Annotated in this window: 51 protein-coding genes (1 of these 51 cut by a window edge); 25 read left to right on the top strand and 26 right to left on the bottom strand. The window is 66.4% G+C overall.

Going from position 1 to position 55,879, the window contains the following annotated elements; all coding sequences use genetic code 11:
- Together TVB01_RS10730 and TVB01_RS10725 are read left to right on the top strand one after the other, a co-directional pair.
- A protein-coding gene (locus TVB01_RS10730) for a helix-turn-helix domain-containing protein (protein WP_422455889.1) crosses the window boundary here: on the top strand, positions 1–157 show its 3' end. 422 nt of this gene lie to the left of the window's left edge; 157 of the gene's 579 nt are visible here — the last part of the coding sequence; its start codon lies beyond the left edge, outside the window; its stop codon occupies positions 155–157.
- A gap of 40 nt (positions 158–197) precedes the next feature.
- Positions 198–3,194 carry an alpha-mannosidase gene (locus TVB01_RS10725; RefSeq protein WP_422455888.1) on the top strand — a complete coding sequence of 999 codons (2,997 nt, stop codon included), beginning with the start codon at positions 198–200 and terminating at the stop codon, positions 3,192–3,194.
- Here TVB01_RS10725 and TVB01_RS10720 read toward each other — a convergent pair.
- Positions 3,154–4,854 carry an FAD-dependent monooxygenase gene (locus tag TVB01_RS10720; RefSeq protein ID WP_422455887.1) on the bottom strand — a complete coding sequence of 567 codons (1,701 nt, stop codon included), beginning with the start codon at positions 4,852–4,854 and terminating at the stop codon, positions 3,154–3,156. The genes TVB01_RS10725 and TVB01_RS10720 overlap by 41 nt on opposite strands.
- Positions 4,855–5,006: 152 nt before the next feature.
- Between TVB01_RS10720 and speB the strand changes: the two genes are divergently transcribed.
- The 3 genes from speB to TVB01_RS10705 all read left to right on the top strand — a co-directional run bounded on the left by speB (position 5,007) and on the right by TVB01_RS10705 (position 9,326).
- A complete protein-coding gene (gene speB / locus TVB01_RS10715; protein WP_422455886.1) occupies positions 5,007–5,984 on the top strand; it encodes an agmatinase in 978 nt (325 codons plus the stop codon).
- Positions 5,981–7,633, top strand: a complete 1,653-nt coding sequence (locus TVB01_RS10710; RefSeq protein ID WP_422455885.1) for a thiamine pyrophosphate-binding protein — start codon at positions 5,981–5,983, stop codon at positions 7,631–7,633. The genes speB and TVB01_RS10710 overlap by 4 nt, the downstream gene beginning before the upstream one ends.
- Positions 7,634–7,745: 112 nt before the next feature.
- Entirely contained in the window at positions 7,746–9,326 is a 1,581-nt protein-coding gene (locus tag TVB01_RS10705) for a Na+/H+ antiporter (protein WP_422455884.1), read from the top strand.
- Between the two features lie 21 nt (positions 9,327–9,347).
- Here TVB01_RS10705 and TVB01_RS10700 read toward each other — a convergent pair whose 3' ends face one another.
- Genes TVB01_RS10700 through TVB01_RS10690 form a run of 3 tightly spaced genes read right to left on the bottom strand, consistent with a single transcriptional unit; the run spans position 9,348 to position 12,429 of the window.
- Entirely contained in the window at positions 9,348–10,505 is a 1,158-nt protein-coding gene (locus TVB01_RS10700; RefSeq protein ID WP_422455883.1) for an FAD-dependent oxidoreductase, read from the bottom strand.
- Entirely contained in the window at positions 10,502–11,233 is a 732-nt protein-coding gene (locus TVB01_RS10695) for a class I SAM-dependent methyltransferase (protein WP_422455882.1), read from the bottom strand. Before TVB01_RS10695 ends, TVB01_RS10700 begins: the two co-directional genes overlap by 4 nt.
- Positions 11,234–11,238: 5 nt before the next feature.
- Positions 11,239–12,429 carry a type III polyketide synthase gene (locus TVB01_RS10690; RefSeq protein ID WP_422455881.1) on the bottom strand — a complete coding sequence of 397 codons (1,191 nt, stop codon included), beginning with the start codon at positions 12,427–12,429 and terminating at the stop codon, positions 11,239–11,241.
- A 269-nt stretch (positions 12,430–12,698) separates the two neighbouring features.
- Here TVB01_RS10690 and TVB01_RS10685 point away from each other — a divergent pair, with 269 nt between their 5' ends.
- A complete protein-coding gene (locus TVB01_RS10685; RefSeq protein ID WP_422455880.1) occupies positions 12,699–14,108 on the top strand; it encodes an MFS transporter in 1,410 nt (469 codons plus the stop codon).
- A 29-nt stretch (positions 14,109–14,137) separates the two neighbouring features.
- Here the strand turns inward: TVB01_RS10685 and TVB01_RS10680 are convergent, their stop codons facing one another.
- Positions 14,138–15,046, bottom strand: coding sequence for a LysR family transcriptional regulator (locus TVB01_RS10680; protein ID WP_422455879.1), 909 nt, complete (start codon positions 15,044–15,046; stop codon positions 14,138–14,140).
- A gap of 141 nt (positions 15,047–15,187) precedes the next feature.
- Here TVB01_RS10680 and mmsB point away from each other — a divergent pair, with 141 nt between their 5' ends.
- Together mmsB and TVB01_RS10670 are read left to right on the top strand one after the other, a co-directional pair.
- On the top strand, positions 15,188–16,180 hold the full coding sequence (mmsB, locus tag TVB01_RS10675) for a 3-hydroxyisobutyrate dehydrogenase (protein ID WP_422455895.1): 993 nt from the start codon (positions 15,188–15,190) through the stop codon (positions 16,178–16,180).
- 24 nt (positions 16,181–16,204) lie between these two features.
- A complete protein-coding gene (locus tag TVB01_RS10670) occupies positions 16,205–17,689 on the top strand; it encodes a CoA-acylating methylmalonate-semialdehyde dehydrogenase (protein WP_422455878.1) in 1,485 nt (494 codons plus the stop codon).
- 4 nt (positions 17,690–17,693) lie between these two features.
- On the opposite strand, the gene TVB01_RS10665 is transcribed toward TVB01_RS10670, so the two are convergent.
- Complete coding sequence (locus TVB01_RS10665) at positions 17,694–18,446, bottom strand: cytochrome c oxidase assembly protein (protein ID WP_422455877.1); 753 nt, start codon at positions 18,444–18,446, stop codon at positions 17,694–17,696.
- A 166-nt stretch (positions 18,447–18,612) separates the two neighbouring features.
- On the opposite strand from TVB01_RS10665, the gene TVB01_RS10660 reads away from it, so the two are divergent.
- Positions 18,613–18,909, top strand: coding sequence for a DUF503 domain-containing protein (locus tag TVB01_RS10660; protein WP_422455876.1), 297 nt, complete (start codon positions 18,613–18,615; stop codon positions 18,907–18,909).
- A gap of 3 nt (positions 18,910–18,912) precedes the next feature.
- Here the strand turns inward: TVB01_RS10660 and TVB01_RS10655 are convergent, their stop codons facing one another.
- A complete protein-coding gene (locus TVB01_RS10655) occupies positions 18,913–20,589 on the bottom strand; it encodes a thiamine pyrophosphate-dependent enzyme (protein WP_422455875.1) in 1,677 nt (558 codons plus the stop codon).
- 182 nt (positions 20,590–20,771) lie between these two features.
- Here TVB01_RS10655 and TVB01_RS10650 point away from each other — a divergent pair, with 182 nt between their 5' ends.
- Positions 20,772–23,180, top strand: coding sequence for a Tex-like N-terminal domain-containing protein (locus TVB01_RS10650; protein ID WP_422455874.1), 2,409 nt, complete (start codon positions 20,772–20,774; stop codon positions 23,178–23,180).
- 50 nt (positions 23,181–23,230) lie between these two features.
- Here TVB01_RS10650 and TVB01_RS10645 read toward each other — a convergent pair whose 3' ends face one another.
- Genes TVB01_RS10645 through TVB01_RS10635 form a run of 3 tightly spaced genes read right to left on the bottom strand, consistent with a single transcriptional unit; the run spans position 23,231 to position 24,681 of the window.
- On the bottom strand, positions 23,231–23,485 hold the full coding sequence (locus TVB01_RS10645) for a hypothetical protein (RefSeq protein ID WP_422455873.1): 255 nt from the start codon (positions 23,483–23,485) through the stop codon (positions 23,231–23,233).
- 20 nt (positions 23,486–23,505) lie between these two features.
- Positions 23,506–24,195 (bottom strand): HAD family hydrolase, encoded by a 690-nt coding sequence (locus tag TVB01_RS10640; protein ID WP_422455872.1) that lies wholly within the window; start codon positions 24,193–24,195, stop codon positions 23,506–23,508.
- Positions 24,196–24,681, bottom strand: coding sequence for a very short patch repair endonuclease (locus tag TVB01_RS10635; RefSeq protein WP_422455870.1), 486 nt, complete (start codon positions 24,679–24,681; stop codon positions 24,196–24,198). It lies immediately after the preceding gene.
- A gap of 129 nt (positions 24,682–24,810) precedes the next feature.
- Between TVB01_RS10635 and TVB01_RS10630 the strand changes: the two genes are divergently transcribed.
- Positions 24,811–25,800 carry an asparaginase gene (locus TVB01_RS10630; RefSeq protein WP_422455869.1) on the top strand — a complete coding sequence of 330 codons (990 nt, stop codon included), beginning with the start codon at positions 24,811–24,813 and terminating at the stop codon, positions 25,798–25,800.
- 111 nt (positions 25,801–25,911) lie between these two features.
- Entirely contained in the window at positions 25,912–26,148 is a 237-nt protein-coding gene (locus tag TVB01_RS10625; RefSeq protein WP_227897607.1) for a YegP family protein, read from the top strand.
- Positions 26,149–26,237: 89 nt separating this feature from the next.
- Here the strand turns inward: TVB01_RS10625 and TVB01_RS10620 are convergent, their stop codons facing one another.
- The gene (locus TVB01_RS10620) at positions 26,238–26,378 is read right to left on the bottom strand and encodes a hypothetical protein (protein WP_422455868.1); all 141 of its coding nucleotides are present in this window, start codon (positions 26,376–26,378) and stop codon (positions 26,238–26,240) included.
- A 209-nt stretch (positions 26,379–26,587) separates the two neighbouring features.
- On the opposite strand from TVB01_RS10620, the gene TVB01_RS10615 reads away from it, so the two are divergent.
- Positions 26,588–28,255: an FAD-binding dehydrogenase gene (locus tag TVB01_RS10615; RefSeq protein WP_422455867.1), complete on the top strand. Its 1,668-nt coding sequence runs from the start codon at positions 26,588–26,590 to the stop codon at positions 28,253–28,255.
- Between the two features lie 88 nt (positions 28,256–28,343).
- Here the strand turns inward: TVB01_RS10615 and TVB01_RS10610 are convergent, their stop codons facing one another.
- The 6 genes from TVB01_RS10610 to TVB01_RS10585 all read right to left on the bottom strand — a co-directional run bounded on the left by TVB01_RS10610 (position 28,344) and on the right by TVB01_RS10585 (position 33,043).
- Positions 28,344–28,877 (bottom strand): hypothetical protein, encoded by a 534-nt coding sequence (locus TVB01_RS10610; protein ID WP_422455866.1) that lies wholly within the window; start codon positions 28,875–28,877, stop codon positions 28,344–28,346.
- A gap of 184 nt (positions 28,878–29,061) precedes the next feature.
- On the bottom strand, positions 29,062–29,967 hold the full coding sequence (locus tag TVB01_RS10605; RefSeq protein WP_422455865.1) for a ribokinase: 906 nt from the start codon (positions 29,965–29,967) through the stop codon (positions 29,062–29,064).
- On the bottom strand, positions 29,964–30,911 hold the full coding sequence (locus TVB01_RS10600; RefSeq protein ID WP_422455864.1) for a nucleoside hydrolase: 948 nt from the start codon (positions 30,909–30,911) through the stop codon (positions 29,964–29,966). Before TVB01_RS10600 ends, TVB01_RS10605 begins: the two co-directional genes overlap by 4 nt.
- 83 nt (positions 30,912–30,994) lie before the next feature.
- A complete protein-coding gene (locus TVB01_RS10595) occupies positions 30,995–31,585 on the bottom strand; it encodes a GNAT family N-acetyltransferase (RefSeq protein ID WP_422455863.1) in 591 nt (196 codons plus the stop codon).
- A gap of 31 nt (positions 31,586–31,616) precedes the next feature.
- Positions 31,617–32,453 (bottom strand): anti-sigma factor domain-containing protein, encoded by an 837-nt coding sequence (locus tag TVB01_RS10590; protein WP_422455862.1) that lies wholly within the window; start codon positions 32,451–32,453, stop codon positions 31,617–31,619.
- Positions 32,450–33,043, bottom strand: a complete 594-nt coding sequence (locus tag TVB01_RS10585; RefSeq protein ID WP_422455861.1) for a sigma-70 family RNA polymerase sigma factor — start codon at positions 33,041–33,043, stop codon at positions 32,450–32,452. The genes TVB01_RS10590 and TVB01_RS10585 overlap by 4 nt, the downstream gene beginning before the upstream one ends.
- 229 nt (positions 33,044–33,272) lie before the next feature.
- Here TVB01_RS10585 and TVB01_RS10580 point away from each other — a divergent pair, with 229 nt between their 5' ends.
- The 3 genes from TVB01_RS10580 to TVB01_RS10570 all read left to right on the top strand — a co-directional run bounded on the left by TVB01_RS10580 (position 33,273) and on the right by TVB01_RS10570 (position 35,463).
- Entirely contained in the window at positions 33,273–34,052 is a 780-nt protein-coding gene (locus TVB01_RS10580; RefSeq protein ID WP_422455859.1) for a hypothetical protein, read from the top strand.
- A 186-nt stretch (positions 34,053–34,238) separates the two neighbouring features.
- Positions 34,239–34,718: a class F sortase gene (locus TVB01_RS10575; protein WP_422455858.1), complete on the top strand. Its 480-nt coding sequence runs from the start codon at positions 34,239–34,241 to the stop codon at positions 34,716–34,718.
- Positions 34,719–34,803: 85 nt separating this feature from the next.
- Positions 34,804–35,463, top strand: coding sequence for an FMN reductase (locus TVB01_RS10570; RefSeq protein ID WP_422455857.1), 660 nt, complete (start codon positions 34,804–34,806; stop codon positions 35,461–35,463).
- A gap of 5 nt (positions 35,464–35,468) precedes the next feature.
- Here TVB01_RS10570 and TVB01_RS10565 read toward each other — a convergent pair whose 3' ends face one another.
- Complete coding sequence (locus TVB01_RS10565; protein WP_422455856.1) at positions 35,469–36,266, bottom strand: cyclase family protein; 798 nt, start codon at positions 36,264–36,266, stop codon at positions 35,469–35,471.
- Positions 36,267–36,454: 188 nt separating this feature from the next.
- Between TVB01_RS10565 and TVB01_RS10560 the strand changes: the two genes are divergently transcribed.
- On the top strand, positions 36,455–38,113 hold the full coding sequence (locus TVB01_RS10560) for a thiamine pyrophosphate-binding protein (RefSeq protein WP_422455894.1): 1,659 nt from the start codon (positions 36,455–36,457) through the stop codon (positions 38,111–38,113).
- A gap of 32 nt (positions 38,114–38,145) precedes the next feature.
- Here the strand turns inward: TVB01_RS10560 and TVB01_RS10555 are convergent, their stop codons facing one another.
- The 4 genes from TVB01_RS10555 to TVB01_RS10540 all read right to left on the bottom strand — a co-directional run bounded on the left by TVB01_RS10555 (position 38,146) and on the right by TVB01_RS10540 (position 43,356).
- Positions 38,146–38,598, bottom strand: a complete 453-nt coding sequence (locus TVB01_RS10555) for a MarR family winged helix-turn-helix transcriptional regulator (RefSeq protein WP_422455855.1) — start codon at positions 38,596–38,598, stop codon at positions 38,146–38,148.
- Between the two features lie 43 nt (positions 38,599–38,641).
- On the bottom strand, positions 38,642–38,917 hold the full coding sequence (locus TVB01_RS10550) for a hypothetical protein (protein WP_422455854.1): 276 nt from the start codon (positions 38,915–38,917) through the stop codon (positions 38,642–38,644).
- A gap of 179 nt (positions 38,918–39,096) precedes the next feature.
- Positions 39,097–42,411, bottom strand: coding sequence for an SNF2-related protein (locus tag TVB01_RS10545; protein WP_422455853.1), 3,315 nt, complete (start codon positions 42,409–42,411; stop codon positions 39,097–39,099).
- A gap of 168 nt (positions 42,412–42,579) precedes the next feature.
- A complete protein-coding gene (locus tag TVB01_RS10540; RefSeq protein ID WP_422455852.1) occupies positions 42,580–43,356 on the bottom strand; it encodes a sulfite exporter TauE/SafE family protein in 777 nt (258 codons plus the stop codon).
- 128 nt (positions 43,357–43,484) lie between these two features.
- Between TVB01_RS10540 and TVB01_RS10535 the strand changes: the two genes are divergently transcribed.
- Together TVB01_RS10535 and TVB01_RS10530 are read left to right on the top strand one after the other, a co-directional pair.
- Positions 43,485–44,087 (top strand): rhodanese-like domain-containing protein, encoded by a 603-nt coding sequence (locus TVB01_RS10535; protein ID WP_422455851.1) that lies wholly within the window; start codon positions 43,485–43,487, stop codon positions 44,085–44,087.
- Entirely contained in the window at positions 44,084–44,845 is a 762-nt protein-coding gene (locus tag TVB01_RS10530; RefSeq protein ID WP_422455850.1) for a sulfite exporter TauE/SafE family protein, read from the top strand. Before TVB01_RS10535 ends, TVB01_RS10530 begins: the two co-directional genes overlap by 4 nt.
- Before the next feature lie 123 nt (positions 44,846–44,968).
- On the opposite strand, the gene TVB01_RS10525 is transcribed toward TVB01_RS10530, so the two are convergent.
- On the bottom strand, positions 44,969–46,360 hold the full coding sequence (locus TVB01_RS10525; RefSeq protein WP_422455849.1) for an MBL fold metallo-hydrolase: 1,392 nt from the start codon (positions 46,358–46,360) through the stop codon (positions 44,969–44,971).
- A 245-nt stretch (positions 46,361–46,605) separates the two neighbouring features.
- Between TVB01_RS10525 and TVB01_RS10520 the strand changes: the two genes are divergently transcribed.
- The 4 genes from TVB01_RS10520 (at position 46,606) to TVB01_RS10505 (ending at position 50,451) form a co-directional block, all read left to right on the top strand.
- Positions 46,606–47,133 carry a gluconokinase gene (locus TVB01_RS10520; protein ID WP_422455848.1) on the top strand — a complete coding sequence of 176 codons (528 nt, stop codon included), beginning with the start codon at positions 46,606–46,608 and terminating at the stop codon, positions 47,131–47,133.
- 34 nt (positions 47,134–47,167) lie between these two features.
- Positions 47,168–48,571 (top strand): GntP family permease, encoded by a 1,404-nt coding sequence (locus tag TVB01_RS10515; RefSeq protein ID WP_422455847.1) that lies wholly within the window; start codon positions 47,168–47,170, stop codon positions 48,569–48,571.
- A 72-nt stretch (positions 48,572–48,643) separates the two neighbouring features.
- Positions 48,644–49,405: an SDR family oxidoreductase gene (locus TVB01_RS10510; protein ID WP_422455846.1), complete on the top strand. Its 762-nt coding sequence runs from the start codon at positions 48,644–48,646 to the stop codon at positions 49,403–49,405.
- 8 nt (positions 49,406–49,413) lie between these two features.
- A complete protein-coding gene (locus TVB01_RS10505) occupies positions 49,414–50,451 on the top strand; it encodes an L-idonate 5-dehydrogenase (protein WP_422455845.1) in 1,038 nt (345 codons plus the stop codon).
- Here TVB01_RS10505 and TVB01_RS10500 read toward each other — a convergent pair.
- The 3 genes from TVB01_RS10500 to ppk2 form a co-directional block, all read right to left on the bottom strand.
- Positions 50,417–52,279 carry an HNH endonuclease gene (locus tag TVB01_RS10500; RefSeq protein ID WP_422455844.1) on the bottom strand — a complete coding sequence of 621 codons (1,863 nt, stop codon included), beginning with the start codon at positions 52,277–52,279 and terminating at the stop codon, positions 50,417–50,419. The genes TVB01_RS10505 and TVB01_RS10500 overlap by 35 nt on opposite strands.
- Positions 52,280–52,530: 251 nt before the next feature.
- Positions 52,531–53,277, bottom strand: a complete 747-nt coding sequence (locus TVB01_RS10495; protein ID WP_422455843.1) for a FadR/GntR family transcriptional regulator — start codon at positions 53,275–53,277, stop codon at positions 52,531–52,533.
- 53 nt (positions 53,278–53,330) lie between these two features.
- Positions 53,331–54,350, bottom strand: coding sequence for a polyphosphate kinase 2 (ppk2, locus tag TVB01_RS10490; protein ID WP_422455842.1), 1,020 nt, complete (start codon positions 54,348–54,350; stop codon positions 53,331–53,333).
- Between the two features lie 114 nt (positions 54,351–54,464).
- On the opposite strand from ppk2, the gene TVB01_RS10485 reads away from it, so the two are divergent.
- Positions 54,465–55,397, top strand: coding sequence for a GmrSD restriction endonuclease domain-containing protein (locus TVB01_RS10485; protein ID WP_422455893.1), 933 nt, complete (start codon positions 54,465–54,467; stop codon positions 55,395–55,397).
- Between the two features lie 182 nt (positions 55,398–55,579).
- Positions 55,580–55,783: a hypothetical protein gene (locus tag TVB01_RS10480; RefSeq protein WP_422455841.1), complete on the top strand. Its 204-nt coding sequence runs from the start codon at positions 55,580–55,582 to the stop codon at positions 55,781–55,783.
- The last annotated feature ends 96 nt before the right edge of the window (positions 55,784–55,879 follow it).

Below are 55,879 nucleotides of genomic sequence, written 5' to 3'. Positions count from 1 at the left end.
AGGACGGCTGGACCTGGTCTTCACGACCGAAACCATGTCCCTGTCGGCCGGGGATACGGTGACCTTCCCGGGCAAGGAGCCGCACTCCTGGCGCAATCCCGATGACGCGGCTCCCGCCGTCGTGATCTGGACCCTGGTCAGTCCCGGCACGGCCTAACCCCCTACCAATCCCTGGGGCGGACGCGCACAGTGGGCGCATGCACCAGGACCGCGAACTCACCGAACGCCGCATCGCCCGTTTCCTGGCCCAGCGCCTGACCTCCTCGATCTGGACCGCGCCCGTTCCGCTCCGTGCCGAGGCCTGGGACTGTCCCGGCGAGCCGGTCAGCTTCGCGGAAGCGGCCGCGCAGGATTACCGGCCCTTTGCACCCGGCAGCCCGTGGGGAAAGCCCTGGCAGACGACGTGGCTCAGGCTGACCGGTTCCATCCCGGCAGCTCCGGACGGATTTACTGCCGAAGCCGTGATCGACCTGGGATTCAGCACGGACATGCCAGGCTTCCAGGCAGAGGGGCTCGTTTACTCGGTGGACGGAACCGTCCTGAAAGCCCTGGAGTCCACCAACATGGCAGTGCCCTTGACCGGCCCGGCCGGGTCCGAGGTGACGCTCTATGTCGAAGCTGCCGCCACGCCCAATGTGATCGGCAGCTTCAGTTTCCTGCCGACTCCGCTGGGAGACAGGGAAACCGCCGGAACCGACCCGCTCTATCTCTTCCGCCGGGCCGACGCAGCACTGCTGGACCGGCAGGTCTGGAACCTCGCGCAGGACGTCGCCGTGCTCTGGGGGCTGATGCACGAGCTTCCCATGGAATCACCGCGCCGGCACAACCTGCTGCGCGCGCTGGAGCAAGCAGCCAACGCCGTCGTACCTGGCGATGTGCACAACAGCGCTGAGGCCGCCCGGCGCATCTTGGAACCGGCATTGTCGGCGCCGGCGGCGGCCAGCGCCCACCTCCTGCACGCCGTCGGGCACGCCCACATCGACAGCGCCTGGCTGTGGCCCGTGCGTGAAACCCGGCGCAAGGTCGCGAGGACCTTCGCCAATGTCCTCGCGCTGATGGAGACGGACCCGGACTTCGTGTTCACGGCCTCCTCGGCGCAGCAGTACGCCTGGCTCAAGGAGGACCATCCGCAGCTCTTTGCGCGGGTGGCGGAGCGCGTCGCAGAGGGGCGGTTCGTGCCCGCCGGCGGTATGTGGGTGGAGGCGGATACCAACCTGCCCTCAGGGGAGTCACTGGTGCGGCAGTTCACCTTCGGGAAGCGATTCTTCATGGAGAATTTCGGGGTTGAGCCCCTGGACGCCTGGCTGCCCGACTCGTTCGGGTATTCGGGGGCCCTGCCGCAGATCGTCCGGTCGGCCGGTTCCCGCTGGTTCCTTACCCAGAAACTGAGCTGGAACGAATCCGACGTGATGCCGCACCATACGTTCCTGTGGGAAGGCATCGACGGAACACGGGTTTTCACGCATTTCCCGCCGGTGGACACCTACAACTCGGCCCTGACCGGCCAGGAACTGGCCCGGGCCGAACGGCAGTTTCGGGACAAGGGTGCCACGAACCTTTCCCTGGTGCCCTACGGCTGGGGCGACGGCGGCGGAGGCCCAACGCGCGAAATGCTGGCTGCAGCGCACCGCACGGCCTCGCTGGAAGGATCACCCCGGGTTCAGCTGTCCAGTCCGCGCACCTTCTTTGAAGAAGCCGAGGCCGACTACGCCGAACCGCCGGTCTGGTCCGGTGAGATGTACCTGCAGTTCCACCGTGGAACCTACACATCGCAGGCCCGGACCAAGCGCGGAAACCGGCGCAGCGAGTCGCTGCTGCGCGAAGCCGAACTCTGGGCAGCGACCTCAGCCGTCCGCACCGCGGCACCTTACCCCTACGAGGAACTGGAGGAGGCGTGGAAGACGGTGCTCCTGGGACAGTTCCACGACATCCTGCCGGGGTCCTCGATTGCCTGGGTGTACCAGGACGCTGAGCAGGCCTATGAACGCACCGAGGCCAGCCTGGAAACCATCATCGACCGCGCCCAGCGGGCACTGGCCGGTGACGGCAACGGCACTCTGGTCTTCAATGCTGCCCCAATACCGCTCCAGGGTGTCGATCCTCTTGGGGCATCTGCTGCCTTGCCTGCCGCGCCGGGCCGGTTGGCGGAGCTCGACGGCGGCGGCTGGGAACTCTCCTCCGAGTATCTGAGCCTGCGCATCGACCCCTCAGGCGTAATGACGTCCCTTCGGACTGCCCAGGGACGCGAACTGGTGCTGCCGGGCCACCCGGCGAACGTGTTCCAGCTCTTCCGGGACACTCCCAACCAGTGGGACGCCTGGGACATCGACGCGGCAGACCGGAGGAGCGCCGCGGCCCTCCTGGTGCCGGACTCCATGGACAGCGGGGACGGGAGCCTCACGGCCACGTACTCTTTCGGAGCATCACGGCTGCAGGAGCGGATCAGCCTGAGTCCGGACGGACGGTCGGTTGACCTGGCGGTTACCGTCGACTGGCACGAGAAGCAGAAACTTCTCAAGCTGGCGTTTCCGGTGGGGGTGCTGGCAGACCGGGCTGCCTCGGAGATCCAGTTCGGCCACATCCAGCGGCCGACCCACGCCAACACTTCCTGGGACCACGCACGCTTCGAGACACCGGCGCACCGCTGGGTGCACGTGGGGGAGGACGGAGTCGGAATCTCCCTGGCGAACGATTCAACCTACGGCTATGACATCACCCGCATCGGGAACCGGGACGCCGGCACCGGAACGCTGGTCCGGGCTTCGCTCCTGCGTGCCCCGCTCTTCCCCGACCCCGGCGCAGACCAGGGCGAACACATGTTCCGTTTCTCGCTGCGCCCGGATGCTGCCGTGTCCGATGCCGTGGCCGACGGGTACCGGCTGAACCTTCCGCCCAGGAAGGTCTCCGGGGCCGCCTTCACACAGATGCCGCCGGTTGCGTCACTGAGTCCCGCCGGCGTCCTGATAGAGGCCGTGAAACTGGCCGATGACCGCAGCGGCGATGTGGTGCTGCGGCTCTACGAGTCCTTGGGCAGGCACACCGCTGCGTTCCTGGCACCGGGATTTGAGGTCCGGGGCGCTGCCCTCACCGATTTGCTGGAACGTCCGGCAGGCGAGGACCCGGTCCGTGACGGGCGCGGATACGTCCTGGACTTCAGGCCGTTCGAAGTGAAGACTCTTCGCTTGTCCCGGTGAGCCGCCCCAGATAGCCCAGTGCGCCGTTGATGTTGGTTCCGGAGGAGCGGAATCCGATGTAGCCGTCGGGGCGCACCACGATGATCTCGGGGCGGCGCGCGGAGAGCCCAAGCCGTTCAAAGGCCAGCCCGCTGGTGTCCTGGATGATGCCCGGGCCACCGGGAGTCAGGCGGCTGCCAACTACCAGCCGCTGCACGCTGAGCAGGCCGTCAACGGCCGGAAGCGCGGCATGGAACTGCTGCGGGGTGTCTTCAGGCCATCCGGGGCCGGTGAGCAGGACGTGGAAACCGGGGGAGGACACCAGATCCTGCAGCCTGCGCTCGCGCTCCTGGTAGGTCACGACGGCGTCCGGCAGCCGGTCCCCGGGGCGCGGACCGGACGCCAGGGCGGCGGGCAGGCGGTTCCCGCCGGTCTCGGAGAGATCGCTGCCCCGGTAGTGAATGCCCAGCTGGGACATGGTGCGGAAGGCCCGGCTGCGCAGGCGCTCGCTTGCGGCGGCCAGGGGAGCCAGTGCGGGAAGCAGTTTGGTGCGCGGGAGTTTCTTCACACTGTTGCGGGTAGTAGCGAGTTTGAAGAGACGGTCGGTGAAGCCGACAATCTCCCGCGCTACCGGACGACGCTCGGCGTCATAGCTGTCAATCAGCTCGTCGCTGGCCAGGCCGCGTGCACCCAGGGCGAGCTTCCAGCCGAGGTTCAGCGCGTCCTGGATCCCGGTGTTCATGCCCTGGCCGCCGATGGGGGAGTGCACGTGGGCTGCGTCTCCGGCCAGGAAGACCGATCCCCACTGGAAGTACTCGGCCATCTGGTGGGAAAGCCTGAAGGTGCTCATCCACTGCGGATCCCTGAGCTTCAGGGTGCCGCCGGAGAACTTGTCGGCGGTTTCCTGCAGGCTTGAGAGCGTGGTTTCGCTTGTGTCGCCCTTGTCCTTCAAGCTGATCATCCGCCATGATGCAGGCGAACCGAGCGGGAAAAGCACCATGAAACCGTCGTCGGTGGGGTAGGCGTGGACGGCGGAGGGTTCCGCGCCGTCGATCTCCAGGTCGGCCAGGACAAAGGAATCTTCGTAGCCGGAACCGCGGAAATCCATCCCGGCACGGCGGCGGACGGCGCTTCCCACGCCGTCGGCCCCAACAACGTAGCGGGCACGGATGCGGTCGATCCCGCGGTCCTGGCGCTGGATGCGTGCTTCCATGCCGGCAAAGGGATCTTGGGGGTCCAGGCGGTCGAGCTCCAGCAGTTCGGCGCCGCGTTCCACGCGCACGCCGCGGCTGGCCAGGTAGGAGGTGAGGATGCTTTCCGTGTCCGACTGGGGCAGGAACAGCAGCTGCTGGTAGGCGGAGTCTTCGATGCCGACGTCGAAGAGGTCGATGGATACGGTGTCTTCAGGAAGGTGCAGGTGGAGCTGCGTGGCCGCGTTGCCGCGGCGGACCATGGCATCGCTGACGCCGAAGGGCCGCAGCGCCTCTAGCGTGCGCGGCTGCACGGCGAGCGCCCTGGATTGGGTGGACGGGGCCTGCCGGCGGTCGATGATCCGGAAGCTCGTGCCGTAGCTGGCCAGCTGGGCCGCCAGCGCGAGTCCGGTTGGTCCGGCACCCACGATCAGGACATCGACGTCGTAGTTCATTCCATCATTCTTCGCACTGGGTTCCGTGTCCGCCATAGTCACAGCCTAGTCTTGACGCCGAGAGCCGTTCCACTTTAGCGTAGCGATAAACATTTGATGCATATTGGATAACTTTTTCCCTTGCGGCCGATAGCATCAAGGTAAGCGCCGTTCCGGCACCGAAGCAGATGAACCGGGAGATATACCTAGTGGACAAGCCCAACACCCAGCCCCGCGTCAGCGCCAACGGCAAGGTTGGACCGATTGACGCCGCGCAGGTGCCGCGTTATGCCGGTGCCGCAACGTACGCGCGCCTGCCCCGGCTGGACCAGGTGAACCACGCCGACGTGGCCGTCGTGGGCGTTCCGTTCGACACCGGTGTCTCCTACCGGCCCGGTGCCCGCTTCGGCGGAAACCACATTCGTGAAGCCTCCCGCCTGCTGCGGCCCTACAACCCGGCCCAGGACACCTCGCCGTTCGAAAACCTCCAGGTCGCAGACGCCGGCGACCTGGCCGTGAACCCGTTCAACATCAACGAGGCGATCGAGACCATCCAAGCCGGTGCCCTGGACCTGACCGAGGGCGGCACCAAACTGCTGACCCTGGGCGGGGACCACACCATCGCCCTGCCGCTGCTGCGCGCCGCTGCCGAGCGGGCAGGGGAGCCGGTGGCCATGCTGCACTTCGATGCACACCTGGACACCTGGGACACCTACTTTGGAGCCGAATACACCCACGGCACCCCGTTCCGCCGGGCGGTGGAGGAAGGGATCCTGGATACCGAGGCGATCTCCCACGTCGGTACGCGCGGCCCGCTGTACGGCAAGAAGGACCTGGAGGATGACAAGCGCTTCGGCTTTGGCATCGTCACCAGCTCCGATGTCTTCCGACAGGGCGTCGATGAAGTTGTCGCCAAGCTGCGGGACCGGATCGGCAACCGCCCGTTGTACATCTCGGTGGACATCGACGTGCTTGACCCAGCCCACGCTCCGGGCACCGGAACGCCCGAAGCCGGCGGCATGACCAGCCGCGAACTGCTGGAAATCCTGCGCGGTATGCGCGGGATGAACCTCATCGGAGCCGACGTCGTGGAAGTGGCACCGGCTTACGACCATGCGGACATCACCGCCGTCGCGGCCTCACACGTGGCCTATGACCTGATCACCCTGATGGGCCTCTCCTCATGACCGGGGCAGCGGACGGGGCAGTGCGCAACGGCGGGGACCTCGTCGTCGAGACCCTGGAAGCCCTGGGCGCCACCACGGTGTTCGGGATCCCCGGCCAGCACGCGCTGGGCCTGTTCGATGCCCTCTCCCGTTCCACGCTGGAGTTTGTCTCCTCCAGGGTGGAAAACAACGCAGCCTTCGCCGCCGACGGATTTTCCCGCGCCACGGGCAAGGTGGGCGTCCTGTTCCTGTCCACCGGCCCCGGGGCGCTGACCTCGCTGGCGGGCCTGCAGGAGGCATATGCGACCGGCGTTCCCATGGTCGTCGTCGCCAGCCAGATCCCCATTGAAGGCCTGGGAGCGCGGCGGCGGGGCATGCTGCACCAGCTCGATGACCAGAAGGCATCGGCGGCGAACGTCACCAAGAGCCAGCGCCTGATCCAGCACGCCTCGGGCATTCCGTCGGCTATCCAGGATGCCTGGACCGAAGCGATTTCCGCACCCATGGGGCCGGTCTGGATCGAGGTTCCGCAGAACGTCCTGCTCGGTCCGGTCATGGTGCCGGCTGTTGAAGATGCACTCGCGGAGCCGTTCGACAACCCGCCGCGCAGCGAGCTGGTCACCGAGGCGGTGAAGTGGCTGAGTACGGCCCGGCGTCCGGCCATCATCGCGGGCGGCGGCACACGCCGCGGCCACGGTGAAGAGCACCTGCTCTCGATCGCGGAGAAGCTGCGCGCTGCGGTCATTTGCACGCCCGGCGGCAAGGGTGCCTTCCCCTGGGGGCATCCGCTGTCCCTGCAGTCCTGGATCGAAGACCGCTGGGCCACGGACCTCCTCGAAGAGGCAGACGTCCTGGTGGTGATCGGGTCCTCCCTGGGGGAAATCACCTCCAACTACTTCACGTTCGCGCCGCGCGGCCGGATCATCCAGATCGACGCCGAACCCCGGGTCCTGGAATCCAACGGTCCGGCGCTGGGCATTCGGGCGGATGCCGGACAGGCGCTGGCAGCGCTCGACGCCGCGCTTCCGATTCCGGAGCTGGCGCCGGACTGGGCCGGCCAGACGCCCGAAGAGCTGGTCCAGGACACCCTCGGCCGGATTACCGCCCGGCTGGAGGCCCAAGACCTGGCTCCGGAACGCACGTTCATGGCAGATATCCGCGCTGCCGTTCCGGACGGGATGCAGACGTTCTGGGATATGACCATTGCGGCGTACTGGGCCTGGAGCTGCTGGGATGCCAAATCCGGCCAGTTCCACTCGGCCCAGGGCGCCGGCGGCCTGGGCTTCGGTTACCCGGGTGCGCTCGGTGCGGCCGTGGGAACCCGGGACAGGGTGCTTGCCGTTTCCGGTGACGGATCGGCCATGTACTCCATTGCTGAACTGGCTACTGCCCGGCAGCATGACCTGCCGGTCACGTGGCTGATCGTGGACGACGGCGGCTATGGAGTGCTGCGCGAATACATGGTCGACGCGTTCGGCAAGGCCACGGCCACCGAGCTGGCCGGTCCGGACTTCGTCCGCCTGGCAGAGTCCTTTGGAATCCCGGCGCGGCGCGTCGCTCCGGGGAACGTAAGGCCGGCCCTCGAAGAATCCTTTGCTGAAGAAGGGCCCAACGTGGTGGTGGTGGAAACCGTCCTGCGGCTGTTCGCGCCCACGCACCTGGTGCCCTAGCGTCCAGCAGCCCTTAGTTGCCTGCGATAAAGTTATCTCAGGCAACTAAGTGGAGGTTTCCGGTGAACATTGTTCCCATGCGGCAGAACGCTGCCCCAGGAGGGCCAGGCGCATGGAATTCCTGATCCTGCTGATTGGACTGCTGTTCGGCACGGTGCTGGTGGTAGGGATCGGAGAACGCATCCGGCTGCCGTACCCGGTGCTCATGCTGATCTTCTCCGCACTCTTCGCTTTCCTGCCGATGATTCCGGAAATTCACATCGACCCGGAACTGATCCTTCCGCTGTTCCTGCCGCCACTGCTCTACGCCGCTGCCCAGCGGAGCTCCTGGTCGGTGTTCCGGCTGCGCTGGCGCTCGCTCATCCTTCTGGCCGTGGCCCTGGTTGCCGTGACAGTGGCCGTGGTGGCCGGGGTTTCCTGGGCGCTGGTTCCCGCCCTGGGCCTGCCGGCTGCCATTGCCCTGGGGGCGATTGCCGCCCCGCCGGATCCGGTGGCGGTGGAAGCCGTGGCGGGCAAGGTGAACATGCCGCGGCGGCTGATCACCGTGCTGCAGACAGAGGGACTGTTCAACGACGCCATGGCGATCGTCATTTTCCAGGCTGCCGTCGCCGCGGCAGTCAGCGGCGGGGACGTTGGCTGGTCGATCATTCCCAGTTTCCTCATTGGTGCGGCCGGAGCCGTGGTGCTGGGCCTGGCCATGGGATGGCTCGTGGGCGCGCTCAACCGGTTTGTGCCGAACCTCGTGGCACGGTCCGCTGTGACGCTGGTGGCGCCCTACGCGGTCTACATCCTCGCTGAGGAACTGCACTTCTCCGGTGTGGTTGCCGTGGTGGTGACCGCCTTGGAGCTTGGCCGCCGTGCCCGCCCGCAGGACTCGGAGGAACGGCTCACGCGCACCGCCTTCTGGGACGTCGTCGAGCTGCTCACCACCGGTGTGGCCTTTGGGCTGGTGGGCATCGAGATGCGGTACGTCATCGAGGACGAAGGCCGTGAAATCTTCAGCTTCATCCCGGGCATCGCTGCTGTCTGTGCCGCGGTGATCCTGGTCCGCTTCCTCTGGATGTACGGGCTCTACCGTTTCGGCGGCACCGAACGGCTCAGCCACGTGCCCGGGTCCATGAAAGAAGTCCTTGTGCTCTCCTGGTGCGGCATGCGCGGTCTGGCCACGCTGGCCCTCGCCTTGGCAATGCCTACGACCACCCTGGCCGGAGAAGACCTGCCGGGACGGAACTTCATGATCGTCACAGCCGGGGCAGTCCTGCTGGTCACCCTGGTACTGCCCGGACTGACCCTGCCGTGGTTGATGCGCCGCCTGGCGCTGCCCAGCGACCACGGCGCGGTTGCCAAGCAGGAACGGGAGCTGGCGCGGCGGGCCGAACGGGTAGCCCTGGAAACCATGAAGCGCTCGACCGCGGCGGACAAGCTGCCGCCGGAGCGCCGGGCGGCACTGGCCCGCCGGATGTCCTCCCTGCACTCCATTCTTGAGCGCGACTGGGAAGCGGATCCGCAGAAGATGCTGCAGCTCAAGGCCACGCTGGAGATCATGGACCAGGTTCAGTACGAGGCCCTGGCCGAAGCCCGCAAGGAAGTACTGGCTGCCCGTCGGCAGTCAGGCATGGACCCCGAGGCCGTGGACAGGGTGCTGCGGCGCCTGGATCTGCGGACCGTGACCCTGGACCGGGGAAGCCACTAGGTGTCCCGATAAGACCGGGGCCTACTGCATGGTGAACCTTCGGGCCACAGCATCGCCCAATCGCAGGGACCGGAAGAACGAAGCCAGGACCAGGTTGCGGGCCTGCATCACCACTGCCGGCAGCGGGCGGCCAAGAGCCATGTTCAGCTGAGCCTGCGCGGAGGCGATCTGCGCTGCCCGGCGCCGGCGGCGGGTGAACTGCCCGAGTTCACTGCTGATGTCCTCTCCGCGCAGTCCGGCGGACAGCAGCGGTGCCAGCTCCGCGGCGTCGAGCCAGCCCAAGGTCATGCCCTGCCCGCCGATTGGACTGATTTCATGCGCTGCGTCACCGATCAGCACTGTGCGGCCGTGCACCAGGTCCCGCACCAGGGTGGTGTTGACGGAGAACGCGCTGAGCATCGAATGTCCCGCGGCATCGATGTCCCGCCCGGTGCGCTCCCGGACCAGGCGTGCCAGGTCCTTGGCATCGGCATCCGCCTGGAGCGTGCGCGTATGCACAACCCAGCGCCGTTTGCCGCCCGGCAGCGGAAACGACTCCACGATGCCCTGTGGCTCCAGGTACAGCACACCGACGGGACCGTCACCGGTCGTGTCCGGGAAATCGCCCATCAGGTAGGAATCCTTCAGCCGCCGGGCCCGGGCAGTGGCACCCAGCATGGTCCGCACCGCCGACCGGGCGCCGTCCGCAGCGACTACCCAGGAGGCTCGGAGCCGTACCGGTGCGCCGCCGGTTCTCCCCTCCAGGGTGACGCCGGCGCCGTCGTCCTGCAGAGAGGTGACGGTCCAGCCGCGCCGCAGCGCCTCCGGGTCCAGGGCGCGGAGCCTGTTCTCCAGGGCATGTTCCGTACGTTCCTGCGGCAGCGCCAGGACGTAGGGGTACCGGGTGGAGGTCTTGCTGAAACGCAGGGAGACGAGGTCCCGCTCCCGGGACCGCGCCGCGCCGTGCCGGATCTGGACGCCCTCCCGGGTCAGCTGCTCCGTAACGCCGGTGCCTTCGAGCGCCGCCAGACCGGGAGGATGGATGCCGATGGCCCGGGAATGGCTGCTCCGCGCGATCCGGCGTTCCAGGACCTGGACGCTGGCACCTGATTGCAGCAGCAGGATGGCCAGCGCCAGGCCCACGGGACCGCCGCCGACAATGGCGACGTCCACGTCGGCTACAGGAGGAATCGCGTTCACCGGTGGGCCCGGTAGAGGAGCAGGTTTTGCCAGGGATGCTGCCGGCGGGTTTCCCACCCGGCGGGAGCTGCGGCAGCCAGCTCCGCCGCGGTGTAGCTGCGGCGGATGGAGGTCAGGCCGTCGGCACGGATGAAGGAACCGTGGAAAAACGGCAGTGTGCCGGCGGAAAACAGCCCGTAGGCCCAGGGACTGCGCTCAATATCGCTGTGCAGGACAAGGGTGCGGGCCAGCTTCTCGGAATCCGCCAGCAGCCCCTGGAACGCATCCGGGTCCAGGTGATGCAGCACGTGGTTGGAGATCACCACATCGAAGACTCTCCCCTCAGCTACCAGGTCGGAGCTGAACACCGGACGGAACACCAGGCCCGGAAGCGGCCTCCGGGAAGCCGCGTACTTGTGCGCCCGCGGATCCGGGTCGATGCCGGTGACCTGCACGTCAAGCCCGTCACGCCGGGCCCACCGGGCCAGTGACCGCGCCAGGTCCCCGCCCCCTGATCCGACGTCCAGGATGGTTCCCCCTCCTTGCGGCGCCAGCGCCGGGCGCACGTAGCGGCGGTAGTTCCGGCGCCATCCGGAGACGACGGCGTTGATCAGCGGGAACTGTGCATAGGTGCGTTCCAGCCGCACCGGGTCACAGTTCGGGCTGTCCATCTGCTCGGCCACATCCAATGCGCGGGTACTCAGGTCCGGCGGAAGGAACGGAGGAGCGTCAGGGCTCACCACGCTCACCGGCGCTACCCGACGGCGGCCGGGACGGGTTCTGCCGATGCTGCCTGCGCCGAGGCTGCCTGGGCCGTACCGGCAACGCGGGTGAACAGTCCGGTTTCGACGGTCAGCCCGGGGCCGAAGGCCATGGAGCAGATCCGCTCGTTGCCTCCGTTGAAGGGTTGATCCAGGATGTGCTTGAGCACGAACATCACGGTGGCCGAGCTCATGTTGCCGAAGGTCCGCAGTGTCTCGCGGGCGGGAACCAGTTGTTCCTCGGTGAGTTCCAGCTTGGCTTCCACCTTGTCCAGGATGCTGCGGCCGCCGGGATGGATGGCCCAGTGTTCAATCTCGTTGTAGGCCCGCCCCGCCAGTGACGGATCATGGCCCAGCAGTGGTTCCAGGGCACCGACGATGTGGTCGTCAATGATGTGCGGAACATAGGTGCCCAGGACCATCTCAAAGCCGTGGTCACCGATGTTCCACGCCATGGACTCCTCGCCCACGGGGGTCAGGGTGGTCTCGAAGTGGTCCAGCACGATCGCCGGGTTTTCACCCGGGAGCTCCCGTGCGGTGACAACTGCGGCCGCGGCACCGTCGGCGAACAGCGAGGAGCCCATGATGATGTCCGGGTCGTTGGAGGAGCGCACGTGCAGCGAACAGAGCTCGGTGCTGACAACCAGTACGACGGCGTCGGGATCCGCTTCGCAGAAGGACTTGGCTGCGCGCAGGGCGGGGAATGCGGCATAACATCCCATGAACCCCAGATGGTAGCGCTGCACCGAAGGATTCAGGCCCAGGGCGCGGACCAGTTTGTAGTCCGGACCCGGGTTGAAGAACCCGGTGCAGGAGACGGTGACTACGTGGGTGACGTCTTCGGGGGAGATGCCGGGGCAGTTCTCCACAGCCTTGCTGCCTGCCTCGATGAACAGCTTGGTGGCTTCCGTGGCGAAGATGTCGTTGCGGGTCTTGGTGCTGGGCATCAGCAGGAGACCGGTTTTCGGATCAAAGAATTGTGGATTTTCCGCCGTGGAAGCAAGCGTCAGCTCCTCCAAAGCGGTCCGGCGGGTCTCAATCGCGGCCGAGTTGAAGCAGGTGTTGACTAACCGTGTGCCGAGCCTTGTCAGCCCTGGCTGGGCGGCGAAGACATCGCGGACCTGATCCTGGACCAGGACCGTTGGCGGGACAGCAGTTTCTAGGGATCTGAGCGTAACTGGCATCCTCCATTGTTAGGGGAACTACCTTCAGGACACAATGGTCCGGCGTGGCCGGACCATTGTCGGCGCCCTGTTCCCGGCCCGGAAGGTTTCCGTCCTGGAAGCCACCCACCTGAGGGCACTGTGCATTTGTGCAGATACGCCATGCGGTATTGGCGATTGAGTGGTCCAGTGGAAGGCACCATACTCATCCTTACTCCGCCGGGACGGACCCGGGCCCGGCGGCGGCCTGCTGGCCGAGTGTCAACGAGGACACCAAAGGAGACGACTGGATGAGCACTGATAATCGACCAAGGGGTGGCCGTACCAAGGCACCCGTCCCCGAAGGGCTGCGTAAGGTCGTAGTCGCTTCCATGGCCGGCACGGTGGTGGAGTGGTACGAATTCTTCCTGTACGCGGCGGCGTCGACCCTGGTCTTCGCCCGGCTGTTCTTTCCGAATGCCGAGACGGAACTGGACGGCATCATTGCGGCCTTCGTGACCTACGCCGTCGGCTTCGTTGCCCGTCCGGTCGGCGGAATCGTGTTCGGCCACTTCGGCGACAAGTTCGGCCGCAAGAAGCTGCTGCAGCTCAGCATCATCCTGGTGGGCGTCTCCACTTTCCTGATGGGATGCCTGCCCGGCTTCGACTCCATCGGCTACTGGGCTCCGGCCATGCTGGTGGCCCTGCGGTTCATCCAGGGCTTCGCAGTCGGCGGCGAGTGGGGCGGAGCAGTGCTCCTGGTCGCGGAGCACAGCCCGAACAAGTCCAGGGGTTTCTGGTCCAGCTGGCCGCAGTCCGCGGTTCCGATGGGCAACCTCCTGGCGACCGGTGTCCTGTTCCTGCTCTCGGCCACCCTGTCGGATGACGCCTTCCTCAGCTGGGGCTGGCGGGTGGCTTTCTGGCTGTCGGCAGTGATCGTGCTGGTTGGCTACTACATCCGGACCAAGGTCTCTGATGCGCCGATCTTCCTCGAAGCGCAGAAAGAGGTGGAGCAGGAAGCCAAGGGCTACGGCGTCCTGGAGGTCTTCAAGCGCTACCCGCGCGGCGTCTTCACCGCCATGGGCCTGCGCTTTGCCGAGAACATTCTTTACTACCTGGTGGTCACCTTCTCCATCACCTACCTTCGGACCGTGGTGGAAACGGACACGTCCCGGATCCTGTTGCTGCTGCTGATCGCGCACTTCATCCACTTCTGTGCCGTGCCGGTGGCCGGCCGGATGTCAGATGCCCTGGGTCGGCGTCCGGTGTATCTGGCCGGAGCGGTCCTTGGTGCAACCTGGGGCTTCTTCGCCTTCCCGATGATGGATACTGCGAACGATTTCATGATCCTCGCCGCGGTGACGATCGGCCTGCTTTTCCACGCCTTGATGTACGCCGGACAGCCCTCGATCATGGCGGAAATGTTCCCGACCCGGATGCGGTACTCCGGTGTCTCGCTGGGCTACCAGGTCACCTCCATTGTGGCCGGTTCCCTGGCACCGATCATCGCGACGTCGCTGCTGGCGAGCTATGGCTCGTCCACTCCCGTGGCGCTGTACCTGCTGGGTGCGTGCATCGTTACGGCAATCTCCGTGCTGCTGCTGCGGGAGACCAACGGCATTTCCCTGCACGACGTCGATGCAGCGGATGCGCAGGGCACTGCCGACCTGCTCGCGGCGTCGAAGGCACAAGAGGAGCGGGGCACACGCCAGGACAGCTAGTCCCGCAGCCGGCCGGAAGCCGCTGTCCGTCAGGAAGCCAACAGGTCCTGGCGGGCAGCGGCTTCTGCCTGGATGGCTGCAACCACGGCCTGGACACGGGGTGAGCGCAGGGCCTCCGGGCGGGCAACAGCCCAGATGGGCAGCCGGCGTTCGAATTCCGTGGCCAGCACGGGTTCGAATCCCTCCCGTCCGGCCACCATGAAGTTCGGCAGCAGGCCAATCCCGGCTTCACGGCGCACTGCTTCCACCTGCGCGAAGATACTCGTGGCCTGGAATGTCGAGCGGGGGTCGGGGAGCCCGGTGGACCGGTGGCCCAGCTCTTCCACCAGGAGCGCTGATTCAACGTAGGAGACAAAGCCGTGCCCGGACAGCTCCTCGGCCGTCTGCGGTATCCCGTGGCGCTGGAGATAGCCCGGGGCGGCGTAGAGCCGCAGCACGTAGTGGCCCAGCGGGATCGACTGCGCCGTGCTGACGTCGGTATGCCCCACGACCACCTCAAGGTCCACCCCGGAGCGGTTCTGGCTCACCTTGCGGGTAGCGGAGAACATCTCGACGCTGATGCGCGGATGCTCAGCCTGCAGGCGGACCAGGGCGGGGGTGACGAACTCCGCTCCAAACCCGTCAACGGTGCTGATCCGCACCAGGCCTGCCAGGGGATCGGCATCCCGTGCGAGCGTGCAGCGCAGGTTGCCGAGGCTCTCTTCAATCGCTTCGGCAGCCCGGACGGCCTCGGCCCCCAGCGCCGTCAGCTCCCAGCCGCGCGGGGTACGCGAGAGGGTGCGGCCGCCAAGCTGCTTCTCCAACGCGACAATCCGGCGCGAAATGGTGGTGTGGGTGGTGCCCAGGGTCTCGGCGACCGCGTTGAAGCGTCCCAGCCTGGCGACAGTGAGAAGGATGAGCAGGTCATCGGGACTGGGCAGGCGGCGATCAGTTTCCACGACCGTGTTCCTTTTCCTTGTGGCTGAGCCGGACGCCGCTGCCATCCGGTTCACTTCCCGGGAGGAAACTGCACCGGTGTGCACGGCTGCACATGCGGTCTGTGCATTCTGGCCTTGAACGCACCCTAGCAGGGTGCGAGTCTGGTTCCGCGGCGGACGCGCAGCCCCCTCTCAGCAACAGCAGGACCTAAGCAAAGGAGCTTAACCATGGCAGAAGTGGGATGGATCGGACTGGGAAACATGGGCGGGCCGATGGCCGCGAACCTGGTCAAGGCCGGTCATAACGTACGCGGTTTCGATCTTAGTCCGCGGGCTGTCGCGGCAGCCGAAGCAGCCGGAGTGCAGGCCGTGGCCAGCATCGCCGAAGCGGTGGCCGGCGCCGACGTCGTTTTCACCATGCTCCCCAAGGGTGAGCACTCCCGTGCCGTGTACCTGGAACCGGACGGGATCCTGGCCCACGCCTCAATGGACACGCTGCTCATCGATTCCTCGACGATTGACATTGAATCCGCGCAGGCGCTGCATGATGCAGCGGCGGCGGAGCGGTTCCGGTTCGTGGATGCCCCGGTCTCCGGCGGCATGAGCGGAGCGCAGGCCGGCACCCTGACGTTCATGGTGGGCGGCGCCGAAGATGCCGTTGCCGATGCCACGGCGTACATCGAGCCGATGGCCGGCAACGTGATCCCTACCGGCGGTCCCACCACGGGACAGGCCGCGAAGATCTGCAACAACCTCATGCTGTTCATCAACCTGGCGGCCACCGCGGAAGGAGCGGTACTGGCCGACCGGCTGGGACTGGATAAGCAGGTGTTCTGGGACATCGCCTCGGTCTCTTCCGGAGACAGCTGGGCGCTCCGCACCTGGTACCCGGTTCCGGGTGTCGTCGAAACGGCGGCGTCGAACAATGATTTCGAACCGACCTTCACCACGGAACTGGCGAACAAGGACATCAACCTCGCCATCGCCGCGGCCCGGGACACCGGGACTCCGCTGGAAATCGGTGAGCATGTCCAGCAGCTGTTTGCCCGCCTGATCGACGCCGGGCAAGCCGGCAAGGACTGCTCCATGATCGTGAAACTCGTGGACGGCTCCCTGCAGGGTGCTGCGACACCTGCCCAGGTCCCCGCGCCGTAGCGGCGCCCAACGAATCGAGAACCCATGCAGCGCATACCGCACATCATCAACGGCAAACAGGTCCCGGAAGCCGAGCGCTACGGGCCGGTCTTCAACCCGGCGACCGGAGTCCAGGAAAAAGAGGTGGCCTTGGCCTCTGTCTCCCGGGTGGAGGAGGCCATCCAGGCGGCACGCGAGGCCCTGCCGGCCTGGCGTGCCACGTCCCTGGCCCGGCGCACCAACATCTTCTTCAAGGTCCGCGAACTGCTCACCGAACGCAAGGGCGAACTCGCGGCCATCCTGACCAGCGAGCACGGGAAGGTCCTCTCCGACGCCGAGGGCGAGATCACCCGAGGGCTGGAGAACATCGAGTTCGCGACAGCCCTGTCCCAGACGCTGAAGGGGGAGCGTTCGGAGCAGGTGGCCTCCGGCGTCGACGTCCATTCCATCCGCCAGCCGGTTGGCGTAGTTGCCTGCATTACCCCGTTCAACTTCCCGGCCATGGTGCCGCTGTGGATGATTGGCAGCGCCCTGGCCTGCGGCAACACCGTCCTGCTGAAGCCCAGCGAAAAGGACCCCTCGGCCTCGGTGTTCATCGCGGGGCTCTTCGCCGAGGCGGGGCTGCCGGACGGCGTGCTGAACGTCGTGCATGGAGACAAGGAAGCCGTGGACGTTCTCCTGGAGCACCCGGAGGTGAAGGCCGTCAGCTTTGTCGGGTCGACGCCGATTGCCCGCACGATTTACCGGCGCGCGGCTGAACACGGCAAACGCGTCCAGGCCCTGGGCGGCGCGAAGAACCATATGGTGGTCCTGCCCGACGCCGACCTGGACATGGCTGCCGACGCTGCCGTCTCCGCAGCCTACGGATCGGCTGGGGAGCGGTGCATGGCTGTCAGTGTCCTGGTGGCCGTGGGCAGCATCGCCGATGATCTGGTCGAAGCCGTGCGCTCGCGGATGGTGGGCCTGGTGATTGGCCCCGGCACGGATCCCTCCTCCCAGATGGGTCCGCTGATCACCGCCGAGCACCGGGACAAGGTGGCGTCCTACGTTGCCGGTGCCGCCGAGGAAGGCGCCACCGTGGTGGTGGATGGCCGGGAAACCCAGTTCGACGGCGACGGGTTCTTCCTGGGCGTCAGCCTGCTGGACCATGTAAAGCCGGGCATGAAGGCCTACGACGACGAGATTTTCGGGCCCGTGCTCTCCGTTGTCCGCGTTCCGACCTACAACGACGCCGTGCAGTTGGTGAACGAGAACCAGTACGGCAACGGGACGGCGATCTTCACCCGCGACGGCGGGGCGGCCCGGGCCTTCGAGTTCGATGTGGAAGCCGGCATGGTGGGCGTCAACGTTCCGATTCCCGTGCCGGTGGGGTCCTTCTCCTTCGGCGGCTGGAAGGACTCGCTGTTCGGCGACACCCACATGTACGGACCGGATTCGATCCGCTTCTACACCCGCGGCAAGGTGGTCACCACACGCTGGCCGGACCCGGCGACGTCGGAAATCGACCTGGGTTTCCCGCAGGTGCTGTAGCGGCCTAGGCCCGCCGGATTTGGGGCAGCAGCCGGGCTTGGCCCAGCTGCTGCCCCAGCAGGATCCAGCCCAGGATGCCCTGGACAGCAATGCCCGCGAGGAGAAGCACCAACGCTCCGGCAGCTGCATTTCCGGCGCCGTCGGGAGGGGCCAGCCACAGCCAGCCTGCCAGTCCGGCATGGAGGCCGGCGGCGGCCAGCAGCGCGCCGGCCCGAAGCGGAAAGCCGTGCCGCACCGGTCCGGTTCCCAGCACCGCAGCGGTGAACAGGCAGCCTGTCGCCGCCAGATAGGCGGTGACCAGCCAATGGACGGGCATCGACTGCTGCATCGCCGTGAACAGACCGGTATGGAACATCGCCCACATGCCGCCGGCAACCAGCACGGTGGCGGTCACCGGATGTGTCAGGAACCGGGCTGCCGGCCCAGTGGCCAGGCGGCGGAGCCGGGCCGCCGGAACCTCGTCGAGCGTTTTCAGGGCAAGTCCCACCGGACGTGAAAGCACCAGCAGCAACGGTCCGGCCATGCCGGCCAGGACGTGGGACAGGCTCAGGGCCGTGAGGTCCTCGTGGGCCCATCCCGCGAGCGGTTCCAGCACCGTGAGCAGTACTGTCAGCACCCCGGCGAGGAAACTCACCAGCCGCCAGGCCGGCCAGTGCCCGGACCTCTGCGAGCCGGCACCCGCCCAATACGCGGCGACAGCGGCCACGGCGGGTATCAGGAAAAGGGACTCTGCCGGGAAGTCACCGTGGTTATGCATGCGCTGCTGCCCGGCGGTTCGGTGGACAGGGGGAACGCACTGCCTGGGAACGCACGGTCTGGGACGGCGTCATGCTTTCGAACGTAACACCGCGCCCGTCCCCGATGAACCCTCCGAGCCTAACCCGCACGTTGACAGATCCCGATCCCCGGCGAGGATAGAAGGCATGTGGACGGGCACGCTGGAATTCGACCTGCTGCTTGACGATGTGCATTCACTGAAGCAGAAGCGGTCGCTGGTGCGCCCGCTCATTGCTGAACTGCAGCGCAAATTTGCCGTTTCCGCTGCGGAGACCGGCCAGCTGGACCTTCACCGGCGCGCAGAAGTAGGGATCGGCATCGTCGCTGCGGACCGCGCACATGTTGTCGAAGTCCTGGACAGCGCAGAACGGTTGGTGGCCTACCGCCCGGAACTGCAGCTGCTCAGCACCCGGCGACGGGTGCTGAGCAGCGAGGATGAGTAGGGCCTAGTAGGCCTTGACCCGCTGCTCCACGATCAGGTGGATCAGTGCGAACTTCTTCTCTTCATCAATGGCCTTCAGTGCTGCCTCGACCGCCGCGGGCACGTCGGCGTCGTTCTCCACACGGACGCCGAACCCGCCGAAAGCCTGCGCCATCAGCGCGAAGTCCGGGTTCTTCAGCTGCGTGCCGGAGATCCGGTTGGGGTAGTGGCGTTCCTGGTGGGTACGAATGGTGCCGTATTCCTGGTTGTCCATCACGACCACCAGGGGAGTGGCACCGTACTGCGCGGCTGTGGCCAGTTCCTGCCCGTTCATCATGAACTCACCGTCGCCGGCGATGGTGACCACGCGGCGGCCCGGGTGCGCCAGGGAGGCGGCGATGGCTGAAGGCACCGAGTAGCCCATGGACCCGTTGCGGGCACTGAGCATCGAAGCGTAACGGCGGGTGGGGAAGTACCGGTGCGCCCAGTTGGTGTGCTCGCCGGCGCCCAGGGTGATCATGGCGTCCTCAGGAAGGGTCGGCACCAGGTTGGCCATCAGGGTGTCCATCCGGGCCTGGCCGGCGGACGGCTCGGCCGGGGGAAGGGCCGCGAACTTCTCCTGTTCCCCGCGCATGCGGGAGGTCCAGGCCTTCCATTCGTCCTTCACAGGAAGGTCCATCATCACCAGGTCCCGCACGAAGACGTCCGGCTTGGCAACAATCTGGTAGGAAACCGGGCCGGAGCGGCCGCGCAGGGAGGGATCAATGGTGACCAGGAAGTTCTTCTTCTCCCAGTCCTGGCGAACCACAAAACCGTCAGTGATCACATCGCCGGGCACGGTGCCCACAAAGACCAGCAGATCGGTCTCTTCCAGCAGGTCGTAGGTCGGCTTGGGCCGGCCATAGCCGATCGGACCAACGTAGGACGGCGAGTCGAAGGAGATGGTTCCTTCGCAGCGCCATTCGGCGGCGGCAGGAAGGTGATGCTCTTCAAGCCAGCGGGTGAGGGTGTCGGCTCCCTCCTGGGTCCAGTCGTTGCCGCCGGTCACGAACAGCGGCTTGTCCGCGTCCTTGAGTGCAGCCTGCAGGGCTTTCCAGTCCGTGACGGTCATGCCGCCGGGGGCTACCGGAATGGGCGGGTGCAGCGCGGCGGAAACTTCCTTGCGGATGATGTCTTCAGGCAGGCCGACGACGACGGGGCCCGGGCGGCCGCTCATGGCGGCGAAGAAAGCCTCAGCCACGATTTCCGATGCGCGCTCCGGGTGGTCCAGCACCATCACACGCTTGGCGCCGGTATCAAACCACGCTTTGATGTCGAATTCCTGGAAGGCTTCGCGGTCCCGGTGCTCGAAGGGGATGAGTCCGACGAAGAGCACCATGGGGGTGGAGTCCTGCCACGCGGTGTGGAGTCCCACGTGGGCGTTCGCGGCGCCGGGGCCGCGGGTCACCATGGCGATGCCGGGGAGCTGGTTCATCTTGCCGTCAGCTTCGGCCATGTAAGCGGCACCGCCCTCGTGGCGGCACACTACGGTTTCGATCTCGCTGTTGTGCAGACCGTCCAGGACATCGAGGAAGCTTTCTCCGGGAACCACATAGGTGCGCTGAACGCCGTGGGCAATAAGGGAGTCGACAATGACGTGGCCGGCGGTCTTCACCTCCGCCCGTTCGGCGGGGGGAGAGGATACCGGTGCAATCTGAGTCATCTTCGACCTTTCTTCCTTGAAACGTTGAGATGCCCTCCCCGGCCGGCACTGGGCCGGGACGGCGCATCCCTATGTTCTACCCCATTCCCCGGCAGGTTCGGCAGATCATGAGCCAATGTGAAGGCTTTCCTTCCGGCGCCGCAGTCCCTTCCGGTGGCCGCCCGCGTCAACCATGCGGAACAATGGGGCGGGTGAGTTCTCCAGCCGCCCCGCAGCCAGTGTCCACCACCCGTTCCTCCGCCCCTGCCACGAGCGCCGACGAACGTCTCTATGCCCAGATTGCCGCCGAGCTCGGTGTGGCCGCGTGGCAGGTGCGTGCCGCCGTCGAACTCCTGGACAGCGGATCGACTGTGCCTTTCATTGCCCGCTACCGCAAGGAAGCCACCGGCACGCTGGATGACACCCAGCTCCGCGAACTCGACGAACGCCTGCGCTACCTGCGCGAACTGGCGGACCGGCGCCGGGCGATCCTGGACGCTGTCGAGGGCCAGGGCAAGCTCACGCCCGAGCTGCGTGCGGCGATCGAGGCTGCGGACACGAAGTCCCGGCTGGAAGACATTTACCTGCCCTATAAGACAAAGCGGCGGACCAAAGCACAGATTGCCCGTGAGGCGGGACTGGAGCCCTTGGCCGAGGCGCTGCTGGCCAATCCATCCCTGGACCCGGAGAAGGAGGCCGGACGCTACGTCGGAGAGGGCGTTCCGGACGCTGCCGAAGCGCTCACCGGTGCCCGCGCGATCCTGATCGAACGTGCAGGGCAGGACGCAGAACTGCTGACGACTGCCCGGGAAAAACTCTGGAAGCAGGGGCGCCTGCGCTCGCAGGTCCGGGCTGGAAAAGAAGCAGAAGGGCAGAAGTACGCGGACTACTTCGACTTCTCCCAGGCGCCGTCGGGGATGCCGTCACACCGGGTACTGGCACTGCTGCGCGCGGAGAACGAAGGGATCCTGGAACTGGGCCTGTCGGAAGCGGATCCGGGGGATACGCAGGCCCTGGCCCAGGCACGGCAGCGGTTCGAGAACACTGTCGCAGCCCGGCTCGGAGTAGCAGCCCGGGGACGGCCGGCTGATGCCTGGCTCCAGCAGACCGTGCAGCTGGCCTGGCGGCGGATTCTGGCGAAGCTTTCCGTGGACCTGCGTGTCCGGTTGTTCCAAGAGGCAGAAACCGAAGCCGTCCGGGTCTTCGCTGCCAACCTCCGTGACGTCCTGCTCGCGGCCCCGGCCGGCAACCGGGCCACCCTGGGGTTGGACCCGGGACTGCGCACCGGTGTGAAGGTAGCGGTGGTCGACGGCACCGGCAAAGTTGTCGCCACGGACACGGTCTACCCGCATGCACCGGCCCGTAAGTGGGATGAGGCATTGGTCCGGTTGGGCAACCTGGTTCGGAAACACGGGGTGGACCTCGTGGCGATCGGCAATGGAACGGCATCCCGCGAAACCGACAAGCTGGCCGCGGAGCTAATGCGGCTGGTTCCGGAGGCGAAGCTGCAGAAACTCGTGGTCTCCGAAGCCGGAGCCTCCGTGTATTCGGCTTCCGCGCTGGCTGCAGCCGAACTGCCGGGCATGGATGTTTCCCTCCGCGGAGCCGTCTCCATCGCCCGGCGGCTGCAGGACCCGCTGGCCGAGCTGGTCAAGATCGATCCGAAGTCCATCGGCGTGGGCCAGTACCAGCACGACGTCACAGCGGCGAAGCTGGACCGCTCGCTGGACGCAGTCGTGGAGGACTGCGTGAACGCCGTCGGAGTGGATGTAAACACGGCCTCCCCGGCGCTGCTCAGCCGGGTTGCCGGCGTCGGACCGCTGCTGAGCGAAAATATCGTGGTCTACCGCAACGCCAACGGGCCGTTCGCCCGGCGCCGGGACCTGTTGACGGCCCCGCGCCTGGGCGCCAAGGCGTTTGAACAGTGCGCAGGGTTCCTGCGCATCACCGGAGGAAGCGATCCGCTGGACGCTTCCAGCGTGCACCCGGAATCGTACGGGATTGCCCGCAGGATCCTCTCCGCGGCCAACGCAGAGATGACTCCCGCCGGTGCGGACCTGAACGGGCTGGACCCGGCGGCGTTCGTGGATGAGAACACCGGCCTGCCGACTGTCATGGACATCATGGCCGAACTGCGCAAGCCCGGACGTGATCCGCGCCCGGCGTTCAAGACCGCTGCCTTCTCCGAGGGCATCGAAAAGATCGCTGACCTGCGGCCCGGCATGGTGCTCGACGGCGTGGTCACCAACGTGGCGGCCTTCGGCGCCTTTGTGGATATCGGCGTGCACCAGGACGGACTCGTGCACATCTCGGCAATGTCCTCCACGTTCATTTCGGACCCGCGTGAGGTCGTGAAGTCCGGCCAGGTGGTGAAGGTGAAGGTGATGGAGGCTGATCCCGACCGGAAGCGGATTTCGCTGACTCTCCGGCTCGAGGACGACCCGGCCTCCGGCACCCGTAAGGAAACCGGGCGTCCCGCAGGGGCGGGACGCCGGGCCCCCGCGTCCAAAGCTCAGCCAGCCAAAGCCGGCCGCCCGCCGCGACGGGAAACGGCCGCCCCGCAGCCGGAAGGGCCGATGGCTGAGGCGCTGCGCCGGGCTGGTCTGGCCTAACGCGGGGCTCAGCCCGTGAGGCTCAGTGCCGGCAGCGCAGCGCCGGTGGCCTAGCCGTCAGCTGAGGTCGGTTCCTCGAGTGCGTCTTCGGGACGGCGCTGATCCTGTTCCGCTTCGTCCGCTCCGCCGGAATGGGCAGCCGGGACGGTACCCGCGGCATGTGTTCCCTGTTCTTCGCGGATGTTCCCGGCGGGCTGCTCCGTTTCTCCGGGAGTGCGCGGTGCCCCGGTGGGCTCGGGTTGCGGAGCGCTGGGGCCCAGGGGATCCTCGGCGTCGTTGGCGGGTCCGGTCGGTTCAGTAGTCACAGGATGTCCTTTCGGGTCGTTTAGTTGGCCGGCTGCTGTTTCAGCAGGCTGTCCTGCAGGTTCTCCAACAGGTCCCTCGGGCTGGCGTAAACCTCTTTGGCGCCCGCCTCAAGGAGCTCAGCTTCGCTGGTTCCGCCGCAGGTGAGTCCGATCGTCGGGATTCCCAGTTTCGCGGCAGATCGGACGTCCCAGACGGAGTCGCCCACAAATACGGTCTCCTGGGCCTGCAGCCCGGCGGAGTCCAGCGCTGCCTGGAGGATGTCCGGAGCGGGCTTGCTCTGCTCGGCATCGGAGGAACTGGTAGCGCTGCTGATGGCGTCGTCCGCATCGATCGCGGCGCGCAATGCGTCCAGGTCCGCGGCGGAGGCAGAAGATGCCAGGACGACGGCGAGTCCGTCGGAGGCGACTGAGCGCAGCAGCTCTGCCGCGCCGTCGAACGCCCGGAGGGAGGGCCAGGACGCGGAGAAGATCGCACCGTGGCTGGAATCGAGTTTTTCCTCGTCCTCCGCGGACGGCTCACCGTCCAGCAGGTGGCTGACGAGTTTGTCACCGCCCATTCCAATGGCCCGGTGGATGGCCGCCATGGGAATGTCGTAGTCCAGCTGGCGGAAAGCCTGCCACCAGGCCACGGTATGGAGGTAGTTCGAATCAACCAGCGTGCCGTCCACGTCGAAAAGCACGCCGCGCAGGGCCTGGGTTGTCTCCGGCATTCAGTTCCCCTTCGGTTGGGTGATGGTTGCCGTTGAGTCTAGCGAGGATGATTCGGCCGTGCCCGGCGGGCCAAGGAAAGCCAGCAGCTGCGACTCAAGCACGGATGCGTTGCGCATTTCGCATTCCCAGACCACCAGGGCTTCCCAGCCGGCAGCGTTCAAGGCCTGGAGGGCGGCGGCGTCCCGGGCGACTGTCCTGGCCCGTTTCGCGGCCCAGAACTCCGGATTCGTTGCCGGCGCGTGCGTCCCGGCGGGACAGGAATGGGTATGCCAGAAGCACCCGTTGACGAAGATGACCTTGCGCCTGCCCGCGAATACCAGGTCCGGTTTTCCCGGCAGGCTTCCCCCGCGCGTGGCTCCGTGCAGCCTGAACCGGTATCCGGCGTGGTGGAGCAGGCGCCGGATCAGCAGTTCGGGTTTGGTGTTCTTGGAGCGGATGCGGGACATGTTCCGGCTGCGCTGTTCCGGAGAGACCGTATCTGCCATGCCGCCAGTCTAGGATGCCCGCCGGCTTTCCTGCCCCCGGGCTCTGCTAAAGGCCGGGAACTCCTAGCCATCACGTTCCGGCGGGCATAGCTTTGGCTGTAGTGATGCCGGCGAGAGGACAGCGGTTCAATGGCCCACATCAGGATTTTGGCGACCGGAGGAACCATCGCCTCGAGATCCGGACAGGACGGAGCGTCCTCCGCGGAACGTGCCGAGAAACTGGCGGCCGGGCTCTCCGGTCGACACAGCTACTCGACGCAGGACGTCACCAACGCCAACAGCTACCAGCTGCGACTGGGGGACATTCGGTTGATCGCGGAGGCGGTCCACGCTGCGGTCGCGGACGATGGCGTGGACGGCGTCGTCGTCACGCACGGCACGGACACCATGGAAGAGACAGCCTTCCTGCTGGACCTTGTGCACGAATCGCCCAAACCCGTGGTCTTTACCGGCGCCCAACGGCCCGCGGACAGCAAGGTGGCAGACGGTCCCGGCAACCTTGAGGACGCCGTCACGGCAGCAGCGGCTCCCCGGTTGCGGGGCTGCGGGGTCCTGATCTGCTTTGCGGGGCAGATTCTTGCCGCACGCGGAACCCGGAAGCTGCACACCTTGGCGGAGAGCCCCTTCGGCGGAGGTGTTCCGGTGGCGCATTTTGTGGCGGGAACGCTGCACGTCACAGCCCTGCCGGTCCGGCAGGCGCCCCTCCCGCTTCCGGGCGAAGACTTTGACAATGCCCGGGTTGAGATCATCGAGTGCGCCCTGGGAACCACGCCGGAGCTGTTTTCCTACGCCGTGCGCTCCGGAGCCAACGCCGTCGTACTGGCCGGGACCGGCACAGGAAACGCCGGAGCCGGTTTCACCGAAGCAGTCCAGGACGCAGTACACGCCGGATGCCCGGTGATTTTGTGCAGCCGGGTGCCGGCGGGAGGTGTTGTTCCCGCCTACGGTGCCGGCGGGGGAGTGAGCCTGGTCCGGGCCGGTGCCATCCCGGGCGGAGACCTGGGTCCGTCCCAGGCGCGAATGCTCGCGGCCTTGCTGACCTCCCTGCCCGCTACCCAGGACGAAATCCTGCAGGCGCTCACCACGGGGGCATCCCGCGGAGGTCAAGGCGGAGGGTAAAAGATCTCGATCACGCATCGGCGGCCAAAGTTGTCCGGGAGGGGGTACGAAAACTCGTCAGCCGACTTACCATTAATCGCACTGAAGGTACCCCTTACAAGGAGGTAAGAGATGTCGGGCTACTTCAAGCTGGTGGACGCCCACGACGGCGCATTCCGGATCAAGCTCATTTCCGGTGACGGAGCACTGATGGCAGTCTCCGCAATGTTTCCTACGAAGGAAGCTGCTGCGGCGGGGATTGAGCAGCTGCGTGAGATTGCCGGAACCGGGCCAGTGGTGGACCACAGCAAGGATGCCGACGTTATAGCTGACGCGAACAGGAACAGCGGTACGGCGAAAGCTTCGTAGGTTCGCCGCTGATTTAGTGCTTTCGGGCCTTTCGTCCCCGGCGCCCCACACGCCGGGAACGGAAGGCTTTTACTCTTTAACCTTGCAGGTCATGTGCCCTGCGGGTCCTCGTCTTCACCTTCGGCCGGCTGCTGCGGCCTTTCCTGTCCGGCTCCCGGATCGACGTTCGTGTCACCTTCCGCCGGGCTCTCGTTATGGGTGCGTTCCTCATCGTGCGGATTCGTGCTCATGAGTTCCTCCATCCTCGGTAAAGCGCGTCCGGTGGTGGCGGCAGCTTCCCGTCAATGCCGGCGCTGGCCGGATGGCCGATGTGTTCCAGTCTAGGAATCGCCGGGCGCTTGCGACAGGCCCTCAGGGGAGCGCAGCCCGTCCCGGGGCTGTCGCACGCGCCCGGCCCGCCCCTAGGCAGGAGAGCGTACCTGCCGGTAGCGTTTGCCGGATGCAGCCAAAAGACGCAGATGTCATTGTGGTGGGGGCCGGGCTGGCGGGCCTGGTAGCGACGGCCGAACTGGTGGACGCAGGACGCTCCGTGCTCCTCGTGGAGCAGGAAGGCGAACAGAGCCTGGGCGGCCAAGCCTGGTGGTCCTTCGGCGGGCTGTTCCTGGTGGACTCGCCCGAACAGCGACGGCTCCGGGTCAAGGATTCCGTGGAACTGGCCTGGCAGGACTGGCTGGGGACGGCCGGCTTCGACCGCGAGGAGGACTACTGGCCGCGGCGCTGGGCGGAGGCGTACGTGAACTTCGCGGCGGGAGAGAAGCGTTCCTGGCTGCATCAGATGGGCCACCGTTTCTTCCCGGTAGTGGGCTGGGCTGAGCGCGGCGGCTACGGCGCCACGGGCCCCGGCAACTCCGTGCCCAGGTTCCACATCGCCTGGGGGACCGGCCCCGGCGTCACCGCACCGTTTGAGGCCAAGGTGCGCGACGGCGTCGCCCGCGGCCTGGTCCGCCTTGCCTGCGACCACCGGATGGAGTCCCTCGTCACCAGCGCCGGCACGGTGGCCGGTATCCGCGGCAGCATCCTGGAACGGACGACGACGCCGCGCGGCCGTCTGGCCTCCCGCGGTGTGGTGGGGGAGTTCGAGTTTTCGGCGGGCGCCGTCGTCGTGACGACCGGCGGCATTGGGGGCGACCACGGCCTGGTGCGGGATGCCTGGCCGGCGCGGCTCGGGATGCCACCCGCGACGATGCTCAGCGGTGTGCCCCAGCATGTTGACGGGCGGGGAATCCAAGCCGCTCAAGGTGCCGGCGGGCGGGTCATCAATCCGGACCGGATGTGGCATTACGTGGAAGGCATCAAGAATTGGAATCCGGTGTGGCCCAACCACGGTATCCGGATCCTGCCGGGCCCGTCCTCCCTCTGGCTTGACGCTGCGGGAAACCGGCTGCCCGGTCCGCTGTACCCGGGTTTCGACACCCTGGGGACGCTGGAGCATCTGCGCAGCACCGGTTTCGACTACAGCTGGTTTGTGCTGAACAAAGCCATCATCCGCAAGGAATTCGCGCTCTCGGGGTCGGAGCAGAACCCGGACCTGACCGGCAAGTCTGTCCGCGACGTCCTCAAGCGGGCCACCGCGGGCGTGCCCGGTCCGGTCCAGAAGTTCCTGGACCATGGGGAAGACTTCATCACCGCCACCAGCGTGCCGGACCTGGTGGCCGCCATGAACACCCTCGCCAAGTCCGCCACCGACGGACGGGCGCCGGTGCTTTCCGCCGAGTCGGTCCTGGCGGAACTGCAGGCCCGGGACCGGGAGATCGCCAACCCCTTCAGCAAGGATGCGCAGGTGACCGCGATCCGCGGCGCGCGCACCTATCTGGGGGACCGGCTGATCCGCACTGCCACTCCGCGGCCCATCCTGGACCCCAAAGACGGGCCGCTGATCGCAGTGCGGCTCTCCGTCCTCACCCGCAAGACCCTGGGCGGTCTCGAAACAGACCTGGACAGTCAGGTGCTGGGCGCCAACGGTGCACCTGTTCCGGGCCTGTTTGCCGCCGGCGAAGCTGCCGGCTTCGGCGGCGGGGGGATGCATGGGTACCGCTCCCTCGAGGGTACGTTCCTGGGCGGGTGCCTCTTCAGCGGGCGTGCCGCCGGGCGGGCGGCCGCGGGCTGAGAACCGCGGCGCAAGGAACCGTTAAACGGAACCGGGGCCGGGGCCGCAGCTGCGGAACCGGCCCCGGTGTTCTGCGTTCAAGTTGGGACTATGCCCCCGGGTTGAACTTCTTGAACTGCCGGTAAGCCTTCGAAGCGTTGAAGAACTCCGTGGAGGGCTTCATCCACAGCAGGATGACCGCGGCAACGGGCAGCAGCACACCGAGGATGGTGGTCACGGCTACCAATCCGCCCGCGCCGGCACCGGTGAGGTTGATCAGGCCGAGCACGGCGAAAACGGTCGCTACGATGCGCGCCCAGTTGTGGCCCTTGCGGATGAATAGTGCTACCAGGAGCGAGATCGCGATGCTGATGACGGCGAAGAAGATGGTGGTCACGATTGTGATCGAGATGATGGCGTCCAGATCCGACTGGGTGATGCCGGTACCGAGGACCTGGTCCTGGTAATCGGTGGAGTTCAGCCACGCAAGGCCAACCGGAATGCTAATGACGGACAGTGCCGCAGCGGCAATCAGGAGCCAGAAGCCCAGGTCTACCTGCTTGGGGCGAACCGGTGCCGGCGGCGCTGCCGGTGTCTGGCCGCTTGAGTACGCGTTGTAGCTGTAGTTGTTTGCCGGAGGCATTTGCTCGGACATTTTTCCCCTCAGAATGTTCTGCGATGCGGGTGCGTGCCGATGGCTGCTGGGACCGCCGGCGGCGTAGGACAGAAGACAGCATAGTTATCATCCGTCACTTCTGCCTCCCCACTACGGGTGAATTTCCGCGAAATCATCCCAGTAGGGGTTATTTCAACCTGCTCCGGAAGGACTAGTTCAGTGTTGCCAGCGCCGGGTAGGAAGTCTGCGCGCCGGGTCCGGCCGCGGCCAGGGCGGCGGCACGGGATGCGAACGCCGCGGCCTCGGCGAGGGTGCTGCCGCGGGCCAGGCGCGCGGCCACGCCTGCAGTGAAGGCATCGCCGCAGCCGGTGGTATCCACGGCATCCACGGGCGTCGCCGGGATCGCCTGCACGGCAGGATCGGAGGACGGATCCAGGACTACCGAACCGCCGGCTCCGAGGGTGACCACGGCGCGGCCGATGCCGCGTGCGGCCAGGGACTGGGTTACCGCGGTCCAGTCGGCTGCAGGATCGGCGATACCGCTGAGCTGGCCCGCCTCATGGACATTCACCAGCAGGACGTCGGTCAGGGCAAGCAGCTTCCGCGGAACGTCCTGGTAGGGGGAGAGGTTCAGCAGAACCTGCGCTCCGGCTGCATGAGCGCTCTCAGCTGCGCCCAGGACCGTTTCGAGCGGCACTTCCAGGCTGAGGCACAGCACCGCAGCGTCGGTGAAGAGGGACACAGGCAGATCACTTCCCCGGAGGGTCCCGTTGGCTCCGGGAGAGACGATGATGGTGTTCTCGCCGGCAGCATCGACCACGATCATGGCCGTCCCGGTAGCGGTCCCTTCCCGGCGGACAACTGCCGAGGTGTCCACTCCGGCGCCGGCAGCCGCTTCCAGCAGCAGGTCGCCGTGACCATCGGCACCAACCGCGCCGCAGAGCACGACGTCGGCACCCAGGATCGCCGCGGCAGCCGCTTGGTTGGCGCTTTTGCCGCCGGGAACGATCACCAGTTCCGAACCGGCGAGGGTTTCACCGGGCTGGGGGAACCGTTTGGTGCGTACCGTCAGGTCGGCATTGAGCGAGCCGACCACCACAACCTTGTGCCCGCTCACGCCTGGACCTCCCCGATTCGTTCGAGGGCGTCGACCACCAGGTCCCAGAACCGTTCGTGGTCAAGGTCCATGGCCACCGACGTCGTGCAGCCAGCGGGTGCCGGCGCCCGGAAATCGGCCACCGTCATGCCGAGGGTCTTGGTGCCGGTCAGTTCGACATCGAGCGGAACCCGGCGGGTGGTCATGACCTTGGGGTCAATCACCAGGGCCACGGCACAGGGATCGTGCACGGGAGGAGCGTCAAAGCCCTGCGCGTCGCGGTAGGACGTGCGGAAGAATTCGAGCAGTTCTCCGACGAACGTGGCCGGAGCGGTGCCGACTGCTGCAATCCGCTGCACGACGTCGTCGGTCGCGAGAGCCTGGTGCGTCAGGTCCAGCCCAACCATCGTCAGGGGCCACTTCTCATGGAAGACAATGTGGGCGGCTTCGGGGTCGATGATGATGTTGAACTCTGCCACAGCCGACCAGTTGCCGGTGTGGTAGCCGCCGCCCATCAGCACGACCTCCTTCACCCGCTCGGCGATCCGCGGTTCCTTGCGGACTGCCAAGGCAATGTTGGTGAGCGCGCCGGTGGGCACCAGGGTGACGGTTCCGGGCTCGTGGGACATCACCGTGTCGATGATCAGGTCCACTGCATGCCGGGAATCGAGCTCGATGGCCGGCTCGGGAAGGACCGGCCCGTCCAGCCCCGATTCTCCGTGGATGTCCGGTGCGGTTTCCACCGTGCGGACCAGCGGACGGGCGCAGCCGGCAGCGAACGGCACATCGGTGATGCCGGCGACGCGGGCCACGGAAAGCGCATTATGCGTGACCTTCTCCAAGGTCTGGTTGCCCATCACCGTGGTCACGGCCAGGAGTTCGATCTCCGGGTTTCCGTGCGCCAGCAGGAGGGCAATGGCATCGTCGTGGCCGGGATCGCAGTCCAGGATGATCTTTTGCGGCATAGCTAGTGGTGCTCATGTCTTTCGGTGCGGGGCGCCTCAATGGGCACCGGGTCTGCCCTCAATCATAGGGAACTGCGCTGCGGTCAGCGTGTGGCGAGCCGGTGCAGCAAGCCGAGCCGGACCGAGGGCCATTCGCTGTCCAGGACAGAGAAGACGACGACGTCGCGCCGGGAACCGTCCACCCACAGTTCGTTGCTGCGCAGCACTCCGTCCTGTTTGGCTCCCAGCCGGGCGATGGCGGCCCGGGACGCGTGGTTGTGCCAGTGCGTCCGGAACTCCACCGCGATGCAGTCGAGTTCTTCAAAGGCCCGTCTGAGCAGCAGGTATTTGGTCTCGGCATTGATGGAGGTCCGCTGTGCACTTTCGGCAAGCCAGGTGGAACCGATCTCCAGCCGGCGGTGCTCGGCCTTGATGTTCATGTACGTGGTCATGCCGCAGAGCTTGCCGGTGTCCAGCCGGCGGATCGCCCACGGTGCCATGGTTCCGGCTGCCTGGTGCGCCAGCCGCGCCTGGACCTCCGCGGCCATGCCCACCGGAGCGGGGATCCGGGTGTACCAAAGCTTCCAGAGTTCCCCGTCTTCGACCGCCTCAATCAGGCCGGGAACGTGGGCCTCCTCCAGCGGTTCAAGCCGTACGGTGTGGCCTTGCAGAGTAACGGGCGTGGAGAAGCTCATGGGCACATCCTAGGGTCCCTGCAGTCCGCGCCTAAAGCTCGACGGCGGCGAGCAGCGGATATGTGGGGGCAGCGGACCCTCCTTCGGGCTCAGCGGTCAGTGCAGCGCCGCCGGCAGATGCCAGGTCACCGGTCAGCCACGTCCGCACGGTTCCGCCGGAGAACCGCACGTCCGGCAGTGCGGTGCCGTCTTCGAGCAGCCACAGCTGATACTCCTGGCCCTCTCCGGGGTCCGGGAGGGCGGCCGAGATAAAGAGTGCACGGCCCTGTTCCCGGGAGTACACCAGGGTTGCTGGCTGGCCGTTGACGTCGAGGGTGCGGGCGGTAACGTCCGGTGCTGCGAGCAGCTGGTTCTCCCGGTCCTGTTCCTGATCCGCGGCCTGTTGCTGCTCCTGGCGTTCCTGCTGGGCTCCGAGGCTCCAGCCGGCGAAGGCGATCCCCGGGACAAGGACGGCTGCCGCAGCAGCGGCAAGCAGCCGCCTGTTCCGGCGGCGCCGCCGCTCGTCGAGCGATGCAACCCCGGCGGCATGCTCGTCCCGGCTGGGCGCCGCGGGAGCATCAGCGGGTGCCTGACCAGTTACATCCTCCGGCGCTTTCCCTGAAGCGGGAACATCTCCGGGCCGGGTGCCGTGGATGGCGGCCAGGACGGAAGTGCGCAGCGCGGGAGGCGGCGCGGAAGCCGTGGCCGCCGCCAGCTGCGCACCGGCGTCGGCATAGCCTGCCACCTCTTCCCGGCACCGCGGGCACCGCAGGAGGTGTCCTTCAAAGTTGGTGCGTTCCGCGGGTTCCAAAGCGTCCACTGCATACAGGGCAGCCAGCTCATGGGGGTCGCCGGTACCGGCGCCGTCTTCGTCGTACGCGTGTTTCATGGCTGTCCCCCCAATGCGCTCCGCAGGCTGCTCAAGCCGTCCCGGATCCTGGCCTTGGCGGTGCCCAAAGGTATATCAAGGTGCCGGGCGACCTCTTGGTATGTGCATCCCTGATAGTAGGCCAGTCCGACTGCTTCACGTTGAAGCGGCGTCAAGGAGGTCAGTCCGGCACGAACCTCTGTCACGTCCATCGCCTCCTCCACTTCCTGCCAGGTCTGGTCCGGCGAGATGGCCGTGCGGCGGCGCTCGTAGGCCTCTTCCCGGTCCCGTTCCCGAACCACCTGGCGAATCCTGTCCACGGAACGACGGTGCGCAAACGTGCAGAGCCAGCCCAGCACGGTGCCGCGGTCCGGCGCGTAGCTCGGAGACTGCTGCCAGGCCATGAGGTAGGCCTCCTGGGTGACCTCGGCAGCGAGCTCCGGGGAACGGGTCACCCGAAGTGCCAAGCCGTACACCGTGGCGGAGGTCGCGTCATACAGTGCAGCGAAGGCGGCCTCGTCTCCGCCGCTGCTGCGCTGCACCAGAGCTGCCAGTCCGGCGGGATCGGCGGGGCCTTGGGATTGCCTTTGGCCGGTATCCGGATCAGTCATCGGCTCCCACTGGGCATCCCTTCGGCGGCTCCCCGGCGAGGGGGCGGGTGTTCTCGGGATGTACTCTGCCACAACTCTCTCCAGCATGCTTGGTATTCGTCGCGGACTCGTCGGCGGATGCCATGGATGGCAAAAGTTTCTTGGCCCACCACCCATCCGGCGGCCGATCGGCTCCGAATCCCTTGTGTACCCGCACCACCGTGCGAACCGTCTCAACAAGGAGTTCACCATGAACACGAAGATGCGACTGCTGGCCGTTCCGGCCCTGGCACTGGGAACGCTGGCCCTCACTTCCACCCCCGCCCTTGCCCACGGTGAGGACTCCTGGTCCAACCAGGCCACCCTTGGCACCATGAACAATTCCGGGACCACCGGGCAGGCGATGGTGGACGTGCACGGCATGGAAGCAACCGTCACGCTCAACGTCGCCGGCGCTGCTGAAACCTTCATGGACGGACCGTTCCCGCATGCCCAGCACATCCACATTGCTGCCCAAGGCACGTGCCCCGGGCCTGAAGCGGACACGGATGGCGACGGCGTCGTCAACACCACCGAGGGCCACCCGTTCTACGGACACATTGGCACCTCGCTGACCACCACCGGTGATACCAGTGCGGATTCTGCCCTTGCCGTGGAACGTTTTCCGGGAGGATCGTCCTATACCTACGAGCGGACGCTCGAGCTCACACCTGAGACAGCTGCATCACTGAAGGACGGCTCCGCCGTCGTTGTGGTCCATGGTGTGGATCCCACGCGGATGCCAGCTGCCGCTTCCGCGAAGATGTCGGACCTGGACCCGTCGCTGCCTGCTGCGGCAACCCTTCCCGCTGCGTGCGGAACGCTGGTTGCCTCCCAGATGGGTGCCATGCCGGATGGGGCAGCTGACACCGGTGTTGAGGCAGCGACCGCTGCTGACTCTGCCGGGATGACCATCGCTGCGGCTGGTGTTGGCCTGGCGGCACTTGTCTTGGGAGGCACAGCGGTTGCCGGCCGCCGTGCCCGTTCCTAAGCCATGGTGGTCCGCTCTGCGACCAGCCGCCGCGCAGGGAGCCTTCTCTGCGCGGCGGCTGCCGTGCTTCTTGTCGTGGGTTGCGCTGGCAGCCCTGGCGGGGACAGTCCCCCGGCTGCTGGTACGTCGGCGCCGGCGGCTGCGGAAGCGCCTGGACCGCAGCAGGCGCCGTCATCATCCAGTGCGGTGCCGGCGCCGGTGGAAGACCCTGCGCTTCCACAGAGCCTCCGGATCCCAGCCACCGGCACGGAGTCCGAGCTGCTCCATTTGGGGCTGCGGGAGGACGGCACCCTTGACGTGCCGCCGGAACCTCCGGGATCTCCGGCAAGCTGGTACACCGGTTCACCGGCGCCCGGCCAGCACGGTCCCGCGGTGCTCCTGGGGCACGTGAACGCTACTGGAGGAGGTCCGGGTGTCTTCGCCGACCTGAGGTCGCTGAAGCCCGGTGACCTCATAGAGGTAGGGCGCGACGACGGTACCACAGCCGTTTTCACCGTCGACCGCGGCGAGCAGTACGGGAAGGACAACTTCCCCACGCTTGAGGTCTACGGAAACACCGATGGGGCGGAGCTGCGGCTGATCACCTGTGACGGCTACGACCCGGCGACCGGCGAATTTGATGACAACTACGTGGTGTACGCCAAGGAGCGTTCCGCGGGAGGCTAGGCGCCGGGAATAACCCGGGGGAGCACCTCGTTGGGAGGATAGATGCAATTACATGTATCTATTCCGGTTTGAGAGAGGTGCCGTCGTGGCCGAGCGCAGGATCGTCATCATCACCGCAGGGCTGGGCGTGCCCTCGTCCAGCCGCATGCTGGCCGACCAGCTGGGGGCTGCGGCCCACGACGCGCTGGAGGAAAGCGGGGCCGGGGCTGCCGTTACCACCTACGAGCTGCGCGAATATGCGGTGGACATCGCGAACGCGATGGTCGCCGGGTACGCTCCGCCCAAGCTGGAGGCGATGCTCAACGAAGTGATCGACGCCGATGCGCTGATTGCGGTGACACCGGTGTTTACGGCGTCGGTCTCCGGGCTTTTCAAGTCCTTCTTCGATGTGCTCGACAAGGACGCACTGGACGGCAAGCCCGTGCTCATCGGAGCAACGGGCGGCAGTTCGCGGCATTCCATGGTGCTGGACTTCGCCATGCGGCCGCTTTTCGCGTACCTGCGGGCCCGGGTTGCCCCCACCGCTGTCTATGCCGCTCCGGAAGACTGGGGCGCCGGCGCTGCCGGAGCTGCAGGGTTGGACCAGCGGGTGCGGCAGGCCGGCGCGGAACTGGCCGGACTGCTGCGCGGCGGCACTGGACTGCAGCAGGAGGCTGCTCCCGCAGCGCCGGGCCGCACTGCGGTGCACGGCTCGATGGAATCGCTGCCGTTCGAGGAGCTGCTGGCCCAGACCCAGCGGCGGTAGGGCTGCTAGGACCGTTCCACGAACGCCAGGACGCGTGCCGGGCTGGCCGTGCCGCCCACGATCTTCAGCGGTGACACCACCACCATGGCGCCGGTGGCCGGCAGCTTCGCCAAGTTCTGCAGCAACGTCACCCCGTACTTGTTGTTGCCCAGCAGGTAGTAATGGGCAGGGAACGGTGGGTCGAACGCGCCGGCATTGCCGGCATCGATCCCCACCGTTTCAACGCCCAGCCCGGCGATCGGGGTTTCCTCCGCCAGCCACTTGGCGCACGCCGCGGAAATCCCCGGCGTGTGCGAACCGGTCTCGTCCATGTTCAGGAAGGCATCGGCGTCGTCCACGAATTTGTCCCAGCCCGTGCGCAGCAGCAGCCAGCCGCCGTCGGGCAGTGCTCCATGCTCCGCTTCCCACGCCTTGATGTGTTCCGGCTCCACCAGGAAATCGGGGTCCGCCGTGGCTTCGGCGCTGAAGTCCAGGACGACGGCGGGACCGGTCAGGCGTTGAACCGGGATCTCGGACACGTCGTCGCCGTCGCGTCCCGTGACCCAGTGCGACGGCGCGTCCACGTGAGTGCCGATGTGTTCACCGGTATGGATGTTGTGGTGCTTCCAGAACGGGCCGGGCTCATTGAAGGCACTGACCTCTTCGAGGCTGAAGTCGATCAGGTTCACAAAGGGATCCGGCAGCTTCAGGGTCGGGATCTCGCTGCTCAGGGGTGCCGTGAGGTCCAGGATCTCCAGCGTTCCGCCGTCGAGGGCGCCGAGGAAGTCCTGGATCACACCGGGGTTGATGCTGCTCTGCTCCATGTTCGGGTCCTGTCCTGCGGTTGCGTAAACGTTTGCCTGAGAATACCGCCCGCCCCCGGCCTGAGCTGCAAAAGCGAAGTTCTGTGCCGAATCATGACGCAGGCACGGTTGGGACTGCTGCAAGCGCATCCTAGAGTCTTGGTAGGAAGTTGCGTCAGACCCAGGCAGGAGCCGCACGGATGGACCAGATGAATGTCGCCGCACTGGTGGGCAGCACGCTCGCCCGTCTGGGGACCGGACACGCCTTCGGTGTGGTCGGCAGCGGAAACTTCCACCTGACCAATGCCCTGCGAGCGAACGGCGTTCCGTTCACCGCCGGCCGGCATGAGGGCGGTGCCGCCACAATGGCTGATGCCTACTCCCGAATGTCCGGCCTGGTCTCCGTGCTCACCACCCATCAGGGCTGCGGGCTGACCAACGCCGCCACCGGCATCGGCGAAGCCGCGAAGTCGCGCACGCCCATGATCGTCCTGACTGCCGACGCCGCCGGGGCTGCCGTCCGGTCGAACTTCCGGATCGACCAGGACGGGTTCGCCCGCAGCCTCGGAGCCGTTCCGGAGCGGGTGCACTCTGCCGCCAGCGCAGTTGCCGATACGATCCGGGCGTTCCGCACGGCGCAGAACGAGCGCCGGACGGTGGTCCTCAGCGTGCCCCTGGACGTCCAGGCCCAGCCGGCACCGGGCGGGACGCCGGACCGGCTGATGCCGGTTCTTCCCGGCGGCCGGATCCGGCCCGATGCCGTGCTGGTCCGCGGACTGGCCGACTGCCTCAGCCACGCGAAGCGTCCCGTCTTTGTGGCTGGACGGGGCGCCCGGGCGGCCGGTCCGGAGTTGAAGAGGCTCGCCGCCCACTCGGGAGCCCTGCTGGCAACATCCGCCGTAGCGAACGGCCTCTTCGCCGGCGAGGAGTTCAGCCTCGGAATCGCCGGCGGTTTCTCCACCCCGGAAACGGCCGCGCTGATCAGCGAAGCCGACCTCATCATTGGGTGGGGCTGCACCCTGAATATGTGGACCATGCGCCACGGTTCCCTGATCCATCCCGACGCCGTGGTGGTGCAGGTGGATGTGGAGGACTCGGCGCTGGGAGCGAACCGCGACATCCATCTTGGCGTGCTGGGAGACTGTGCCGTCACTGCTGCCGATGTGCTCTCCGAACTGCGGGCAGTTAGTCCGGAGCCCTTCGAAAACTACCGGACAGCCGCTGTTGCCGGGCGCATCGCCGCCGGTTCGCGCTGGCAGGACGTGGCGGTTCAGGACATTTCCACGCCGGAGCAGATCGATCCCCGCGTGCTGACGCTGGAACTGGACCGGCTGCTGCCCGCGGAGCGCCTGGTTTCCGTGGACTCGGGCAACTTCATGGGCTATCCCTCCACCCACCTCACTGTTCCGGACGAGTTCGGGTTCTGTTTCACGCAGGCTTTCCAGTCCATTGGCCTGGGCTTGTCCACCGCCATAGGTGCCGCACTGGCTAGGCCGGACCGGCTGCCGGTCCTGGGAACCGGCGACGGCGGCTTCCTGATGGGCATCTCGGAACTCGAAACGGCAGTCCGGCTGCGGCTCCCGCTGGTTGCGATCGTTTACAACGACGCCGCCTACGGTGCCGAAGTACACCATTTTGGTGCAGCGCCCGGGCCCGTAGATATGGCTGCCGTGACCTTCCCCGACATCGACATCGCGGCCATCGCCCGCGGCTACGGGGCGGCGGGGATCACCGTACGCAGCACCGCCGACCTGGCGCCCGTGACCGAATGGCTGGCCGGCCCGCGGGACGCGCCACTGGTCATCGACGCCAAGATTGCCAACGACGGCGGCGCCTGGTGGCTGGCTGAGGCCTTCAAGGGCCACTAATTCCGGCGTCTGACGGGGCGACGTACAGGGGGTTACAGACCGGGAGTGTCCTCAACGTCCGGGCGATCCTCCCAGCCCAGGTTGGAAGCCATGCGCTGCAGCACGGTGACCAGGGCCGCGTATTCCTCTTCGGAGACCTCAGCGGTCAGCTGCTCGCGGATCCGCTCGACGGCGCCGCGCAGGTTTTCGAGGCTGCGTGTGCCAAGGTCCGTCAGGGCATAGGTCCCGTCGTTCACTTCCACCCAACCGCTGTCGGCCAGTTCTTCGATCAACTCGGCCGAGGTGCCGGTTTCCACAGGCGGGAAGAAAGGCCGGAGCTGGTCAGCCAGTTGCTTTTCGGTGACGGGGCCGCTCGTGAGCACATTCATCATCTGCCATTGCAGGCGGGTGACTCCGTGCTCCTCGAAGCTCGCGCCGAACTGCTCATCGACGAGCTGGTCCACCAGTTTGAGCCAAAATCCTATGGGACGTTCCTGGGTAGCCATCCCCCCACTGTACAAACCAACCCGGACGCTGGGAATGGCCAGCCTAGAGGCGGGCCTGCATTCCGCAGGCAGGGCAGGGTGCGGAGCGGGCCAGCTCTACGCACACCACGCAGACGGGGAGGTGGCCGTTGTCATCCCTGAGTGGCCGGTTCGGCATTTTCTTGCCGCAGTACGGAACCGGTCGCCGGGCGTGCTGCATGGCCCTCCGCTTGCAAGGGGTGCAGAAGACGTGGACCAGCTCATCGGTGTCGTCCACCGGGGTATCCAGCGGGCGTGTGTCCACCACCGGCGTCGGGCGGACGGCTTCCTTGAGACTCATGTTCCTTCCTTGGCAACACTGCAGTTGAGTCAGGGCTGAGTGCCCTGCAGTATTTTCCACCGTATCGATTTCGACAATGTGCAGAAGTTGCCCAGGCCGGTCGGGAGGCGCGCGGCGGTGCGGAAACCGTGCATTTTGCTGTGCCGGATTTCACCGGCCGTTGTGGCACGGAACGGGAGCTACTGCAGCAGTTCCCGGATGTCCTCTGCGGTCAGCGCTGAACTGAACACGGCGTCGTCGTCCATCACTGAGGAGAACAGCGCTGCCTTTTGTTCTTTCAGGGCCATGACTTTTTCCTCGATGGTTCCGCGGGCCACCATCCGGTAGACCATCACCGAACGGGTCTGGCCGATGCGGTGGGTGCGGTCCACGGCCTGCGCCTCCGTGGCTGGGTTCCACCAGGGGTCCAGCAGGAACACGTAGTCGGCCTCGGTCAGGTTGAGGCCGAAACCGCCCGCCTTCAGGCTGATCAGGAAGACCGGGGCTCCGCCGTCCTTGAACCGGGAAATGACCTCGGCGCGGTTGCGGGTGGAACCGTCCAGATACGCGTAGGGGATTCCGGCTTCCTGGAGCCGGGCTTCGGCGAGTTTGAGGAAGGACGTGAACTGGCTGAAGACCAGGGCGCGGTGCCCTTCTGCCGTGACGTCTTCGAGCTGTTCGAACAACGCGTCCAGCTTGGCCGAGGGGACGCCGGCGTTCTCCGGATCGACCAGCGACGCATCAAGGCTGAGCATGCGCAGCAGGGTCAGGGAGCGGAAGACGATCATCCGATTCCGGTCCATGTCCTGCAGCAGGCCCATCAGTTTCTGCCGTTCGCGCTGCAGGTGCGTTTCATAGATCTTGCGGTGCTTGGGGCTGAGGTCCACCTCCAGGACCTGTTCCTGCTTGGCCGGAAGATCGGAAGCCACGGCCTCCTTGGTCCGGCGCAGCATCAGCGGTTTGATCCGGCGGCGCAGCCGGCCCAGCTGCTCCCGGTCCTGGGACTTTTCGATGCGGCGCTGGTACTCCTCGGCGAACTTCCGTGCGGAGGGGAACAGCCCGGGCGCCACGATGGCGAACATGGACCACAGCTCCATGAGGTTGTTCTCCATTGGGGTGCCGGTGATCGCCAGCTTGAACGGTGCCGGGAGCTCCCGGGCGCACTGGTTGGCCCGGGTAGTGCGGTTCTTGACGAACTGCGCTTCATCCAGGATCAGCCCGTCCCATTCCTGGGCGCGGTAGGCAGCAAAGTCCAGGCGGAAGACGGCGTAGGACGTCACCACGATGTCCGCCCCTGCGATCACGTCGCCGAGTTTGCGGCGGGACTTGGAGCTGGTGTCCGCGATGGAGACCGTTTTCAGTCCGGGCGTGAAGCGGGCCGCTTCGGAGACCCAGTTGGGAACCACCGACGTGGGAGCCACCACGAGGAAGGGCCTGCGGGCGGGACCGTCCCCGGCCGCGGGGGTCTCCGGGCCGGGCTGTGCCTGGGTTTCGCGGGCCCGGGCAATGAGGGCCAAGGTTTGCAGGGTCTTGCCCAGGCCCATGTCGTCGGCGAGCACGCCGCCCAGCCCGTGCTCCCACAGGAAGGCGAGCCAGTTATAGCCCTGCACCTGGTACGGCCTGAGCTGGGCCTGAAGTCCGGCGGGAAGCGGTACCGGGTCCACTGTTTCCAGGTCCAGCAGGCCGCTGACGGCCGAACGCCACGCAGCCGCCTGCTCGGTCTCCTCGGCCAGTTCTTCCAGTTCGGCCCACAAGCCAGCCTGGTACCGGCTGATCGACAGTCCGCCGGTGTCCCACTCCTGCAGTGCCTGGGCTTCCTCGATGAGGGCGTGCAGTTTGGCGAATTCCGGCCGGTCAAGGGACATGTACGTCTTGTCCACCAGCTGGATCTTCGTCTTGCCCTTGGCCATCGCCTTGAACACGTCCGCAAAAGGCACCTGGCGTCCGTCCACCGTGATCATGACGGCCAGGTCGAACCAGTCCCGCCGTTCAGTCTCCACCGTGGTGATTTTCAGCTGCGGAGCAGACGTTAGTTCGCGGTAGTCCGGGCGTTCACCGAGGATTTCGACCCGGATGCCGTCCGTCTTCTGCAGCTTGGGAATGGTGTATTCGCTGAACTCTGCCGTGTCGATGTCGTGCAGCACGGTATCGCGCGGGGGACCTCCCAGCACCCGCGCAGCGGATTCCAGCAACGCGGCTTCGGCCCCGACGTCGCGTGCGGCCGGGTCGCCCGGTGAAGGCTGGGTGTCCAGAGCCATCCGGGACGAGGCAGTGCCCTGCCGGTATTCGTAGTCCCAGCCCAGGGTCAGTTCATCGCCCGGCTGGAACGCCGCAGTCAGGACGAGCATCGGCGGTTCGACTTCCGGGAACTGGACCGACTCATCGCTGCTGACCACCGGGAGGACCTGGCGGAGCTTGGGGTAGAACTTCTCCAGGAACAGGGCGGTATCCGCTTCCGGGATGGTCACCGGAGCGTTGCCGGCCAGCAGGTTCCGGTCCTGTTCGGTCAGGGTCCGCGGGCTCGGCGCCAGCAGGATGGTGCCGTTGGCTGAACGGACATACAGTCCGTGGGCGCCGATGACCCCCGCGGTGTCCAGGGGATAGGGCTGGCCGTCGATTTCCAGGCTCGGCAGCAGCTGCAGCGGACCCGTTTCACCTGTGGCCGTGGCCCGGACATCAAGGGCCAGGACAGCTTCGGTCCCCACCTGGACGGTGATGTCCTTTTTGGTGCCCACGAACTGCACGTCGAGGCGCTGGGCTTCCTCCAGCAGTTGCCACAGCAGGGGATTGGCGAAGTCGTCCAGGTAGAGCCATGAATCGTTCTGGCCGAAGTAGGTCACACCGTTGGAGCGGTGCAAGGCCGGGAACTGCGAGAACCAGCGGTGCTGTTCCGGGTCCAGCTTCAGTCCGTAGGTCTGGTAGGCAAGGTTGGTCCAGGCCAGGTTGTTCTTCACCCAGGCCCCGCGGGCATTGCGCACTACCGGCCGGACGCCCAGCCGCCAGGCCGGAGCCCGGGAACCGCGCCGGGCGGGCGGTCCCCACACACTGGAGGATCCGCCGTCGCGCCTGCGCAGCTCGAACTGCAGTCCGAGCGGCGTGATCTGTCGCCGCTCGGGAACGGAACTGCCCTCAAGCAGGGTCTGCAGCGATTCCTGCCAGGCCGGAACGGCGGGTTTGGCCGGGGTGCTGCGCAGCTCCTGCCGTGCAATGAGGTGCTGGGTGTTGCTCTGCAGAGCCGCCGCCGCCACGTGCTTGCAGTCGTAGCCGACGGGGCAGCTGCAATGGTTGTCTGCCAGCCGGTAGTCACCCTGCCGTTTGGGCTCAAGCACCAGCATGGTCCGGTACGGCGTGCTGGCGTGGCCGCGGACCCGTGCCCGCAGGACAGCTTCCGGCGCATCCCAGTCCAGGCTCTCGACGGCGCCGCCCTTGGCATAGCTCTGGCCGCGTTGGAACGCCGTGCCGCCCACCACGCGGATGATGTCTGTGACATCCACAAGGGGCAGGGTTTCAGGCATGGTTTCATCGTCTCACGCACCACGGACACACCCCACGCCGCGGCGAAACGGCAGGTCGCAGAGGGGAGCGGCTCCCGTTTGGCGTTTCACTCGGGCAAAGCGGTAACATCGCCCGTAACGCAGATCACAATGGCGTGATCTGCGTGCCCTCCTGGCGCCGGCCCCCGCCTAGGCCCGGAAGAGGGCCGGCACGGTCTGCACCAGCACTGCCAGCGCCACAGCGAAAATGAGGGCAGCGAAAACCCGGCTGACGACGGCGTCGTTGAGGCGGTAGGCGATCCGTGCGGCTCCCAGCGAGGCGGCCATGGCTGCCGCAGCGAAGCCCAGTGTCAGTGCCCAGTCGATGGAAAGCCCGTCCAGGTGTGCGGCGAAGCCGGACGCGGAGTTGATCACGATGATGACCAGGGACGTGCCGATGGCCCGGTGCATCGGAAGGTGAAGCAGCAGGGTGAGGGCGGGAATGATGAGGAAACCACCGCCCACGCCCAGCAGGCCGGTGAGGAAACCAACGGCCAGTCCGGTGGGAACGCCGCGCAGGGCCAACTGGCCCCAGCGGGTGGCACCCGGCGGTGACTGAACGCCGGATGCCCCTGCGGCCAGCAGGATCCGCAGTCCCGCGACCACCATGATCAGGGCAAAGAACAGCATCAGCCAGTCCTCGTCCAGGCGTGCGCCGGCGGCAGCCCCCAGCCAGGAAGCCGGGATGCCCGCAGTCCCCACCAGTAGGACCAGCGGCCAGCTGACGTCCGAACGCAGCCGCGGGAGGGCGCCTGCAAGGGAGGCCAGTCCCACGACGATCAGCGAGGTAGGCACCGCCTCCGCAGGCTCCAGTCCCACCAGATAGACCAGTGCGGGGACGGCAATAATCGCTCCGCCGGCCCCAACCAGCCCCACCACGGCGCCGACCAGCACGCCGACAGCCAGGCCGACCAGCACCATCTCCATGCCAGCAAGATTCCCAGATCACCCGCTGTTCGAGAAGGCCTGGTGCAGGAATACCCCCGGGGGTGTTTTGCATACCCCCATGGGTATATGGGAACGTGGGGTATCCCCATTCCTTTCGAAAGGACCCCATGACTGCGACGCCTGCAGCCGTAACCTCCGTTGACGCCCAGACACTCCGCACCTGGATGCTGGACCAGGAAGACCTCATCGTCCTCGATGTCCGCTCCGCCGCCGAGTTCGAAACACTGCACATCCGCGGCTCCTACAATGTTCCGCTGCCGCTGCTCTCGGAGCACACCGATGCCCTGGCCCAACGCCTCGGCAAGCGTGTTGTGCTGGTGTGCCAGTCCGGCACCCGGGCCGAACAGGCCCGCACCCGCCTGGGCGGAGCCGGCGTCGGTTCCGCCCACGTCCTGGTTGGCGGTGTTCCGGCGTTCGCAGCAGCGAACGGCGACGTCGTCCGCGGCCAGCAGCGCTGGGACCTGGAGCGCCAGGTGCGTATGGTGGCCGGAAGCGCCGTCGTGCTGGGCCTTGCCGGCGGCCGTTTTGTCTCGCCTAAGCTGCGCTTGCTTGCCGGCGGTATCGGTGCCGGCCTGACCTTCTCTGCTGCCACCAACTCCTGCGCCATGGGCATGGTCCTGGCCAGGATGCCGTGGAACCGCACTTCTTCGGAGCCGACGCGGGAATCGGCCATCGAGACCCTTCCCCAGCAGGGTCCTGCAGCCTCATGACCCCCACGCTCGTCCTCGTTCTTGGCCTGTCCCTGCTCATCGGCCTCTCCCTGGGGCTGCTGGGTGGAGGCGGATCGATCCTCACGGTGCCGATCCTGGTGTACATCGCCGGTTTCGGTGCGAAGGAAGCCATCGCGGCTTCGCTGTTTGTCGTGGGAGTGACCTCCGCCGTCAGCGTCATCGGGCACGCCCGCGGAGGGCGGGTCCGCTGGAAGACCGGGCTGATCTTCGGCGCCGCAGGTATGGCAGGAGCTTTCGGCGGCGGCCTGCTCGGCAGCCGCATCCCCGCCGTCGTGCTCATGATCGCGTTTGCGCTCATGATGATTGCGACGTCAATCGCCATGCTCCGCGGACGCCGCACGGTTGATCCGGACAAGGCCTACGCCGACCTGCCGATCCTGCGGATCCTCGCCGACGGCGCCGTCGTTGGCCTGGTAACTGGACTGGTGGGCGCCGGCGGCGGTTTCCTGGTGGTTCCGGCTCTGGCGCTGCTCGGCGGCATGCCGATGGCCATGGCTGTTGGCACGTCCCTGGTCGTCATCGCCATGAAGTCCTTTGCCGGACTGGCCGGCTACCTCACCACCGTTGACATCGACTGGAGCCTGACGCTGGCCGTGACTGCCATGGCGATTATTGGTTCCCTGATCGGCGCACGGCTGATCGGGAAAATCCCGGAGGCTGCCCTGCGGAAGGCCTTCGGCTGGTTTGTCCTGGCCATGGGCGCCTTCGTCCTGGTGCAGGAGATCATCGGCCTGTAAAAGCCCTGCGCAACACACGCAAACACCCGGCTGGGGTTTTCCAGTCGGGTGTTTTTGCGTGGCCGTTTGGACAGCAAGAACCCCGGGCCGCAGATGCGGACCGGGGTTAAGTTGCGCCGGAGGCTAGGAAGCGTGTGCGGCAGCCCAGGCGGGGTAAGCGCCTTCGAGCTCGACGACGTCGTACCCGGCGTTGCGCAGGGCGTTGCCGACGATCGAGCTGCGCATGCCGCTGGCGCAGTACGCCACGATCTTGCCGTCGGACGGAAGCTGATCCAGGTTCCAGAGGGCGCGGCCGCCGTGCAGCTGGTGCGAGCCGGGGATGTTCCCGGCGGCGTGCTCGGTGCGGGCGCGGACGTCCAGGACCATGGCGGCGTCAAAGGAGTCCAGCTCGGCGGCGGAGAGGGTTGCCGGTGCGGCCTGGGGGAGTCCTGCCAAGCTGGAAACGAAGCCGGCGACGCCGTCAATGCCAACGCGTGCCAGGGAATCCCGTACGGCGTGGGCCTGCTCCTGGTCTGCGGTGAGCAGGATCAGCGGACGGGTGCGCTCGGATTCGGGATCCACGGCCCAGGCGCCGAAGCTGGCGGTCTTGCCGCTTGCGGGGATGTGCAGTGCGCCGGGGACGGTGCCCTGGTGGAGCTCGGGGACGCTGCGGGTGTCCACGAAGGTGGCTTCCCGGGTTTCGAGGCGGGACACGACGTCAGCTGCGGGGATTTCCGCCAGCGGTTCACGCGGACCCATCACTGCCGGGCCCTGCTTGTTCTGCTTCTTCATGCGGGTGAAGTATGCGTGGGCCTCGGGCTGGCCGTCCAGGAGTTCGTTGATGAAGCCCTGCTCGTCATTGGCTGCGAGGTAGGGACCCCACCAGGCGTAGAGGCGTTCGTAGCCCACAGTGGAGGAGGGGATGGCACCCAGTGCCTTCCCGCAGGCGCTGCCTGCGCCGTGGCCGGGGTGCACCTGCACGTAGTCGGGCAGGGTAAGGAACTTGTCCCGCAGGCTGGCGAACATCTGGCGTGCGCCTTCGAAGCGGGTGTCGACGCCGCCGGCTGCTTCATCGAGCAGGTCGGGGCGGCCGAGGTCGCCGGCGAAGACGAAGTCGCCGGAGAGCAGGTAGCCGGCCTGGTCGGTAAAGGCACCGTCGGTGACCAGGAAGGAGAGGTGCTCGGGGGTGTGGCCCGGGGTGTGGAGCGCCTTGATGGTGAGGTTGCCGATCGTGATGGCATCGCCGTCGTACATCCGGGTGCCGGCAAAGCCGTACTGCCAGTCCGCGCCGCCTTCGCCGGAAACGTAGATGGCCGCGCCGGTGGCGGCGGCGAGCTCACGGGTACCGGAGAGGTAATCGGCGTGGATGTGGGTCTCGGTCACCGCAGTGATCTTCATGCCGTTGGCGGCAGCAAGTTCAAGGTAGGGCGCGACGTCGCGGCGGGCGTCAACGACGATAGCCTCGCCCAGACGCTGGCAGCCGATGAAGTAGCTGGCCTGGGCCAGGTCCTCGTCATAGATGCGTTCGATAAGCATGGGTTCCTCCGTGGGGATGGGGTTCTGTTCCCTCAACGGTAATACCCCCTAGGGTATAAACCCAAATACCCAGGGGGGTATCGCGGTCCGGCTGCGTATCCCTGGAGCACTCCGTCCGTTAGTCTGCTGTGCTCGGAGGCAGTTCCCTGCCCACGCGGTGTGCTAGTTTTGAGCTGATAAATCTGATTTATTGATGGCCTAGCCAGAGCAAATCAGATGTAATGGAGCGTCTGAGGAGTTTGGCCATGCCGTTGGCGAACAATTCGTATCCACCTGTCGTCGTCATGGGCGTTCAGGGATGCGGCAAATCCACCGCCGGACGGGCTATCGCGGCCACTCTGGGCCTGCCGTTCCTGGACGGAGATGACCTGCACCCGGCCAGCAACAAAGCCAAAATGGCCTCAGGACATCCCCTCACCGATGAGGACCGCGAACCTTGGCTCCGTGCCATTGGCGCTGAACTCGAAGCAGGCATGGCGAAGGGCACTGCGACAGTGGTTGCCTGTTCCTCCCTGAAGCGGCAGTACCGAGACCTCATTCGTTCCTACGCGCCGACTGCGCAGTTCGTTCACCTGCACGGCTCGCGCGAGCTGATCGCCGAACGCCTTTCCAAGCGCGACCACGAGTACATGCCGCCCACGCTGCTGGACTCCCAGTTCGCAACCCTTGAACCTCTCGGCGAAGACGAGGCCGGAATCCGGCTGGACATCACGCTGAGCCTTGGCGAGATTGCCGCTGCAGCGGCAGCCTCCGTCGAACCCTCCGGGCACTGACCCGGGTCACTCACCCCACCCTGATAGGACAACGATGACCGATCTCGAGCTCAATTGGACGCTGGGTACGCCCGGCCTCCTGTTGATCGCCGTCGCAGCCATTGCGCTGCTGCTGGTGATGATCATGAAGTTCCGCATCCACGCCTTCCTGGCGCTGATCGTGGTCAGCCTGCTCACCGCCGTCGCCACCGGCATTCCGGCCGGCTCCATTGTGCCCACGCTGCTCAGCGGATTCGGAACCACCCTGGGCAGCGTTGCGCTGCTGGTTGGCCTTGGCGCGATGCTCGGACGCATGCTGGAAGTTTCCGGCGGCGCGGAGGTCCTGACCAACGCGCTCATCAACAAGTTCGGGCAGAAGCGGGCCTCGCTGGCGCTTTCCGTGGCCTCGCTGATGTTCGGCTTCCCCATCTTCTTCGACGCCGGCCTTGTGGTCATGCTGCCGATTATCTTCACCGTCGCACGCCGCATGGGCGGGTCGCTGCTGACCTACGCTTTCCCGGCCGCTGCCGCGTTCTCCGTCATGCACGTGTTTGTCCCGCCGCATCCCGGTCCGGTGGCAGCTACCGGGCTGCTGGGTGCTGATATTGGCCTGGTGCTGATCTTCGGCCTGATCGTTGCCATTCCCACCTGGTACCTGACCGGCTACCTCTTCGGACATTTCCTGGGCCGCAAGTTCAACATCCCCGTGCCGAGCATCCTGGATGCCCCGAAGGGTTCCGCGGAAGAGGAATTCCGTTCCGCTCCGAGCCTTGGCACGATCGTCACCCTGCTGCTGCTCCCGTTCTTCCTCATCTTCCTGAACACCGGCCTGAACATGGCCGCCACCGCGGAGCTGGTATCCCTGGAGGACACCTGGGTCCAGATCCTGCGTACCCTCGGTGAGACTCCGGTTGCCCTGCTCATCACCGTCTTCCTGGCGATGTGGCTGCTCGGCCGCCGCCAAGGCAAAAAGGCCACGCTCATTGAGACCGTTGTGGACAGTGCCCTGGGCCCGGTCTGCTCGATCATCCTGATCACCGGTGCCGGTGGCATGTTCGGCGGTGTGCTGCGTGCCAGCGGAATCGGCGACGCGATTGCCGGCTCCCTCGACGCTATCGGCCTGCCGGTCATCGTTGCGGGCTTCGTCATTGCCGCGATCATCCGTATGGCCCAGGGTTCGGCCACGGTGGCCCTGACCACTGCTGCTGCCCTGGTGCAGCCGGTGGTCCTGGACAACCCGGAGTTCAACGCCGTGCAGACGGTCGCGATTGTCCTGGCCCTGGCTGCGGGGTCGGTCTTCGCCGGGCACGTGAACGACTCCGGTTTCTGGCTGGTCAGCCGGTTCTTCCAGATGGACACCAAGACCACGCTGAAGACCTGGACCGTTGGCCAGGCGCTCATCGGCGTCGTCGGCTTCATCCTGGCACTGGCGATCTACCTGATCGCGTCAGGGTTCTAGCAACCTGCAACGGCCGGGAACAGCAGCTGCTGTTCCCGGCCGTTGCGCTACCACGCACCCCTGGAGGGACACATGTTTGATATTTCCGGCCGCATCGCTCTGGTTACCGGATCGAGCCGGGGAATCGGTAACGCGATTGCCCGCGGGCTCGCAGGTGCCGGTGCGATCGTGGTCCTGAACGGGCTCGACGCCGACCGGCTGGAGGCAGCGCGGGTTTCGCTTGCTGCCGAATTCGGACCCGGGAAGGTCTTCGCCAGGCAGTTCGATGTCACGGACGCGCAGGCTGCGGCCGACGGCATTGCCTGGGTTGAGCGCGAAGTTGGACCACTGGCCATCCTGGTAAATAACGCCGGAGTCCAGCACCGGGTGCCGATGCTGGACCTGGAGGTCGAGGACTGGGAACGGGTCATGCGCACCAACCTGACCAGCGCGTTCCTCGTGGGACGTGAAGCTGCGCGGCACATGATCCCGCGTGGTGCCGGGAAGATCATCAACATCGCTTCGGTCCAGGCCGATCTCGCGCGGCCGACCATAGCGCCGTACACAGCATCCAAGGGCGGGATCCGGAATCTGACCCGGGCGATGACGGCTGAGTGGGCAGGTTGCGGGCTGCAGATCAATGCCATCGCCCCGGGCTACATCCACACTGAGATGACGCAGAACCTCGTCGATGATGAGAAGTTCAACTCGTGGATTCTGGGCAGGACTCCTGCGGGTCGCTGGGGCACTGTGGAGGACATCATTGGTCCGGCGATCTGGCTGGCCTCCGATGCGTCGAACTTCGTCAACGGTCAGGTCGTCTTTATCGACGGCGGCATGACCACGGTGGTGTAGGAGCTCTTGTGAATTCTGTTGTGGGTGTTGTGGCGCACGGGGCCGGCGACCTGCGGGTAGAACCTGTGGCGCCGGTGGGGCCGGCTGCCGATGAAGCTGTCGTGGAGATCGCCTACGGCGGGATCTGCGGATCGGACCTGCACTACTGGCAGCACGGTGCTGCGGGAGAATCGATCCTGAAGGCGCCGATGCTGCTTGGGCATGAAGTCGTAGGGCGGGTGTTCCGTGCTGCAGCCGACGGCTCGGGGCCGGTGGAGGGAACGGCTGTGGCCGTGCATCCGGCGACTCCGGGTCCGGGCGACGGGTCCAGGTATCCCGAGGACCGGCCGAACCTGTCGCCCGGCTGCACGTATTTGGGCAGCGCTGCGCGGTTCCCGCACACGGAGGGGGCTTTTGCCCGGTTCGTGAATCTTCCGGTGCGGATGCTCCGGGTACTGCCGGAGAGCCTGCCGCTGCGCCGTGCAGCACTGGTGGAGCCTGCGGCTGTGGCCTGGCATGCGGTTTCGCGTGCCGGGGATGTGCGGGGCAAGCGTGTGCTGGTGACCGGTTCCGGTCCGATCGGAGCGCTCATTACCGCCGTGCTTCGGGCACGCGGCGCCGGCGAGATCATTACAACGGACATGCATGAGTTTCCGCTGAAGACTGCCCGCGCGGTTGGAGCTGACCGCAGCCTGCTGGCGAGCGATGCCGAGGGCATTGCTGCCGTGGATGCCGACATCTGCTTCGAGTCCTCCGGCAGTTACCGTGGCCTGATGTCCGCGGTACAAGGCGCAACCCGCGGAGGGCGAGTTGTCATGGTGGGACTGCTACCTTCGGACGAGCAGCCTGCGCTGATCTCCCTGGCCATCACGCGGGAACTGGAATTGGTGGGCTCCTTCCGGTTCAACGACGAGATCGATGACGTCATCGCGGCCCTCGCCGACGGGAGCCTGCAAGCTGACCCGGTGATCACCCACGAGTTTCCGGTCCAGCAAGCACTGGAGGCGTTCGAAGTGGCCAGGGATGCCTCCGCTAGCAGCAAGGTTCTTCTGCGCTTCGGCGACTGAGGACAGGCTCTGTTGGGACGGCCCGGCTGCCCGGCAGCGGTGGTGCCACGGAAGTATAGGTGTGGCCAGTAGGCGTCGTGACTCGGACAACGTGCTGGCTGCCTGAGGCTTGGCGCGGCGTTTTGGCTGCATCCACGGCGGTTGTATGACCCGCCGGTCCCCTCCCGCCGGACGGCACCCCCTGGATTGGTGTTGCGTGCCAGCCGGGTGCTTCTTTGGCGTGGTTGCAGGCTTCGCAGAGTCCCTGTCCATTGGTGTAGCTGGTTGGGCCGCCTTCCGCGTGGGGACGGATGTGATCGATGTGCCTGATCGGTGCGTCGCACCAGGGGGTGCGGCAGGTTTGGTCCCTGGTGCGGATCAGCCGTGCCAGACCAGCGGGAAAGACCCGGGCCTTGGATTCCATGGCAGTGAGTTCCCCTGACACTGGGTCTGCGTACAGCCGGCGCAGACTCACCAGGGAAGGATGCTCCGGCACCGGCACCAATGCCGGCTCCCGTTTCGGTCCGGCGTCTGCTGCTTCACCGGTACCTAGTCCGGAGCGGATGAGGTCTCTTGCCCACGCGCCGGGGACGATGCCGTACCCCGGGAAATACGCCGGGGTATCCGGTCCGGTGGCCGGCGCACAGGGAACACGGTCCCCGCCGGTTTGGTGCTGAGGAGCCAGGACGTCGGAGAGCAGGGTCCGGTCCGTGATCACGAGCTGCACCTCGACCGGTACCCGGTCCGCAGTGTCCTGACCGGTGACGCGTTCGACGAGGGTGTCGGCCATGATCTGTCCCCGTCCGCGCTCGTCCCCGGAGGCACGCAGGGAATCCGCTGCCCGTGACAGTGCCGCATACACCGCCACTCCCTGGGCCACCGGCAGCAGACCGGTCAGGTAGGACATGGTGTCCGGCGCCGGACGGCAGGAAACATACCGGTCGGACACGGCTTTGGCGTTGCGGCGGACCTGGGACGCAGGATCAATGGCCTGGGTGATGGAGCGGATCCGGGCAATCAGCCTGCGGTCGCCAACACCTTCCAGGGAGGCAGGGTCCTTGCAGATCAGCTCATCGACCCGGCGCCGGTCCTCGACGTCCAGGCAGGCGGTTTCCCGGACCAGGAGCGTGGCCCGCCATTCACTGAGCACCCCGGATGACAGGGCAGCCAGGGTGTGGGGCATTTCGTGGACCAGTGCCTTGCCGAAACCCAGGTGCCGGCTACCCCGATGCGGGGAATCCCGCCTGGCCAGGGCTACCTGCGCTCCGACGCCGCGGCCAAGCTGGCCCACCGGGACACCGGCACGTGACTGTGCCCGGCGCTGGGAGGCATCAAACGCTGCCGCGGCACGGGCCTGCACCGCTGCAGCAGCAGACTTCAGCTCCTCCAACCCCCGCATCAAGTCAATCAACTCGGGATCGGCCCAACCATCCGGGACATCCTCCGTGGAGAGCGGATCCTGCAGACAGTGCAGCCAAGCGACGACGTCGTCCAGTAAGCAATGGGTGCTGGCGAACCGAACAGCCGCCGGACTGTCGCTGCCGGTCCAGGATGAGTCACGAACTGACCGGCCGGACTCTTGAGGTGTGGACACCGGTGTGGAAGCACCGAGCGCTTCAGCACCGACCGACCCAGCACCGAGCGCTTCAGCACCGACCGACCCAGCACCGAGCGCTTCAGCACCGACCGACCCAGCACCGAGCGCTTCAGCACCGACCTCGTGAAGGAGGAGGGGACGGGCAGCAGCCGCGTCGGTAAAAGTGCCGGCGGCACTGCTGTGGGCATCCCGTGCCCCTGCCGCCGAGGGCCTTGGTCGGCGCAATGAGGGTGCTGCTTCCATCTCCAACATGGTCGAAAGGTTATGAAACGGTTTCTCGTTGGCGACCAGTAAGACCTGTGTCTGTGGACAAAAACCTCTCTGCGCGGCGCAGTTCAGCTGTGGGGGAGGAGAAAAGATCGGGGAGGAGAAGAGGAGAGGGACGCTGTTATCGGGAGAGGAAAGAGAGCAACGTTGTCGCGCCTGCGGGCCGCGCCTGCGGGCCGCGCCTGCGGGCCGCGCGCTGGGGTGCGCCCCAGGGTGCACCCCAGCTACCCCAACAACTATCCCTCCACTACGCCCGGACGCTCCGGCGGAGTAAAGATCCGGGGTTCGTCGGCCCAGACACCCTCGACTTCAGACTTGGTCCGTCTCATGATCTGGTCCATGGCCTCGCGGGCTGCCTCGGGATCGCCTTCCTGGACCGCGTTCGCGACGTCAACGTGCCACTGCAGTGCTTCCTCGTGCGGCCGGGATGGCATGAGCCCGTAGTCGGTGCGGCCGCGAAGGACCTCGGCGATCATCGACTGCATTTGCCCGAACATCTCGTTCCCCGAAGCGGCAAGGACCAGGGCATGGAAGTGGATGTCCAGGGCCAGGAACTGCTGCAGGTCACCGGCACGGCCGACGGCACGCATCTTGGCCGCAACAGCCATCAGTTCCGCGGCCATATCCTCGGGGGCGTGCTCTGCTGCGAGTTCCGCGGCAGCGGGCTCGACGGCGGAACGCAGCTCAGTCAGTGAGCGCAGCTGTGCACCCTTGCCCGGAACGGAAGCCAACCGCCAGCGCACCACGAACGGGTCGAAAACGTTCCAGGCGGTTTCCGGGAGCACCCGGATACCAATCCGCTTCACCGTTTCCACCAGGCCCAGGGACTGCAGCACCCGCACGGCTTCGCGTGCAACGGATCGTGAGACGCCGAGCTCGGTTTCGAGATCTCCGGAGAGCATCGTGGACCCGGGAGCGAGTTCTCCGGACACAATCCTGCGTCCGAGGGATTCGATGACCAGGGTGTGCAGTCGGGAACTCATGCGCGTCGTCGGGTAGCAGTCACAGTTTCATCATATGCAACAGCGGCCGTGCGTCAGGGCTGCGGCTTGACGACGGGAAACAGTCCGTCCGGCTCCTCGCCCTCCTCGTAGTGGCTGGCCGCCGGCCCGACGATGAGGGGATCCGGGGCGTGCGCTACGGTCCGGTCTTTGTTGGGGTAGTCGACGCTGTCCAGCACGAACCGCATCGCCTCCAGCCGGGCGCGCTTCTTGTCATTGGACTTCACCACGGTCCAGGGCGCGTCACCGGTGTCCGTGTAGAAGAACATGGCTTCCTTGGCCTGCGTGTAGTCATCCCACTTGTCCAGGCTCGCGAGGTCCGTGGGGGAGAGCTTCCACTGCTTCACCGGATCCGTTTCGCGCGCCGCAAACCGCGCCAGCTGTTCGGCCCGGCCCACGGAAAACCAGAACTTGCGCACCAGCACCCCTGAGTTCACGAGCATCCGTTCCAGTTCCGGAACTTCCCGCATGAATTCCAGGTACTGCGCCGGAGTGCAGTAATTCATCACGCGTTCGACGCCGGCACGGTTGTACCAGGACCGGTCCATCATCACGATTTCCCCGCCGCCGGGGAGATGGGAGACGTAGCGCTGAAAATACCACTGCGTCCGCTCCTGATCCGTGGGCTTTTCCAGGGCGACGATCCTGGAACCGCGGGGATTCAGGTGCTCGTTGAACCGTTTGATCGCCCCGCCTTTCCCGGCGGCGTCACGGCCCTCAAAGATCAGCAGCATCTTCTGGCCGGTGTCCTTGACCCATAGCTGCATCTTGAGGAGTTCAATCTGCAGCTGGCGCTTTTGCCGTTCGTAGGACCGCCGGCTGAGTTTTTTATCGTAGGGGTAGTTGTGCTGCCAGGGGGGCTGGGAGCCCTCGTCCTTGATGATGACTGGGGGCCTGGCATTCAGCTCGCCGAGTTCATCGAGTTCCGCGGCATAGTCCTCCGCGACTGCGACCCGTTCACGGCCGTTGGAATTCGCGCTGGCCTTCCCCTTTGACTTGTCCTCCGGGGACAGCTTCCCGGAGTCAGTCTGGGACGCGTTCTTGCCGTTGGCCATGGCTCTCCTCAGGAAGTGTGCACTCCACCGAATCTACGCGGCAGCCTCAGTCAAGGGAAGGGCGCGCCGCACGCCTGCACGGCATTAACGGCGCAGCGGAGATAATTGATGGCGATGAAACACCTGCGCACCATTTTGCTGTCCCTTTCCGCCCTCACGCTCCTGCTGACAGGAACAGCCTGCGTGCCGCAGGAATCACCTGCTGGCGCCCTCCCGACGACGGCAGGAGTCCAAAGCAGCGAAGCAGGGACCGCAGATGCCAAGGCGGGAACCGCGCTGGAGCAGCTGGGAACCATCGCGATCAAGGGGCGCGCCCCGAAGACCGGCTACAACCGCGAGGAATTCGGACCAGCCTGGGCCGACGTCGACCGCAATGGCTGCGATACCCGCAACGACATCCTGGCCCGGGACCTGGTGTCCGAGGAATTCAAACCGGGAACGCAGGACTGCGTCGTCGCCTCGGGAACCTTTGCCGACCCCTACACAGGGACCACGATCAGCTTCGTGCGCGGCAACACCACCAGCACGGCTGTGCAGATCGACCATGTGGTGGCGCTGTCCGATGCCTGGCAGAAGGGTGCGCAGCAGCTCTCCGCCGAGCAGCGCAGCCAGTTCGCCAACGATCCGCTCAACCTGTTCGCCGCGGATGGTCCGGCCAATGGAGCGAAGTCGGATTCCGACGCCGCCACCTGGCTCCCTCCGAACAAGGACTTCCGCTGCGAGTACGTCGCGCGGCAAACAGCGGTCAAGGCCGCGTACGGGCTGTGGATGACGCAGGCCGAGCACGATGCCATAGCAACAGTCCTCACATCCTGCCCCGAGGAACCTGTTCCGGCCCGGGAGGGCACCGCACCGCGGACAGCGGCAGCTCAACCTGGAGCGGCCGGTCCGGCAGCAGAGGGAGTGCCCGAGGGGGCCGGCACGATCCCGGTGTATGCCAACTGCACGGCTGTCCGGGCTGCGGGAGCGGCTCCCATCCGTCCTGGGGACCCCGGCTGGGATCCCAAGTTCGACGGCGACGGCGACGGGGTCGGCTGCACGTCCTGACAGTCCCGCCCGGGAAACCCTGGCACGCCCCGAGCAGGAGCCTTCGACTCGCGGACAGTTCCTGTCCTGAATCTTGGTCAATGCGGACCCTAGGTGTCCTCAAGGGCGTCGTGCGCTGGTGCAGCGGCTCCTAGCGTTGTGCTCAAGCTGCTAGACACGACGGGGGCACGGAAGGACACGTCATGGGTTTGCTTGAGATAGAGCTGGCGCGGCTCGACTACCGGGAGCGCCTGGCCGACGCAGAACGAGGCAGGAAAGAGGCGGTTCGGGCCAGGTCCCTGCGGGGAAGGCTCCGGCAGGAAGCAAAGATCGATTCACCCGTGCTGTCATTCCACCTGGCAGGGTTTAGGTACCGGCTCTGGTTTACCCGGACCGTCTCGTTCTAGGTTTCAGTTCCTGCTCCGGCGCTGCGGACGCACTTCGCGGGCCGGCCCCCGGGGCGGGGGGGGGGGGTGGGGGGGGGGGGGGGGGGGGGGGGGGGG

It is taken from the genome of Arthrobacter sp. 7Tela_A1, from assembly GCF_049311065.1.
Lineage (GTDB): Bacteria > Actinomycetota > Actinomycetes > Actinomycetales > Micrococcaceae > Arthrobacter_B.
Note: the sequence above shows the minus strand (reverse complement) of the source record. Positions and strands in the feature narration are given on the sequence as shown.

Bases quoted from the DNA above. Each gene is read 5' to 3' on its own strand.
- TVB01_RS10725 (WP_422455888.1), top strand. From the start codon at position 198: ATGCACCAGGACCGCGAACTCACCGAACGCCGCATCGCCCGTTTCCTG.
- TVB01_RS10720 (WP_422455887.1), bottom strand. From the start codon at position 4,854: ATGGCGGACACGGAACCCAGTGCGAAGAATGATGGAATGAACTACGAC.
- TVB01_RS10710 (WP_422455885.1), top strand. From the start codon at position 5,981: ATGACCGGGGCAGCGGACGGGGCAGTGCGCAACGGCGGGGACCTCGTC.
- TVB01_RS10705 (WP_422455884.1), top strand. From the start codon at position 7,746: ATGGAATTCCTGATCCTGCTGATTGGACTGCTGTTCGGCACGGTGCTG.
- TVB01_RS10690 (WP_422455881.1), bottom strand. From the start codon at position 12,429: ATGCCAGTTACGCTCAGATCCCTAGAAACTGCTGTCCCGCCAACGGTC.
- TVB01_RS10685 (WP_422455880.1), top strand. From the start codon at position 12,699: ATGAGCACTGATAATCGACCAAGGGGTGGCCGTACCAAGGCACCCGTC.
- TVB01_RS10670 (WP_422455878.1), top strand. From the start codon at position 16,205: ATGCAGCGCATACCGCACATCATCAACGGCAAACAGGTCCCGGAAGCC.
- TVB01_RS10665 (WP_422455877.1), bottom strand. From the start codon at position 18,446: ATGCATAACCACGGTGACTTCCCGGCAGAGTCCCTTTTCCTGATACCC.
- TVB01_RS10660 (WP_422455876.1), top strand. From the start codon at position 18,613: ATGTGGACGGGCACGCTGGAATTCGACCTGCTGCTTGACGATGTGCAT.
- TVB01_RS10655 (WP_422455875.1), bottom strand. From the start codon at position 20,589: ATGACTCAGATTGCACCGGTATCCTCTCCCCCCGCCGAACGGGCGGAG.
- TVB01_RS10650 (WP_422455874.1), top strand. From the start codon at position 20,772: ATGGGGCGGGTGAGTTCTCCAGCCGCCCCGCAGCCAGTGTCCACCACC.
- TVB01_RS10640 (WP_422455872.1), bottom strand. From the start codon at position 24,195: ATGCCGGAGACAACCCAGGCCCTGCGCGGCGTGCTTTTCGACGTGGAC.
- TVB01_RS10635 (WP_422455870.1), bottom strand. From the start codon at position 24,681: ATGGCAGATACGGTCTCTCCGGAACAGCGCAGCCGGAACATGTCCCGC.
- TVB01_RS10630 (WP_422455869.1), top strand. From the start codon at position 24,811: ATGGCCCACATCAGGATTTTGGCGACCGGAGGAACCATCGCCTCGAGA.
- TVB01_RS10625 (WP_227897607.1), top strand. From the start codon at position 25,912: ATGTCGGGCTACTTCAAGCTGGTGGACGCCCACGACGGCGCATTCCGG.
- TVB01_RS10620 (WP_422455868.1), bottom strand. From the start codon at position 26,378: ATGAGCACGAATCCGCACGATGAGGAACGCACCCATAACGAGAGCCCG.
- TVB01_RS10615 (WP_422455867.1), top strand. From the start codon at position 26,588: ATGCAGCCAAAAGACGCAGATGTCATTGTGGTGGGGGCCGGGCTGGCG.
- TVB01_RS10610 (WP_422455866.1), bottom strand. From the start codon at position 28,877: ATGCCTCCGGCAAACAACTACAGCTACAACGCGTACTCAAGCGGCCAG.
- TVB01_RS10600 (WP_422455864.1), bottom strand. From the start codon at position 30,911: ATGCCGCAAAAGATCATCCTGGACTGCGATCCCGGCCACGACGATGCC.
- TVB01_RS10595 (WP_422455863.1), bottom strand. From the start codon at position 31,585: ATGAGCTTCTCCACGCCCGTTACTCTGCAAGGCCACACCGTACGGCTT.
- TVB01_RS10590 (WP_422455862.1), bottom strand. From the start codon at position 32,453: ATGAAACACGCGTACGACGAAGACGGCGCCGGTACCGGCGACCCCCAT.
- TVB01_RS10585 (WP_422455861.1), bottom strand. From the start codon at position 33,043: ATGACTGATCCGGATACCGGCCAAAGGCAATCCCAAGGCCCCGCCGAT.
- TVB01_RS10580 (WP_422455859.1), top strand. From the start codon at position 33,273: ATGAACACGAAGATGCGACTGCTGGCCGTTCCGGCCCTGGCACTGGGA.
- TVB01_RS10565 (WP_422455856.1), bottom strand. From the start codon at position 36,266: ATGGAGCAGAGCAGCATCAACCCCGGTGTGATCCAGGACTTCCTCGGC.
- TVB01_RS10560 (WP_422455894.1), top strand. From the start codon at position 36,455: ATGAATGTCGCCGCACTGGTGGGCAGCACGCTCGCCCGTCTGGGGACC.
- TVB01_RS10555 (WP_422455855.1), bottom strand. From the start codon at position 38,598: ATGGCTACCCAGGAACGTCCCATAGGATTTTGGCTCAAACTGGTGGAC.
- TVB01_RS10550 (WP_422455854.1), bottom strand. From the start codon at position 38,917: ATGAGTCTCAAGGAAGCCGTCCGCCCGACGCCGGTGGTGGACACACGC.
- TVB01_RS10545 (WP_422455853.1), bottom strand. From the start codon at position 42,411: ATGCCTGAAACCCTGCCCCTTGTGGATGTCACAGACATCATCCGCGTG.
- TVB01_RS10540 (WP_422455852.1), bottom strand. From the start codon at position 43,356: ATGGAGATGGTGCTGGTCGGCCTGGCTGTCGGCGTGCTGGTCGGCGCC.
- TVB01_RS10535 (WP_422455851.1), top strand. From the start codon at position 43,485: ATGACTGCGACGCCTGCAGCCGTAACCTCCGTTGACGCCCAGACACTC.
- TVB01_RS10530 (WP_422455850.1), top strand. From the start codon at position 44,084: ATGACCCCCACGCTCGTCCTCGTTCTTGGCCTGTCCCTGCTCATCGGC.
- TVB01_RS10525 (WP_422455849.1), bottom strand. From the start codon at position 46,360: ATGCTTATCGAACGCATCTATGACGAGGACCTGGCCCAGGCCAGCTAC.
- TVB01_RS10520 (WP_422455848.1), top strand. From the start codon at position 46,606: ATGCCGTTGGCGAACAATTCGTATCCACCTGTCGTCGTCATGGGCGTT.
- TVB01_RS10515 (WP_422455847.1), top strand. From the start codon at position 47,168: ATGACCGATCTCGAGCTCAATTGGACGCTGGGTACGCCCGGCCTCCTG.
- TVB01_RS10510 (WP_422455846.1), top strand. From the start codon at position 48,644: ATGTTTGATATTTCCGGCCGCATCGCTCTGGTTACCGGATCGAGCCGG.
- TVB01_RS10500 (WP_422455844.1), bottom strand. From the start codon at position 52,279: ATGTTGGAGATGGAAGCAGCACCCTCATTGCGCCGACCAAGGCCCTCG.
- TVB01_RS10495 (WP_422455843.1), bottom strand. From the start codon at position 53,277: ATGAGTTCCCGACTGCACACCCTGGTCATCGAATCCCTCGGACGCAGG.
- ppk2 (WP_422455842.1), bottom strand. From the start codon at position 54,350: ATGGCCAACGGCAAGAACGCGTCCCAGACTGACTCCGGGAAGCTGTCC.
- TVB01_RS10485 (WP_422455893.1), top strand. From the start codon at position 54,465: ATGAAACACCTGCGCACCATTTTGCTGTCCCTTTCCGCCCTCACGCTC.
- TVB01_RS10480 (WP_422455841.1), top strand. From the start codon at position 55,580: ATGGGTTTGCTTGAGATAGAGCTGGCGCGGCTCGACTACCGGGAGCGC.